Raw genomic sequence first — 57671 nt, 5'->3', positions numbered from 1 at the left:
AGTTGTGCAGGTCGTCCTTCCAGTAGCCCCAGGAATGCGTGCCGGTGGGCTTGAAGTCGAACGTGGCGGGGATCTTCAGATCGGCCAGACGGTACGCGAGGTTGTGCGTGCAGTAGTTGGTGGCGGCCTCGATCACGCCGCCGACGATGGCCTGGTTGGCGACTGCGAACGGGCGACCGTCGATGCCGGGGCCGTCGAGCGTCTCGTGCGGGCCGGGGAGCCCGGAGCCGGTGGAGATGTAGAGCTCGGTGCCGCGGAGCTTCTCGGCGTTGACGACCGGATCGTTCTGCACCCAGCCGGGGCCGTCGAGCGGTCCCCACATGTTGGTGATGTCGGCGCCCCCGCGGCCACCGGTCACGACCTGGATGGCGTTCTGGCCGGCCCAGGTGCTGGTCTCGGCGCAGCCGCTGTACGAGCCGACGCTCTTGTAGAAACCGGGCTTGGCGATCGCGTAGTTGAGCACCGAGGTGGCGGTCATCGAGATGGCGGCGACGGACTGCACCTTGTTGGTGCCGAACTCCTTGTCGATGACCGGCGGGAGTTCCTCGAGCAGGAACGTCTGCCACTTCTGACGGCCGAGCTTCGGATCGTCCTTCTGCCAGTCGGTGTAGTAGCTGAAGGCGCCCTCGAGCGGGGTGACGACGTTGACGTTCTTGTCGCGGAAGAAGTTCATGACATCGGCGTTGCGCTGCCAGGTGGCCGAGTCCTCGCCGCCGCCGGCACCGTTGATCAGGTACAGCGTCGGCCGGGGCTGGCTGCGGTCGGCCGGCAGGATGACCTCGAGGGGGATGTTGCGGCCCATCGCGGGCGAGTACACGAAGATGGTGACCTTGCGGTCGGAATTCTTCGTCGACTTCACCAGGCGGGCGCCGGCGGCGTCGAAGGCGGCGGGGGCGGCGGGGGCGCCGCTGTCGGCGGACGCCGTGGCCGGCACCGCGAGCAGCGACGCGGCCGCCACGACCACCGCGGCCGCCAGAACCCGGGCACGCCCGACCGTGGAATTCCTCATGTGAAAACCCTCCCCTTGCCGCCGGTACATCCGCGCGACCGGCCGTCGTCGTGGCGCCGAACCTCCCCCTGAGCACGGCATTCGGCCCGCACGATACCGGCCGCGACGCCCCGAGTGTCTCGATCGGCGCCGCGGGACCGAGATTCACCCGTGGATTCACACCACGGCGACCGGCGGTGGGGTCATCCCAGTGCGTGCTCACCGAGCAGCCGAGTCGGGGCCGCGTGCACCGAGCGTAGTTGCCGGAGACGGCTCGTCACGCGGGCGATGTCAGCTGCGGGACAGTCGATTACGGAGGGGTCGAAGAATCTCTCGTCCGCGAGGAAGACGACGCGGATGTCGTGGTCGTACAGGACGTCGACGAGGTTGACGAACCGCTGGCTCGCATCTCGGCCCGCATCGTGCAGGGTGGGTACGTCGCTGACGACCCAGTTGCGGTGCGACCGGGCGAGGGCGAGATAGTCGGCGGGAGCGGTGGTGGCGCCACACACGTCCGCGAAGGCGAACCACAGGCAGTCGTCGTCGGCGCGGAGGGCCGCGATCGGGTGGCCCGCGGGGCGGAGGCATCGACGCTCGTCGTCGCGGGGTCGCGTCAGTCCCAGTCGCGTCAGCTGCATCGGATCCCCGGGCGCGGCCCAGACTCCCGAGGCGAAACCCGTCTCCGCGTGGCCGGTGACGGTCCGGTAGTCGACGGGCCCGTCCACCGTCACGACGGTCATGGTCCGTTCGATGAGCGCGATCGTGGGCAGAAAGGTCTCGTGGAACAGGGGATTGGGCAAGAGGCCCGAGGGGGGCTGGTTCGACGTCACGACCAGCGTGACGCCGTGGTCGAGCAGTGCGGGGAGTAGGCGCTCGAGAAACTTGGCGTCGCCGATGTCGTGGACGTGGAATTCGTCGAAACACAGCAGTCGAACGTCGCCGAGGAGTACGCCGAGGCTCTCGCGAAGGTCGTGGTGGTGTCGCTGGAGCGTCGAGTGGAGGTCGTGGAAGAACTCGTGAAAGTGGATTCGCAGTTTGCGGTCGGTCGGCACGGCGGCGAAGTACGTGTCCATCAACCAGCTCTTGCCGCGACCGACCGGGCCCCACAGGTAGACCCAGCGGCCGTCGGCGTTCTCCAGTTCCGCGGCCGCCCGACGCTGGGTGGCGTCGAGCACGAAACCGCTTGCGCGCGAGGCCTCGTCGAACGTGCCGGGCGGGACTCGAAGCGTGGGTGGCCGGGTGCGCCGGAACAGTTTCATGGTGCGTGACTCTATCATCGTAGAGTCTGACAGGATGGAGACATGAGTCACCGTCCGTCGCGTCGCGAGTCGATCTGCGAGGCCGCCCTCGACCTCGCGGCCGAGGGCGGCAACCACGCCGTCACCCATCAGGCGATCGACCGGCGTCTGGGGCTGGCGAAGGGATCCACCTCGTACTACTTCCGCACGCGGGACGCGCTCGTGACCGCGGCGGTCCGACGTCTCGCCGAGCGTTCGCGGACCGCGTTCCTGGAGGGTGTGCCCGACGAGATCCCGTCCGTGGACACGGCCGCCGATCTGATCGCGGGGCAACTCGACCGCCTGCTCACCGACCGACGTCGCGACGTACTCGCGCGATATTCCCTCGTCGTGGAAGCGGTGGAGGACGAGGAACTGCGCGTCGCGATCGGTTCGTGTCTCTTCTCGGTGGACGCCGCGGTGGCGCTGATGTCGGCGCTCGGAGCGTCCGACCCGCGACTCGCCGCTCACGACCTGATCAGTCTGCTCGAAGGTCTGTTGTTCGACCTGACCTACGGATCGCGGTCGATCGCGCTCGGTGTCGCGGATCATCCTGCCGCACGACTACGTTCGACGATCCGCTTGTGGCTGGGCGCGCTGGCCGGCACGTGATGTGTCGGTGATTGTCCGAGGGGGTTGCTACGGTCCCTCGCATGGCAACTCCCGACGATTTCGACGCCCTCGAGCCGATCCGCCTCGTGACCGGCATCAGCAGTTTCAGCATCATCTACTCGCCGGGCGGACCGGAGTATCACCAGCACCGGTCGGCGCTGGAGGCGCACGGTATCGAAGGCTCCGGATACGACTTCTCCGGTGCGCTGCGTGCGGCGCTGACCGACCAGGCCCCGTCGACACTGGATGCGGTCGGGTTCGACCCCGAGGGAGGCATGGTCAGCGTCTACGGCAACGATCTCGACGCGCTGCTCGTCGCCGCCCAAACCTTGCACACCCTTGTTCTCGACAACGACGCGCTCCACGCCGCCCTCGCTCGCTCCGTCGAGCTCGGCTTCGACGACTGAAATGCGTCTCCCATTCGGTGAGGGATCGAAGCGCACAAAGTCATGAAACTTGATGCACGATTTCCAGCTGGGCACGACAGTGAGGTGCGTGAGCTGCTCGCTGCTTGGCGCGTGATCCGGAAACGCGTCCCCTTCGAATGGGATGACGCCACCGAGATGACACGATTCGTGCCGTCGCGCGATGCCGACCTGGCGCCGTTGGCCGGCATGCTCCGCGAGGCCGGCCTCGACCCCGACGCGACGGACGAGGTCGGACACGATTCATGTTGGGATCGGCTGCGCGCGAGGGCCGTTCAGTGGGACCTGCGTGCCGCTGCTGAAGCATTCGCCGCCTCGATGTGGTCCGCGCCCGGAGGATGGCGCAGCGTACTCCCGGCGGTTCTGCTTGCCACGTCGGCGCCGGAGCACGAGCTGACGCCGTGGAGCGAGCAGTCTGCAGACATGTGTGAGGTGTGCGGCTGGCGGACCGGTCGCCGGCAGGTCGTCGACGAGTGGGCATCGAGGATGGCGGGGACGACACCGCTGGACGGAGACCCGATCGGTTACGGTCTGGCGCTTTCGTGGACGGTGGGGGAGCGGCCCGTCGCCACCGACTACGATCGCTGGGTTCTCGGGGCGGTACGTGCGGTGATCAAAGCTCTACCGCCACAGACCCGACACGCAAAGGCGGCCGATGCGCTCAGGGCAGCCAAGATCGTACCGATGGACCGTTATGCGGCGGTCGGTTTCCTCGAGACACTCGCCCTGGTCGGCGTGCTGGCACCGATCGAACGCCCGGGACTGGCCGAGAGGTTCACTACGTATCGCGAACGGGATCAACGCCCGAACGTGCGTGTCGAACCGCAGGCTCCGCTGGCGTGGTGGAATTCGAGTGTCGGTGATCGTGGTTGGCGTGACGACGTGTTCGACCGCCTGTTCGGATCCCTTGATGTTCCGGTGGTCGATCTGGAAGCGCCGCAGCCGTCTCCCGTTCCGCCGTCGAAAGAGACCACGCTGGGTGGGCTGGCGGCGCGTGTACGCGCGTTGACACCGAGGCCTCCGAAGGTTGCGGCATCGATCGGCACCGGGCCGGCAGCGTCGGGTGACGTGTGGGCGGTGCGAGTGCGACCCGATGCGTGGGTCACGGTCTATGTGCACGAGATCATGCTCTCTCGGGACCGTCCCTACGCGAAGACGGAATTCCTCTCGGGAGTCTTCCCACAGATGCCCAGCGCCGATCAACTCGTGATGGTGGGGCAGCCGCGCACGTCGGGTCGAGATGTCAACTACGTGCACTCGCTGGAAAAGACGCCGTGGGTACGTCGCGTCGCACAAGGCATGCCGGCGCCGCACGCTTCCGAAACTCTGCCCGAGCGAGGTGGGTGGCAGGCGGCCAAGCAGCTCGTGCACCTCGCCGGATGGAACTTCACCGAGCTCTGAGATATCCAAACGAATCCGAGCCCTGGAGCGGCCGCGTTGCGGCTGCCCCAGGGCTCGGTCGACCGTCGAGATTCCTACCCGGCCACGGCGGCGGCGTCGTCGGCCGGGGCGCTCGTGCGGATCAGGTGATCGAACGCCGACAGGGCGGCGGTCGCGCCGGCACCGGCGGCGATGACGATCTGCTTGAACGGCACGGTGGTGCAGTCGCCCGCGGCGAACACGCCGGGCACCGACGTCTGGCCACGCTCGTCGATGACGATCTCGCCGCGCGCCGACAGGTCGACGCTGCCGGCCAGCCACTCGGTGTTGGGCAGCAGCCCGATCTGGACGAACACGCCCTCGAGGTCGACGGTGTGCGACTCGCCGGTCGTGCGGTCCTGGTAGGCCAGGCCGGTGACCTTGCTGCCGTCGCCGAGGACCTCCGTCGTCAGGGTGCTGAGCAGGACGGTCACGTTGGGCAGGCTCCGCAGCTTGCGCTGGAGCACCTCGTCCGCACGCATCGCCGAGTCGAACTCGATCAGCGTGACGTGCTCGACGAGGCCGGCGAGGTCGATCGCGGCCTCGACGCCGGAGTTGCCGCCACCGATCACGGCGACACGCTTGCCCTTGAACAGCGGGCCGTCGCAGTGCGGGCAGTACGTGACGCCCTTGTTGCGGTACTCGGTCTCGCCGGGCACGTTCATCGAACGCCAGCGGGCACCCGTCGACAGGATCACCGTGCGGGCGAGCAGCGAAGCGCCGCTTTCGAGTTCGATCTCGACGAGGCCGTTCTCGGTGGCCGCCGGGACGAGCTTGGCGGCCCGCTGGGTGTTCATCAGGTCGACGTCGTACTCGCGTACGTGGTTCTCGAGTGCCGCCGCGAACTTCGGTCCCTCGGTGTGGGGAACCGAGATGTAGTTCTCGATCGACATGGTGTCGAGCACCTGGCCCCCGAAGCGCTCGGCGGCGATGCCGGTACGAATTCCCTTGCGTGCGGCGTAGATCGCGGCCGCGGCACCGGCCGGCCCACCACCGACGACGAGCACGTCGAAGGGATCCTTCTCGGCGATCGCGGCGGCAGCGCGGTCCGCGGCGCCGTCGTCGAGCTTGTTGACGATCTCCGCGAGGCTCATCCGTCCCGAGCCGAACAGTTCGCCGTTGAGGTACACCGTCGGCACCGCCATGATCTGGCGGCCGTCGACCTCGTCCTGGTACAGCGCGCCGTCGATCGCGACATGGCTGACACCCGGGTTGAGCACGGCCATCAGGTTCAGCGCCTGCACGACGTCGGGGCAGTTCTGGCAGGACAGCGAGAAGTAGGTCTCGAAGTGGAACTGGCCCTCGAGCCCCTGGACCTGCTCGAGCAGCTCGGGCGCTTCCTTCGACGGGTAGCCGCCGACCTGGAGCAGCGCGAGCGCGAGCGAGGTGAACTCGTGGCCGAGCGGGATGCCGGCGAAGCGGACCTCGATGTCGGTGCCGCTGCGGCGAATGGCGAAGGACGGCCGTCGCGCGTCGTCGTCGCGGCGCTCGTAGGTGATCTTGTCCGACATCGCGGCGATCTCGGTGAGCAGTTCGGCGAGTTCGGCCGACTTGGCCCCGTCATCGAGGGAGGACACGAGCTCGATCGGCAGGGTCAGCCGCTCGAGGAGGGACTTCAGTTGGCCGGCAAGGGAGGCGTCGAGCATGCGGATCTCTCCATCCATGGGGGCGGACTGTGATCGGGATCGGACCTGTTTCGCCTGCGGTCCGGACAGGTGCGCCGGCGGCACGGAACACGCCGGCGGGGGTGGGGTCGAGCGCGGGCCCGGAGAGCCGGGCCCGCGCCGCCTGAAATGACTTACGTCAGTCGATGAGACTTACGTCAGATCTTGCCGACGAGGTCCAGCGACGGAGCGAGGGTCTCTTCGCCCTCTTCCCACTTGGCCGGGCAGACCTCGCCCGGGTGCGACCGCACGTACTGAGCGGCCTTGACCTTGCGCAGCAGCTCGGCAGCGTTGCGGCCGATGCCCTCCGCGGTGATCTCCATGAACTGGACCACACCGTCGGGATCGACCAGGAAGGTGCCGCGGTCGGCCAGGCCCTGGTTCTCGCGGAGCACCTCGAAGTTGGTGCTGATCTCCAGGGTCGGGTCGCCGATCATCGCGTACTGGATCTTGCCGATGGTGGCGGAGGAGTCGTGCCACGCCTTGTGCGTGAAGTGGGTGTCGGTGGACACCGAGAAGACCTCGACGCCGAGGCGCTGCAGCTCCTCGTAGTGGTCTGCGAGGTCACCGAGCTCCGTCGGGCAGACGAAGGTGAAGTCGGCCGGGTAGAAGAAGAAGATCGCCCACTTGCCCTTGATGTCCTCGTCGGACACGTCGACGAACGCGCCGTTCTTGTAGGCGGTCGCGGAGAAGGGCTTGATCTGCTTGTTGATCAGGGCCATTTGAACCTCTGTTCGGTCGGAGTTGGAACCAGACATTTGAGAGGTTAATCAACAACCATGGATAGTTCAAATCTATGGGATCTATCTCATAGATACCAATGTCCTATCAATGCCCTCGGGTGGTCGCTCGACTCCGGTGCCCCGCCCGCCTCGACCGCCGCACCATCGAATCCGTATGGGCGAACCGCGGGGGCATGCCGGGGTGGCGACGATCACTGCCCGGCGGATTCGTGAGCGGGGCCGCCCTTCTCGCGATACTCACAGCCGGATTCGGGTCCCCCGGGTGTCCGGAGTCGGTCGCGAACGCGTTCGTCCCCAGCGGGATCCGCCCGAGAACGATCCCCGCCGGGTGTCGGCATTTCGGCCGATGGCCTAGAACTGCGTGGGATCGGGCACCGGGTAGTCCTGTCCCTCGATGCGGAAGTCGGCGAAGTCGAAACCGGGAACGACGATGCAACTGACCAGTGCGGCCTCGTCCCCGGTCGGCCGTGCCCGCTGCCAGTGGCGCTGCGGCACCACCAACTGGGGATTCTGCCCGGACGAAATGTCCGGTCCGAGAACGTGCGTCGTGACGGGCCCCGGTGCGTCGTCGTCGCCGCCGAGTTCCAGTGCCAGCGGGCTTCCGCGGTGATACAGCCAGATCTCGGTGCCGCGCACCGCGTGCCATCGGGACTGTTGCCCGGGCTCGAGCAGGAAGAGGATCGCCGTCCCGGCCGAGCGGGCCCCGCCGAACATGTTCGGCAGTGCGACTCCGGGCAATTCGATGTCGCTTCGCCAGGTCTCGCAGTACCAGCCGCCTTCGGGATGCGGCAGGAGATCGAGAGTGCTGGCCCACTCGGGAAATCCGGTCACCAGACCATGATGACTGCAATGTTCGTGGATAGCGAGCGCACTCGCGGCGGGAGTGGTGAAATGGGCGACATGACCCACCCGAGTGGAGATTCGGTAGTCGGTTCGGATTCGACGGTCAGCGTCGAGTCGGTTGTCAGGGCGTTCGTGTACGGGTTCGCTCCGGTGTTCAACCTGTCGCAGGTGGAGCGGTTCGTGACGACGGGTGTCGGCGCGAATTCCGCGGCCCCCTTCAACTCCTTCAGTCACGCGCCGGGGCTGGCCGGTCCGGACGAGGAGTTCGTCTCGATCAACAACGACACCATCTACTCGATGGCGCAGCTCGACCTCAGCGTCGGGCCGCTGATCCTGGACGTGCCGGACACCGCGGACGCGTACTTCGTCCTGCAGTTCGTCGACGCCTGGACCAACAACTTCGCCTACATCGGTAAGCGCGCGACGGGGACCGAGGCCGGCCGCTACGTGCTGGTGCCGCCGGGGTGGCCGGGGGAGCTTCCCGCCGACGCCACGTCCGTGCACTGTTCCACGCGGATCGTGTCGATCGTCGGGCGGTGGGCCTGTGAAGGTCCCGACGACGTCGACCGGGTCCGTGAGCTGCAGGACCAGATCTCGTTGTGGCCCCTCGCCGCCGACGATCCCGAAGGGCTGCCGGAGCCGGATCCCGCGGTGCCGGAGGATCTGATGTTCTGGGAACGGCTGCGGCTGTACCTGCAGGCGTTCCCGCCCGGGTCGCGCGACGTCGCGCTGCAGCAGGCGTTCGCCCCACTGGGGCTGCTCGAGACCGGGCCGTCGCCGTACGTGAACGCCGACCCGGCCCTGGCGGCGGCTCTGGTGGAGGGTGCCGCACAGGGGCGGGCCAGGATCGAGGCGGCGCTGAAGTCGGGGTCCGGCGACGGGGTCGTGAACGGGTGGCATCGAGCGTTCCATCTGTTCGACTACAACGACGACTTCTTCGAGATCGGAACCATCGACAGCCCGGAGTGGCGAATCGCCGACCGGGCCAAGGCGATCGGGCTACGCGCGGCCGCAGCGATGGGCGGACTGTGGGGTAACCACGGATACGAGGCCGCGTACAGCCAGGTCTACACCGACTCGGCGGGCGACCAGTTGACCGGGGAACACACCTACACCATCACTTTTGCGCCGACACCGCCGGTGGACGCCTTCTGGTCGATCACCATGTACAGCATGCCGCACTTCTACCTGGTGGCCAACCCGATCGAGCGGTACTCGATCGGGGACCGCACACCCGGCCTCGTCTACGGCGACGACGGGTCGCTCACACTGACGCTGAGCGCGACCGAGCCCACGGATTCGACGGCCCGCGCCAACTGGTTGCCCACCCCCACCGGGGCCTTCCGGCCGTTGCTGCGCATGTACATTCCGCACCAGACGGTGCTCGACGGCAGCTACGAGACGCCGCCCGTCGTCCGGGTGGATCCGCACTCCTGACCCTGGGACACCCCCGCCGCGAATAATCGCTGTCGCTCGGATCGTCGTCGTGCCAGACTGGCCAGCCGATCCACCAGACACGAGCGAGGACGGGAAGGACGGCACCGCGATGACCGCATCGAATCTCACTGTTGCGCAGACGATGCAGTCGTCCCGCTGCATTCACTGACGCGCGCCTGTCCGCGTCGTCCGCCGTCCGCGCACCCCTTCCACCACCGTCCCCTCGAATCGAGGCCTCGTTGTCATGCCCAGCCGTGCCCGCACCGCGATCACGCCCCGCACCTGGATGAACAGCCGGGTGCGCGTGCTGAACTCGACGTTCGACGAATTCGACGTCGTCCCGGCCGCCCGAGCGGTGGTGCTCGTCGTCGAGAACGTCGCCGTCACCGTCGTCGAACACACCCCGCGTTTCGTCGTGCGGTCCCAGCGCTGCGCTGTCGCGCTGCCGGAGACCGTCCGACTGGTCGAGTACGTGCACACGCCGCCACGGCCGGTGGTCGACGACGACACCCGCGCGTGCTTCGCGACGGTGCTGCAGCGGGACCGTCACCGGTGTGCCTACTGTGGCACGCCCGGTGCCCGGACCGTCGATCACGTGCAACCCCGAAGTCGCGGCGGCGCAGACACTTACGGCAACCTGGTCGCGGCGTGCGCGAGCTGCAACCAGCGCAAGGCGGACCGGACCCCGGAGGAGGCCGGCATGCCGCTGCTGTGGGTGCCGCGCGCACCTCGCGACGACATCAAACGGCAGCGCCGGATCTGGCGTGACCTCGCTGCTCTGCCCGACCATCCCGTCCTCGAAGGGAGGAGATCCCCGTGACCGCAGTGCCGACCCTTGCAGGCTTCCTCACCGCCGCCGATCCGACGCGATGGGAGGAGGCGGCGTGCCGAGGAGATGCCCACCCGGATCGGTGGTTCCCGGATCCGAGCGAGTCGTACGACTACGCCGCCGCGGTGTGCGCACGATGCCCCATCCGGGCCGGGTGTGCCGCGTACGCGGCCGGAACCCGGCAGTCCGGGGTGTGGGGCGGCCGCGAGTACCGGGGCGGCGCAGTGGTCCGGTGACCGGCCCGCCGGCTCACCGCGCGAGGAATCGGGTCAGTTCCCGGGCCGCGGCGCGGCCGGCGCGGTTGGCGCCGATCGTCGACGCCGACGGCCCGTAACCCACCAGGTGGATCCGCGGGTCGGCCGCCACCTGCGTCGCGAGCCGGCCGGTCATGGTGATGCCGCCGCCGGGACCGCGTAGGCGCAACGGGGCCAGGTGGTCGAGTGACGAGCGAAATCCCGTGCACCACAGGATGACGTCGGCGTGCTGCTCCGATCCGTCGGCCCATCGGACGCCGGTCTCGGTGATCTTGGAGAACATCGGCAGCCGGTGCAGCACGCCGCGGTCGCGGGCCGCCCGGATCGCCGGGGTGACGGGCAGCCCCGTCACCGAGACCACCGACCCCGGCGGAAGCCCGCGACGCACCCGATCCTCGACGAGCGCGACTGCGGCACTGCCGATCTCGGGGGTGAACGGCTCCTCGCGGAACTGTGGTTCGCGGCGGGTCACCCACGTCGTGCTCGTGACGCACGAGATCTCGTCGAGCAGTTGGACCGCGGAGATCCCGCCACCGACCACGATCACGTGCTCACCCTCGAACTCGCGGGCCGAGCGGTAGTCGCGGGTGTGTAGTTGCCGGCCCTCGAACCGCTCCGCGCCCGGCACCGACGGGACGAACGGTCGCTCCCAGGTTCCCGTCGCGTTGACCAGCCCGCGGGTCAGGTACGTCCCCTCCGGGGTCTCGACCGCCAGTCGCTCGCCACGGTCGCACACGACGGTCGCATGCACGGGCCGGTGCACCGGCAGTTCGAACCGCTTCTCGTAGAGACCGTAGTAGTGGGGGACGGCGTCGGCGGCCTGCACGGTGTCGGTGTCCGGTCCGAGGGTCTCCGCGAACGCCATGCCGGGCAGGTCGTGCACGCCGTTGACGGTCCGGAGCGTCAGCGACGGCCAGCGGAACTGCCACGCGCCGCCGGGACCGGGCGCGTGATCGAGGACCACGAAGTCGCGCTCCGGAGCAAGCCCGGATCGGCGCAGGTGATAGGCGGTCGACAGGCCGGCCTGGCCGGCTCCGATCACGACCGCCTCGAGCTCGGTGTCCATCCCGCTCCGTTCTGTCATAGCCTGAATTCGGCGCAACGCTCGTGACGGCTCCGTTGTTCCGGGGTGCTCGACATGATTGTGGATGCCGCGTTACAGGTACTGTTCGGATCGCACCCGCCGGGGACCGTCCACAGGGGACGGCGCCTCGCACCGAGAAAGCGAGTGAAAGCCAGATGATCGGGACCAGCCGTGACGGCCACGTGGTCACCCTCGAGTTGCAGCGGCCGGAACGGCGCAACGCCCTCAACACCGAGCTGTGCATCGCCCTGCGGGAGGCCCTCGAGAAGGCCGTCGTGGAGGAGGCGCGGGTCGTCGTGCTCACCGGTCAGGGCACCGCGTTCTGCGCCGGTGCGGACCTGTCCGGCGACGTCTACGCCGAGGGGTTCACCGACCACCTGCTCGACATGCTGCACACCATCGACTCGATCCCGGTTCCGGTGATCGCCGCGATCAACGGGCCCGCGGTCGGCGCCGGTACGCAACTCGCGCTCGCGTCGGACCTGCGGGTGGTCGCGCCCGAGGCCCGGTTCGGGATCCCCGCTGCGAAACTCGGCATCTCCGTGGACAAGTGGACGGTGCGGCGACTGGTGTCCCTCGTCGGCGGCGGGCCCGCCCGGACGATGCTGCTCGGAGCCGAGATGCTCTCGGCGGACGAGGCGTTCGCGCGCGGTCTGGCCAACAAGATCGGCGACCTCGTCACCGCGCAGGAGTGGGCGCGGACCATCGCGGAACTCGCGCCCCTGTCGCTGCGGCACCTCAAGCTGGTGTTCAACGACGACGGCACCCGGGAACCGCAGACCGAGGAGCAACTGGCCGCGCTGTACGCGGCGTGGGGGAGCGAGGACGCGCAGGAGGCGCGGGCCGCGCGCCTCGAGAAGCGCGCACCGGATTTCCGGGGCAGGTAGGGGAGCGGGACGACGATGATCGGCAGGGGTGTGCTCGTCGCGGCTGCGGCGGCAGGTGCAGGGTGGGTGGCTCGCGCCGCGTGGGGGACCGTGCCCGCGCTCGGTGCTTCCCGGGCGGCGATCGAACCGTACGCGGCGGGGTCGCCGCGGTACCGCGGCAACCGATTCCACAACTCGGACCCGAGTTCGTCGCTGCCGTCCGGTTCGCAGTCCGGGCTCGCGAAGGCCTTCCTCACCCGCGGCGCCGTGGGTAGGCCGCGCCGCGCGATTCCGCTCGCGACGCCGCTGGCGCCGGCCGCGGCGGGCGAATTGGCCGTCACGTGGTTCGGTCACTCGAGCGTGCTGGTCGAGATCGACGGCCGGCGTGTGCTGACGGATCCGGTATGGAGTGAACGGGTTTCGCCGTCCGCCGTGGTGGGTCCGGCGCGCATGCACCCGGTGCCGATGGCGCTGGGTGACCTGCCCACCGTCGACGCCGTCGTCGTCTCGCACGACCACTACGACCACCTCGACCAGGCGACCATCACCACCCTCGCCCGAACCCAGGACACCGTCTTCGTGGTGCCCATCGGGGTGGGAGCGCACCTGCGACGGTGGAGCGTTCCGGACGGCCGCATCGTCGAACTCGACTGGGACGAGAGCGCGGACGTCGCGGGGCTGACCTTGACGTGCACGGAGGCCCGCCACTTCTCGGGGCGCGGCCTCGCCCGCGACACCACGCTGTGGGCGTCGTGGGTGATCGCCGGGCCGCGACGGAAGGTGTTCTTCGGCGGCGACTCCGGGTACACGCCGCGGTTCGCCGACCTCGGTCGCCGGTACGGACCGTTCGACGTCACCCTGCTCCCGGTCGGTGCCTACGACGAGCGCTGGCCCGACATCCACATGAACCCGGAGGAGGCGGTGCGCACCCACCTGGACGTGGGCGGTTCGCTGCTGATCCCGATCCACTGGGCCACGTTCAACCTCGCGTTCCACCCGTGGGGCGAGCCGATCGCGAGGCTCTGCGACGCGGCGGCGACCGCGGGTGTCGCCATGTCGGTGCCGATGGTCGGTCAGCGGGTCGACGCGCTCCGTCCACCCGACCAGAAGGTCTGGTGGGAGGACCTCGGCTGAGCTGTCACCGGCTGTCGCGCAGCCGAACTCACCGGTGCCGCAGCGATGCGACGAGCGCCCGGACACCGCGTACACCGTGACCGTTGCAGATGTCCACGAATGCCTGCACTGCGTCGGGTGTGACGCCGCCCCGGGTGAGCATCGGCATCATCCTCGGCGGCAGCTCCTGCAGCGACCGTTCGAACAGCAGCGTCAACGGATCGTCCTCGTCCAGCGTCGGTGCCATCGCCGCGGCCTTGCGCCGCATGACCGCCGTCAGCAGCGTCGCGGCGGGGTGCCGGATGTCGGAGATGGGGGTGTCCACGGTGTAGTGGCCGGGCGCGTCGACGACGTTGTCCGGCAGCGGCCGACCGTACAGCGCCGCGAAGGCGTCCCGCTCGAACACCGGTGAGTCGTGGTACGCGGCGGGTCCGGGGTCGAAACCGCTCCGGTCGGACTCGAGCCGCACGGTCGCGGATGCGCGAACGTCGCGCGAGGATGCGCCGACCCGGATCTCGAAGTCGCCCGACTCGATCGACCAGTCGTCGATCGTGGTGTCCCAGAACGAGAACGCGCGGCGATCCACCTGCACGGTGACGCGGCGCGACTCGCCCGCCATCAGGAACACCTTCGCGAAGCCGGCGAGTTCCTGCTCGGGGCGGAACACGGCGGATTCGATGTCGCGCACGTACACCTGTACGACCTCGCTGCCCGGGCGGTCGCCGGTGTTGGTGATCCGCACGGACACGTCGAACCGCTGCTCGGACGCGTCGTCGTTCTCGACCTCGGCGATCTCGAGTTCGGACCACGCGAAGGTGGTGTAGCCCAGCCCGTGGCCGAACGGGTAACGCACGTCCAGCCCGGCGGCGTCGTAGTACCGGTACCCGACGTAGATGCTCTCGCGGTACTCGAGCAGCGCCGGTCCCGCCGGCCACACGTGCACCGGGTTGTCGGTGGTGCGCAGCGGGAAGGTCTCCGCGAGTCGGCCGCCCGGTTCCGCGTCACCGGTGAGGATGCGGGAGATCGCGCTGCCCGCAGCCTGCCCGCCGAGATAGCACTCGACGATCGCGGAGGCATCGTCGTGCCACGGCATCGTCACCGGCGCGCCGCCGGCGAGCACCACGACGACCCGGGGACACACCTCGGCCACCGCGGCGATCAGGGCGTCGTGGCCGTCGGGCAGGTCGAGGTTCGCGCGGTCGACGCCCTCGGTCTCGTAGCTGTCCGGCAGGCCCGCGAACACGACCGCGACGTCCGCGTCCCGGGCGGCGTCCCGGGCCTCGTCGAGCAGCGCGGCATCGGTCCGCCCGGACCCGCGCCGGTAGCCGGGTGCGTACGTGAGCCGGTCCGCGCCGATCCGCGCGGCCAGGTCGGTCCACGCGTCGTCGAGGCGGTGCGGGTTGATCCCGGAACTGCCGGCCCCCTGATATCGCGGCTGCTTCGCGAACTCGCCGATCACCGCGACGCGGGCCGACGGCTCGAGCGGCAGGACGGCGCCGTCGTTCTTCAGCAGCACCGTGCCGGCCTCGGCGGCGCGGCGGGCGAGGGTGTGGTGCGCGGCCTCGTCGTACCCCCGCGCGGCGGCGCGCGCGCCCGCGGTCCGCTCGATCAGGCGGGTCACCGCGTCGGCGGCGCGCTCGACCGCGTCGGCGCCGAGTTCACCGGACGCCACCGCGGCGAGCACCGCGTCGTCGCCGCGGCCGGCGTAGCCGGGCATCTCCAGATCCAGTCCGGCCGCCAGGCACGCCGACCGCCGCGTGACCGCGCCCCAGTCGGAGACCACGAGGCCGTCGAACCCCCACTCGTCGCGCAGGATCCGGGTGAGCAACTCGTGATTCTCGGCACAGTGGGTGCCGTTCACCCGGTTGTACGCGGCCATCACCGTCGCGGGTCTCGCGTCGACCACGGCGTGCTCGAAGCTCGCGAGGTAGATCTCGCGCAGCGCGCGGGCGTCGACGAGCGCGTCGATGCTGTAGCGCCGGAACTCCTGGTTGTTGACGGCGAAGTGTTTGAGCGACGCGCCGACCCCGGTGGACTGCACGCCGCGGATCCAGGCCGCCGCCATCCGGGACGAGAGGAACGGGTCCTCGGAGAAGTACTCGAAGTTGCGTCCGCACAGGGCGCTGCGCTTGATGTTCGCGCCCGGACCCAGCAGCACGCTCACCCCCTCGGTGCGCGCCTCGGTGCCGAGCGCGAGGCCCACCTCCTCGAGCAGTTCGACGTCCCACGTCGCGGCGAGCGCGGACGCGGTCGGGAAGCACGTCGCCGGCACCGACTCGGGGGAGTACCCGGACTCGGTCCGCTGTTTACGGACACCGTGTGGACCGTCGGTGAGTGTGATGGCGGGCAGACCGGTGCCCTGTGGGGCCTGCGTGTGCCAGAAGTCGGCGCCGGATGTGAGGGACACTCGGGCTCGCGTGGTCATGTCAACAGCATGCCCCCGCCGTCGCCGCACCGTGGTCCATCCGAGTCCGCGGCGGCGCGTTGGAATAGCCTTCCTTCATGGCAACGGACGAGTCACTGGGCCAAGACGCGACAGTCGGCGCTGTCGGCACCCTGGAGACCGATCCCCGGCACATCGAGAACGGCCTGACCGCCGACGAGGTGGCGCAGCGGGTCGCGAACGGGCAGACCAACGACGTCCCCGACCGGGCGAGTCGCTCGGTCAAGGACATCGTTCGGGCGAACGTGTTCACCCGGATCAACGCGATTCTGGGCGTACTGCTGATCATCGTGCTGTCGACGGGGTCGATCATCGACGGGATGTTCGGTCTGCTGATCATCGCCAACAGCGGGATCGGCATCATCCAGGAGATCCGCGCCAAACGAACACTCGATCAGCTGGCGATCGTCAGTCAGGCCAAGCCGATGGTCCGTCGCGACGGCGCGTCCGCGGCCGTCGCGCCCAGCGACGTGGTGCTCGACGACATCATCGAACTCGGTCCCGGAGACCAGATCGTGGTCGACGGCATCATCGTCGAGGCGTCTGCGCTCGAGGTGGACGAGTCGCTCCTCACCGGTGAGGCCGACGCTGTGCACAAGCCGGTCGGAGCGCAGGTGCTCTCCGGCAGCTACGTCGTCGCGGGCAGCGGCGCCTACCGGGCCACCAAGGTGGGGCGCGAGGCGTACGCGGCGAAGCTGGCCGAGGAGGCCAGCAAGTTCACGCTGGTCCATTCCGAACTGCGCAGCGGCATCGACAAGATCCTCACGTTCATCACGTACCTGATGATTCCGGCCGGTCTGCTGATCATCTACAACCAGCTGTTCTCGAGCGGCCAGGCACTCGGACCCGCGCTCAACGGCATGGTCGCCGCCCTGGTCCCCATGGTCCCCGAGGGTCTCGTGCTGATGACGTCGATCGCGTTCGCGGTCGGTGTCATCCGGCTCGGACAGCGCAAGTGCCTGGTGCAGGAACTGCCCGCGATCGAGGGGCTGGCCCGCGTCGACGTCGTGTGCGCCGACAAGACCGGCACCCTCACCGAGAACGGCATGAAGCTCGCCGAGCTGCGCACCGCCAAGTCGGACGACACTCAGGCCGCCCGCGCGCTCGCCGCGATGGCGGCCGACGACCCGCGCCCCAACGCGAGCATGCTCGCGATCCGGGAGGCGCTCGCCGACGACCCGGGCTGGGAGCCCACCGCCGTCGCGCCGTTCTCGTCGGCCAAGAAGTGGAGCGGCCAGTCGTACGGCAACAACGGCAACTGGCTGCTCGGCGCCCCCGACGTCCTGCTCGACCCGGACAGCGACATGGCCCGCCAGGCCGAGGAGATCGGCGCGCAGGGGCTGCGTGTGCTGCTGCTCGGCAGCAGCGACCGTCCCGTCGACGCGCCCGACGCCCCCGGAGTCGTGACGCCGCGGGCCCTGGTGGTCCTCGACCAGAAGGTGCGCCCCGACGCCCGCGAGACGCTCGAGTACTTCGCGAGCCAGAAGGTTCAGGTCAAGGTCATCTCCGGCGACAACGCCGTCTCGGTCGGTGCCGTCGCGACGTCGCTCGGGCTGCCCGGCGGCGACCGTGCGATCGACGCCCGTCAGCTGCCCGAGGACCGCGAGGAACTCGCCGACACCCTCGACGAGGCCACCACGTTCGGCCGTGTCCGCCCCGACCAGAAGCGTGCGATGGTCGGTGCCCTGCAGTCGCGCGGGCACACGGTCGCGATGACCGGCGACGGCGTCAACGACGTGCTCGCGCTCAAGGACGCCGACATCGGAGTCGCGATGGGCTCGGGCAGCCCGGCGACCCGCGCGGTGGCGCAGATCGTGCTGCTGGACAACAAGTTCGCCACGCTCCCGTACGTCGTCGGCGAGGGCAGGCGGGTGATCGGCAACATCGAACGGGTCTCGAACCTGTTCCTCACCAAGACCGTGTACTCGGTACTGCTGGCGTTCCTGATCGGCATCTCGGGCGTGGCGTCGCAGATCTTCCACTTCGATCCGCTGCCGTATCCGTTCCTGCCGCGGCACGTGACGATCGCGGCGTGGTTCACGATCGGCATCCCGTCGTTCATCCTGTCGCTGGCCCCGAACAACGAGCGGGCCCGATCGGGGTTCGTCGGCCGGGTCATGCGGTTGGCGATCCCGTCGGGCGTCATCATCGGTGTCGCGACCTACGTCGCGTACCTGCTCGCCTACGCGGGACCCGACGCCACCGAACAGCAGATCGAGCAGGCCAGCACCACGGCGCTGATCACGCTCATCATGATCGCGTTGTGGGTGCTCGCCGTGGTCGCGCGACCGTACGTGTGGTGGAAGATCGTGCTGCTCGCGGGCTCGGTGCTCGGCTACGTGGTGCTGTTCGGATTCGATTTCACCCGTGAGTTCTTCAAGCTCGATCCGTCCAATGTCGCGGCCACGACCGGAGCGTTCGCGATCGGGGCCGTCGGCGTCGTCCTGGTCGAGATCGCGTGGTGGGTGACCGGCCGGATCCACGGTGAGCACCGGCGCCTGTTCGCGTCCAGCGACGACCTGCCGGGAGTGCACGGAGCGTGAAGACGCGGTACCCGGGAACCGCGGTGGCGGTCGGTCCGGGCCAGGTTGCGCATTCCCGACAAATTCGTTGATCACTGTCTGTAGAGTCCGTCCGGCAGACACGACGGACCAATGGGTTTCCGGTCGGGATGAAGGGGAGAGAGCCATTACAGCGCAACTGTTGTCTGACAAGCATGCCGAGGTGATTCGGGCGACCCTGCCCGTGGTGGGCGAGAACATCGGCGCCATCACCGGGCTGTTCTACACCAAGCTCTTCGACGCGGCACCGGTGCTCGAGCGCGACGTGTTCAACAGGAGCAACCAGGCTCGGGGCGAACAGCAGAAGGCGCTGGCCGGTTCCATCGCGAACTTCGCGACGCTCCTGATCTCGGACACCGACGAGGATCCTCGTACGACGATCGGCCGGATCGCGCACAAGCACGCATCGCTCGGCGTCAGCGAAGCCCAGTACGACGTGGTGCACCAGTTCCTGTTCGAGGCCATCGTCGAGGTTCTCGGCGAGGCGGTGACCCCCGAGGTCGCCGAGGCGTGGGACGCCGTGTACTGGCTGCTGGCCAATGCGCTCATCGACGCGGAGAAGCAGCTGTACAAGGCCGCCGACGTGGACCCCGACACCGTGCTCCGCGAGGTCCAGGTCCTGGACGTCGTCCGGCGCACCGAGGACGTGATCTCCCTCGTCCTGGATGCCAGCGGGTTCCAGGATCCCGTTCCCGGTCAGTACCTGTCGATCGGGGTCGCGCTCCCCGACGGCGCCCGTCAGCTCCGCCAGTACTCCATCGTCGACTTCGGCGACGGCCGGATCGAGGTGGCGGTCAAGCGGGACAAGAGCGATCCGCTCGGCGAGGTGTCCAACTTCATCCACGACCACGTCACGGCCGGATCGACGGTCGTCGCCTCGCCCCCCTTCGGCGACGTCGGCCTCCCCGAGGGCGACGGCCGCGTGTACCTCCTGTCCAAGGGCATCGGCAACGCCCCGTTCGTCGGGATTCTCCGGGGCATGGTCGCCCAGGGGCGGAAGAACCCCGTCGTCGTGATCCACGCCGATCCGGACGGTGCATCGCACGCCTTCGCCGACGCGACCGCTGATCTGGTCGACAAGCTGGGCGGCGAGCACGTCTTCTGCTACACGCAGCCCGACGAGACGTTCCCCCAGGCAGTCGAGGAGCGCACTTTCGAGGACAACGACCACGCTCTCATCTGCGGCTCGGTCGACTTCGTGGCGGCGACCCACAAACTGCTCACCGTGGCCGGCGTCGACGACTCCCGGATCCACTACGAGGTCTTCGGGCCGGACTCGTGGCTCCGGTCCTGACAACTCGACACGTATGAATACAGGGTGGGGCCATTCCGATATGGCCCCACCCATATTCTGTTTCAGCCGCTTTCACAGTCGCGGACGCTCGTTGCGTCCAGGAAGTGAACGATCAGAACGATGACCCTGACCCGGCCGGGGGTGGGCCCGGAGATCGATCATCGAGAATCGCTTCGCTACGAACCGTTCGCGGCAACCCGCGGGATCTTCTCGATGATCAGGGACGCGGAATTGCGGGGGTCGGCGATGTCCGATCTCGATTCGTACCTGCAATCCCTGGAGATCCAGTACTACCTGAAAGGGGTTCTGGAGGTGTTCCAGGAGTCCGACGCCCTGTACCGCCCCCACGCCTCCTCGATCGACGTTTCCGGGCCGGTCGCTCGAATGGTCGCAATCCTTCGGGAGAAGTTCGGTCCCGGATTCCATGATCGTGTTTCCGAATCCTCCGTGCAGATCGCCTTTCACCAGGGCGTCAGCGAAGCTCTATCCGCCGTTATCGATTGGTCTCGAAAGGTCGTGACTGTCTGATGTCCGAAGCCGCCGTTGCGCCGAATTCGTCCCTCCTTTCGCCCGTGTCCCTGCCCGTCATCGAGGCGACTCTCCCCGTGGTGGGCGAGAACCTGGGCGAGATCAGCCGCATTTTCTACGACAACCTGTTCGACAATCTCCCGTCGTTGGAGAAGGACCTTTTCAACGAGACGAACCAGGAGAGCGGGGAACAGCAGAAGGCTCTCGCGGGCGCGATTGCGGCCTTCGCCACCCTGCTGGTGACCGAGGACGCGCCCCCGGTCGATCACGTCATGTCTCGAATCGCCGCCAAGCACGCATCGTTGGGCATCACCCCGGTGCACTACGACCTGGTCCATCGGGCCCTGTTCAAGGCGATCGTCCAGGTGCTCGGCGACGCCGTGACCGCGGAGGTCGCGGCCGCGTGGGACGAGGTCTACTGGCTGATGGCGAACTCGCTCATCAAGCAGGAAGCCGGGATGTACGAGAAGGCCGGTGTCCGCTCGGGGCAGGTCTGGACCACGCTCACGGTCGTCGGCCGCCGCGAGATCGCCCCGGGGATGTGGGCGTTCACCCTCGCCGGAGACGAAAAGAGCCCGATGCGGCAGTTCGAGGCCGGTCAGTACATCTCCGTTTCGGTGATCTACGAGGACGGCAGTCGGCAGATCCGCCAGTACACCGCGATGCTGGGCGAGGAGCCGGGTACCTGGGAGTTCACCGTCAACGCGGTGCCGGGCGGCCGCGTGTCCACCAAGCTCGTCGCCGAGGTCGGCGTCGGGTACCCGCTCGTGGTGTCGATCCCCTCGGGGACGCCGTACCCGGTGCCGGGCGACGACCCGATCGTGCTGGGTTCGTCCGGGGTGGGTGCGGCGCTGACGGTCGCGGTCCTCCAGAAGATGGTCCGGGACCTGGACAGCCGCCCGATCCAGGTCTTCCACGTCGACACCGACGAGGAATCATTCGGGCATCGTGACCAGATCCTGGAACTGCTCGGCGCGTGTGCGGGCCAGAGTTCGATCGACACCTTCTACGTCGGCGACGTGGCGGAAGGCATCAGGCTGCTGCGTCAGCACGACTGGGACCGGAACGCCGACGTGTACCTGTGCGGATCGCCGCAATTCATGCGCCAGGTTCGCAAGATCGCCGTGGTGAAGGGGGTTCGTCCGGAGCGCATCCACTACGAGGTGTTCACCCCGGACTCGTGGCTGGGCTTCGACTGAGGTCGGCCGGCGAGGGATACGGGCGGAGGGGGGCAGGTGGCGCGGCAGGCTCGTGCGGTGGCGACCCGGCAGCAGATCGTGGTCTGTGCTGCGCAGATCTTCGACCGGCTCGGGTACTACGGTGGGCGCGTGGACGAGATCGTCGACTGTGCGCGAATCACCAAGGGCGCGTTGTACTTCCACTTCGGATCCAAGGACGGTCTCGCGCAGTCGATCATCCGGGAGCAGCGGGGCATCGCGGAGGCGTCGACCGAGGCGATCGCCGCGGCCGAGGTGTCGGCGCTCGAGCAGGCGGTGATGCTGTGCCACGAGATGGCGCGGCAGATCATCACCGACCCGATCGTGCGCGCCGGGATCCGCCTGACCGTCGAACTGGGCTCGTCGGGCGCGGACAGCGGGCCGTCGGATCCGTACAGCGCCTGGACCGACGGCTGTACCCGCTTGATCGAGCGCGCGATCGAGCAGGGTGACGTCGCCGACACCGTCTCCGCGCAGGTGCTCGCGCGACACCTGATCTGCGCGGTCGCCGGCGCCCAGTCGGTGTCGCGGATGCGGACCTTCTTCGGGGACCTCGATCGGCGGGTCGACGAGATGTGGGCGGTGCTGCTGCCGGGAATCGTGCCGGCCGCCCGGCACGATCGGATCGGGTCGGTCCGCTCCGCCCGGTGGTGTGCTGCGGGGGAGTGAGCCCCGGCAGGTCCCGATATGTAGTGTGCACGTCACGTGCATGATGCACATCGGGTACTTGCGGGAGTGAGGCGTTGTGGCGGAACCGGTCGAGGAGCAGCAGGTCCTCTACGTGTACGACGGTCTGACGGACGAGGAGATCGCGCGCGAGGTCGACCTCTACGGCCCCCTGACCGCGAGCGTTCGGGACCTGATCGAGGTCGCGTTGGCGACCGAGGTCGGTGAGGACGACATCCGTCGCGCGCACGAGCACATCGAGGCGGCGAAGGCGTTGCTGGGCAAGCAGACCCGGCAGAGCCCGTACGGTGTGCGGTGGAGCGCCTCGGGAACGAAGCGGGCGTGGGGGAACGCGGTCGTGGGCCTGCGGAACGCGGTCGCGCCGCCGGTGGTGATCAACCGCGAGGCCGACGGCCGGGTGTGGGCCGACTTCGAACTCGGCATGGCGTACGAGGGCCCGGCCGGCCTGACGCACGGCGGCATCTCGGCCCTTGTGCTCGACCAGGTCCTCGGCGAGGCCGCCGAACACGGTGGCGCACCGGGGATGACTGCGACGCTCACCCTGCGCTACCGGCGCCCCACCCCGCTCGGCAAGCTGCACGCGGAGGCGCGGATCGACCGCGTCGAAGGCGTCAAGACGTTCGTCACCGGCCATCTCGCCGGCCCCGACGGCGTGTGCGTCGAGGCGGAGGGCATTTTCATTCTGCCCCGCTGGGCGCGGTCCGGGGACGGGTCGGGCGCGCTGCCGGTTCCGGGATCCGCCTGAGCGGAGATCGGATGCCGCCGTGGCGACCGCGGCGGCATCGATGTGAAACTGGACAGTGGGCACGGCAGGCGTGCGCCAGGTGGAGAGGATGTCGGCATGGGCTTCATGGATTCGGTCAAGGGACTCGTGGACAAGGGCCAGGAACTGGCTGCGGAGCATTCCGACAAGGTCCAGGACGTGATCGACAAGGCCGCGGACATCGCCGACGAGAAGACCGGCGGCAAGTACAGCGAGCACATCGACAAGGCTGCGGAGGCGGCGAAGAAGGTTGTGCCGCCGAAGGAGTGACCGTCGGACGGTGACGGCGCGGCAGATGAGTGACCAGGGGCCGTTCGGCGGCACAATCGTCGTGTGAACGGAACCCTGGTACTCCTCGTCGTCATCGTGTCGATCGCGGTGACCGGCCTGGCGAAGCGCCGGGACCTGCAGGTACCACTCGTTCTCGTCGCCGTCGGATCGGCGGCGTCCTTCATCCCGGGATTGCCGCGGCTGGAACTGGACCCGGAGATCATCCTCGGGCTGGTGCTCCCGCCGCTGCTCTACTCGGCGGCCCTGGACTTCTCCCTGTCGAGCCTGCGGCGCAACATCGCGCCCATCCTGCGCCTGGGTGTCGGGCTGGTGCTGGTGACGGCGTTCGCCGTCGGGTTCTTCGCGAACTGGCTCGTCCCGGAGCTGACCCTGGGTGCCGCGCTCGTCCTCGGCGCGGTGGTGTCGCCGACCGACGCCGTCAGCGCGGTCTCGGTGGGCCGCAAGCTCGGTCTGCCGAAACGGGTGCTGGCGATCCTCACCGGCGAGGGGCTCCTCAACGACGCGACCGCGCTGACCCTGTTCACGGTCGGTGTCGCCGCCGTCGCGGGCACCCGCGTCGTCGTCGAGCAGCCGGTGCTGTTCTTCCTGTACGAGGTCGCCGGTGGTGTCGTGATCGGCATCGTGATGGCCACGGTCGTGCGGCTCGTGCGGGCGCGCATGTACGACTCGCCGCTCGAGACCGTCCTCGGGCTGGTGCTGCCCTTCACCGCCTACCTCGCCGCGGAGGAGATCCACACCTCCGGCGTGCTCGCGGTGGTGGTCGCCGGGTTCCTCATGGGTCACCACGCCACCGACGTCTCGATCCCGACCCGGCTCCAGGAACGGTCGCTGTGGGCAACGCTGGACCAGCTGCTCGAGATGTTCGTCTTCGCGTACATGGGACTGCAGCTCAAGTTCGTCATCGACGACGTCGCCGACGAGGGGCTCCCCGTCCACCACGTGTTCGCGTACGGGTTCGCGGTCCTGGTGGTGGTCATCCTGGTGCGGCCGGTGTGGGTGTTCCTCAACTGGGGGCGACTGCGGTTGCGCTTCGTGCCGCGGCGCGGGTCGGCGGCGCGCGCGGGGCTCACCTGGAAGCAGAAGCTGGTCGTCTCGTGGGCGGGTATGCGTGGTGTCGTCACTCTCGCGGCGGCGGGCGGCGTCCCGGTGCTGACTGCGTCGGGCGAGCCCTTCCCCGGCCGGGGCGTGATCCAGGCGATCGCGTTCGTGGTCGCGGTGGGCACGCTCCTGATCCAGGGGTCGACGATCCCGTTCCTGATCGAGCGGCTGGACGTCGCGGATCCCGCGGAGGCCGAACGTGGCCGGCAGCAGACGAAGCTGGCGCGACGCATCGCTGCCGACGCCGCCGATCAGGCACTCGCCGAGGTGGCGGCCGGTCCGCCACCCGGAACCGACCCCGACCAGTTCGTCCGCGCACTCAACCGGGTGCGCGTGTCCATCCGGGCGCAGGCGCAGGTAGAAGAGGCCGAGGGCGACGACGAGAGCGTCACCGAGCTGCGGAAGGCGGGGACGTTGTTCGATTCGGTCCGGCGCCGCGTGCTCCAGGCCCAGCGCAGTGCCCTGATCGCGGCCCGCGACGAGGGACTCCTCGACGACGAGGTGCTGCGGGCCGAACTCGAATCGCGCGACATCGAGGAGGCCGCGGCCGAACAACGCGTGCGCCGTCGGCGGGGATGATCCGCTCCGGTGACGGGACGGGCACAATCGAGCCGTGACCCGAATCAGGACGGTACTCGTCGCGCTCGCGTGTGCGGCGGCGGTCGCGGGCTGCTCGGCGACGGCCGGGGAGCCCGACGCCGGGACCACGCCGGGCACGACGGCGATCACGCTGCCCGATCCGTCGGAGCGTGGCCTCGTGACGTCCGCCGAACCGTTCACCGGCACCGGACTGTCCGGCCATCGGATCCTCTACCGGTCGACGTCGGGCATCGACGGCCGCGGCACGGAGGTGTCGGGCACCCTGTTCGTGCCGCCGGGGCAGGCGCCGCCCGGCGGGTGGCCGATCGTCACGGTGGGACATCCGACGACCGGCCTGCTCGACGAGTGCGCACCGTCGCGCGCCCCCGACCTGTTGGGGTCGGCCGGACTGGTCCGGGACCTGCTGGCCCGCGGGACGGTCGTCGCCGTCACCGACTACGAGGGCTTGGGCACCGACGGGCCGCACCCGTACCTCGAGCCGATCACGGCTGCGCACAACCTGATCGACGCGGTCCGGGCCGCGCGGTTCCTGGTTCCGGACGCGTCGACGCGGTGGGCGGCGATCGGGGTCTCGCAGGGCGGGCAGGCATCGTGGGCGGCCGCCGAGCAGGCGGAGCAGTACGGTGACGGTCTCGAGTTCGTCGGCGCCGCGAGCCTGTCGCCGCCCGCGGACCTCAGCCCGATCGTCTCCGACGGGCCCCCGAATCTGGATGTCCCGCAACAGTTGTTCCTGCCGGTGCTGCTCGACGGCCTGGCGGTAGCGCACCCGGATCTCGACGCGAGCGCCTACATCCGCGGGCCGCTCACCGAGAACCGGGACGTGATGCGCTCGTGCACGGGGCCGCTCGCGTCGAGGAAGCTGTCGGTGGCGCTCAGCGTCACCCCGGCCGACACGATCCCGCGCAGCACCGATGACGTGGTCCGGATGCGCGAGTGGCTCGCGCAGGACGCGCTGCCGCAGCGTCGCGCGGCGGCGCCGATGCTGGTGGTGGTCGCCGGTCGCGACAACCTGATCCGCCCCGACTGGACCACCGCGGCGGTCGGCCGCGCCTGCGGTCTCGGCGATGCGATCGAGTTGCGATACCGGGCCGACGACGTGCACGCCGACTCGCGTGCGCTGCCCGGCGCGGTCGACTGGGTGACGGGGCGGTTCACCGGCGCGCCGATCGTGAACACGTGCGCCGGCCAGGCGGCCCCGTGAGCGCGGTGCTGTGGACCGCGCTGGTGGTGGTGGTCGCGGTGGTGGCCACCGTCGTCGCGATGCGGACACGGCGGGTGCTCACCACACCGGCCGAGCGGGCCGTGCACGACACGCTGCACACCGCGTCGCTCGCGGCCGGGCCGCTGCGCCGCGGACTCGACGAGTCGTCCGCCCGGGAGGCCGCACCGCACCTGCGCCGCCTGACCGGCGCCGAATCCCTCGCGATCGCCGGCCCGGACGGCGCGCTGCTCGCCTGGAACGGCCCGCACGAGACGCTGTCCGGGCAGTTCGTCGCGGCGGCGGCGCGGGCCGTCGACGGCGGCCGGCGGGTCCTGGTGGGGCAGGGGGACCTCGAGCGCGGGCCCGGCGACCACGACGTGCGAGCCGTCGTCGCGCAGCCGTTGCTGATCGAGCGCACCGGCGTCGTCGGAGTGCTGGGCGTGGTCACCACGACGGAGCCGGGCCCGGCGATGCTGGGTGCGCTCACCGAGGTGGCGCGGTACGCGTGCGGCCAGATCGAACTCGCGGATCTCGACGCCTCCCGGGCCCGACTCGATCGCGCCGAGGTGCGCGCCCTGCGTGCGCAGATCAGTCCTCATTTCATCTACAACGCGCTCGGCACGATCGCCTCGTTCGTCCGGACCGATCCCGACCGCGCCCGCGAACTCGTGCTCGACTTCGCCGACTTCACGCGCTACTCGTTCCGGTCGGCGGGCGAGTACACCGTCCTCGCCGACGAACTGCGCAACATCGACCGGTATCTCACGCTGGAACGGGCCCGGTTCGGTGACAACCTCGAGGTGCGACTGCAGATCTCGCCCGAGGTGCTCAGCGTGGTGCTGCCCTTCCTGGCGCTGCAGCCGCTGGTGGAGAACGCCGTGCGGCACGGACTGTCCGGGAAGCCGGACGGCGGGACCGTCACGATCGTCGCGTCCGACGCGGGCCCGGACTGCATCATCAGCGTCGAGGACGACGGCCTCGGGATGGACCCGGAGTTGCTGCGCTCCGGGGAGTTGGACGCCGTCACGTCGCGGACCGGCGGACCGAGCACGTCCGAGGCCGCGCACGTGGGTCTCGCGAACGTCGACGACCGGCTGCGGGCGGCGTTCGGCAACGACTACGGCCTGGTCGTCGAGACCGCGCCCGGTGCCGGCACGAAGGTCAGCATGCGGGTGCCGAAGTTCCGTCCCGGGATCCGGGCCTGATCCCGACCGTTCGGCCCGCCTCGTCCGGGCCGGAGGCGTGACATGGCACGATGGATCCGTTGTGAACGAGACCTCTGACGGGCCGACGGACGGCCTCCTGACCGTGCTGGCAGTCGACGACGAACGCCCGGCACTCGACGAGCTGGCCTTCCTGCTGCGCGCTCGTGACGAGATCGGCGAGACCCGCACCGCCGGCGACGCGACGACCGCGCTGCGCATCCTGCGCGACGGCGGCGTCGACGCGGTGTTCCTCGACATCAACATGCCCGGACTCGACGGACTCGAGCTGGCCGGGATCCTGACGCAGTTCGCGAACCCGCCGTCGGTGGTGTTCGTGACCGCGCACGAGGACCGCGCGGTCGCGGCGTTCGATCTCGGCGCCGTCGACTACCTGCTCAAGCCGCTGCGGGAGGAGCGCCTCGCGGAGTCGGTGCGACGCATCGTCGAGCGGCGGCGCCGCGCGCGCGACGAGAGCGTCGACGAGGCATCGGCCGACGAGGTGATCCCCGTCGAACTCGGCGGGGTCACGACGCTGGTGCCGAGGTCGACCGTGAAGTGGGTGGAGGCCGACGGCGACTACGCGCGCCTGCACACCGCCACCGGATCGCACCTGGTGCGCATCCCCATCTCGTCGCTCGAGAGCCGCTGGTCCGACGCCGGCTTCCTGCGCGTGCACCGCTCGTACCTGGTGTCGCTCGGCGAGGTGACCGGCATCCGCAGCGTCGGGTCCGGGCTGGTGGTGTGCCTGCGACCGCAGGGCGAAGCCCCGGCCGTGGAACTGCCGGTGAGCCGTCGGCACACGCGCGAACTCAAGGACCGGCTGATCCGCGGCCCGCGCCAGACCTGGACGTCGCGGTGACGTCGCCGGACGCGGTCCCGGCACCGCACGGACGGGCGGCGCCGCCGCGTGAACGGGTGGTGCTGGCGCAGCGTCGCGGCGCCCGGATGGTGCGCACCCGGGTCGAGGTCCAGGAGCAGACCGAGGTCGGGGACGCGATGATCCGCGGTCTCGTGCGTGCCCAGCTCAGTCTCGCGCTGCGCGTCGCGCTCGCGGTCGGTCTGCTGTTCGGGGCGATCCCGCTGCTGCTGGTGGTGTTCCCGGGTGCCGCCGACGTCGCGGTGCTGGGCATCCGCCTGCCCTGGCTGCTCGCGGTCTGCCTGCCGGTGCCGATCCTGTTGGCGGCCGGTTGGTTCTACATCCGCGCCGCCGAACGGAACGAGCAGGACTTCGCCGACCTGGTCGACGACTAGCGACGTCGCCGAGACACGATGCCGATGACCGGACAGCCGATTCCCCTCATGACGGTACTGGCGCTGGTCGTCGCCGCCGTGGCCACCGTCGGCATCGGCATCTACGGGGTTCGCTTGGCGCGCACCACATCCGACTTCCTCGTCGCGTCCCGCAGCGTCGGGCCGGGCTGGAACGCGGCCGCGATCTCCGGCGAATACCTCTCGGCCGCATCGTTTCTGGGTGTGGCCGGGCTGGTCGCGAAGTACGGTGCGGACGCGCTGTGGTATCCGATCGGGTTCACCGCGGGCTACCTGGGACTGCTGTTGTTCGTCGCGGCGCCGCTGCGCCGGTCCGGTGCCTACACGGTGCTGGACTTCGCGGAGTTCCGGCTCGGTTCGGTGCGCGTGCGCCGGGTCGCGATGATCGTCGTCGTGCTCGTGTGCGGTCTCTACATGGTCCCGCAGTTCCAGGGTGCCGGACTGACCCTGAACATCCTGCTGGGGGTGCCCGGGTGGGTGGGCGTCGTGGTGGTCGGGGCCATCGTGATCGGCAACGTCGTCGGCGGCGGGATGCGGTCGATCACGTTCGTGCAGGGCTTCCAGTACTGGCTCAAGTTCACCGCCGTGGCGGTGCCGGTGGTGGTGTTGTCGGCGCACTGGTTCGCCGACCGGCAGCCGGTCGGTGAACCCGCCCCGCCGACGGTCGCGGTGCAGACGTCGGTGGACATCACCACCGATGTCGTCGTGCAGGTCGCGACGCCGACCGACGTCACCGTGGACGGGGAACTCGACGGACGTGAGACGTCCGGTGCGGTGCAACTCGGCACGGGACGGCACGAACTCGGCAAGGGCACGACACTCGTGCTGCCCGCGGGATCACCCGTCCCGGTCGTCGCGGGCGCGCCGGCCGACGGCGCCGGATGGGTCGAGCCCGGCGGCGGGTTCGGCGACCCGCACCCGCTCTACCAGGTGTACTCGCTGATCCTCGCGACGTTCCTCGGCGCGATGGGGTTGCCGCACGTGCTGGTCCGCTTCTACACGAACCCGGACGGCCGGGCCGCGCGGCTGACATCGCTCGTGGTGATCGCGCTGGTGGGGGTGTTCTACGTGTTCCCGGTGCTGCTCGGCGTGTTCGCGCGGCTGTATGTGCCCCAGTTGCTGATCACCGGCACGTCCGACGCGGCGGTCCTGCTGCTGCCGGGGTCGGCGCTGTCGGGCTGGGGCGGCCAGTTGCTCGCCGCGCTCGTCGCGGCGGGCGCGATCGCGGCGTTCCTGTCGACGTCGTCGGGACTGTTGGTGAGCATCGCCGGTGTGCTCAGCACCGACGTCCTGCGCGGGCGGGTGCGGGACTTCCGGGTGGCGGCGCTGCTCGCAGGCGCGGTGCCGCTGGTGCTGGCCCTCGGCGCCACGGCGTTCGACCTGTCGCGGTCGGTGGGCTTGGTGTTCGCCGTCGCGGCGTCCACGCTGTGTCCGCTGCTGGTGCTCGGCATCTGGTGGCGGGGGCTGACGGCGGCCGGCGCGGCCGCGGGGCTGACCGTCGGGATCGTGATCGGTGGGGGAGCGGCGTTGCTCGCCGTCGTCGACGCGGTGTCGGACGACGTGTGGCACGGCTGGCCGGCCGCACTGATCGGCTACCCGGCCGCGGTGAGCGTGCCGCTGGCGTTCGCGGCGATGGTGGTGGTGAGTCTCGCGACGCGGCGGCAGATTCCGCGTGAGGTGGGCCGGATCTTCACCCGCATGCACGCGCCCGAGCGGCTCGGCATGGGGCGCGATCGCGAGGACGACCTGCGGTCGATGTGACGGCCGATTCCGGTGGGCGGGTCTGACGATTGACGCGGTTCGCCGGCATCGGCGAACGTGTCCGGGTCTGTGTGCGCGCGTCCGGTGTGCACGCCCGGAAGAAGGAGACGCCGTGTCGGATTGGCACTGCCTCGGAACCGCCGACGACTTTCGCGACGGGAAGCCGCACGCCGTCCGCGCATTCGACACCGACCTCGTCGCCTTCTCCGACCGTGCGGGTGTCATCCACATCCTCGATTCGCGCTGCCCGCACATGGGCGCCGACCTGAGCCGCGGCCGGGTCGTCGGTGACAACATCGACTGTCCCGCGCACCGCTGGCGTTGGAACGGCAAGGGGCGGTGTGTCGGCGGCTCGCCCAAGCTCCTCCCGATCCGGTCCTGGACGTCCGAGGAGCGAGACGGTCTGCTCTACCTGCAGGTCTCCGACGCTCCGCCGACCGGTCGGCCGATCCGGGCGCAGAACGCCTGGTGGTGAGCGTCGCGGGTGATCACCGCGGTCGGTGATCACCCGCCCGCCGCGAAGGCGGCGACACCCGGTTCTCAGCGTGCTCCACGGATCAGCGCGCCGGGCCGGGCACCGGTGTCCTCGCCGTCGCGCAGCACCACCTGGCCGGACACGATGGTGGCCCGGTACCCGTCGGCGCGCTGCAGCAGGCGCCGCGCCCCACCGGGCAGGTCGTGCGTCATGGCCGGCGCCCGCAGTTGCAGCCGCTCGAAGTCGATCACGTTCAGGTCGGCCTTCTTGCCCTCGGCGATCACGCCGCGATCGCCGAGCCCGTACATGGTCGCAGTGTCCAGCGTCATCTTCCGCACCGCGGTCGCCAGTGGAATCCGTTCGCCGCGGCTGCGATCGCGCGCCCAATGGGTCAGCAGGAAGGTCGTGTTGGACGCGTCGCAGATCGCGCCGACGTGTGCCCCGCCGTCGCCGAGCCCGACGGCGGTCGCCGGGTGCAGCAGCATCTCCCGGATCGGATCGAGGGTGAAGTGCGAGTAGCCCAACAGCGGTCGGAAGAACAGCGCGCGTCCTTCCTCCGACAGCAGCAGGTCGTACGCGTGCTCGGCCGGATCCCGCCCGGCCCGTCGGGCCTCGTGGGCGAGGCTCGAGTCGGGATCGGGCTCGTACCGAGGCGGGTCGCCGAGGCGGAACGTCCGGTCCAGCTTGCTCAGGTAGGGCATTCGGTTGTCGGGCGCATCGGCCTCGCCCAGGATCGCTCGGCGGGTCGCCGGGTCGCTCAGTGCTGCCACCAGCGCATCGAGGTCACCTGCCGCCTGCTCGACGGCTGCGACGTAGCTCGGGCGGGTGTTGAACGCGTTGAATGTCTGGAGCCCGGTGAGCAGGCCCAGCGGGCGTGCCGATACCTGGGGGCGCAGCGGAATGCCGGACTCGTACGCGGCGGCGGCCAGGTCCAGCAACCGCTTCCAGTCGTCCGGTGCCCCGTCGTGCTGCAGCAGCCCGAAACTCACTGTCCGTCCGGTGAGTTCGGCCAACCGCACCATCCAGTCGAGTTCTCGATCGGGTGCGTCGAGATCCTCGCCCATGATGCCGGCGGGAGCCAGTTCGAAGACCCCGGTGCCGGCGGCGGCCAACGCCCGCCCGATCCCGAAGAGTTCGTCCTCGGCGGCGAAGGTGCCCGGCACCGGCTCGCCGTCGATGGCTCGATGCACGATGGTGCGCGAGGTCGAGAACCCGAGCGCCCCGGCTTCGACGCCCTCGCGTACCAGCTTGGCCATCAGCGCGATGTCCTCGGCCGAGGCGGCCTCGTTGCGCGCGCCCCGCGCACCCATCACGTAGGCCCGCACCGCCCCGTGGGGAACGTGCGTCCCGACGTCGATCGCCAGCGGCTGCCGCTCGATCGCGTCGAGATACTGCGGGAAAGACTCCCAGTCCCACCGGATCCCCGCGGACAGTGCGGCACCCGGAATGTCCTCGACACCCTCCATCAGCCCGATCAACCACTCCCGCTCGCTGTCGGCGACGGGCGCGAAATCCCACGCCGCAGTTGCCCATCACCGCGGTGGTGACGCCGTGCCAGCAGCTGGGAGTCAGCATCGGATCCCAGGTGACCTGCCCGTCGTAATGGGTGTGGATGTCCACGAACCCCGGTGTCACCACCAACCCGGTCGCGTCGATGACCTCGTCTGCGTCCGCGCCGCTCAACTCGCCGCCCGGGACGACCGCCACGATCCGGCCGTCCCGGACGCCGATGTCGGCGACATAGGGGTCGCCGCCGGTCCCGTCGACCACTGTCCCGTTGGAGATCACAAGAGAGAACGCCATATCCACTCCTCGCTGATCGTCGACCGGCGCGCCATCCGCACCGTGATGACATTCCGTAGGTTAACTGGACTCGGTGTCAGCGAGAGGTCTTTCTGGGGGTGCGAAACGCGCGGCGCGGCGCGCGCGGCCGCTACCGCTCGTCGCGGCCGGGTGACCGTTCGGCGCACGCAACGACAGCTCGGCGTGTGACTGGCGCCACATGCTTCTCCTGTGATCTGGCTCTCACTAGCGTCGCATCGCACACCCCGCACCAGCGGCCGCGACGCGGTTGCCGATGTCCCAGGAGCCACCATGACCACCACCGACCTCGGATCGGGCGCGCCGCCGCAGCGGCCCGCACCCGACGCGCAGGCCTTCGTCGACATGCAGGCCAGCCCGCAGTTCCAGGAACTGCGGCACCGCTTGCGGCGCTTCGTCTTTCCGATGACCGCGTTCTTCCTCACGTGGTACGCCGTGTACGTCCTGCTCGCGACGTACGCGGCGGACTTCATGGCCACCAAGGTGTTCGGCAACGTCAATCTCGGAATCGTGCTCGGACTCGGCCAGTTCGTGACGACGTTCGCGATCACCGCGCTGTACGTGAAGTTCGCGAACCGTGAGCTGGATCCGCGCTCGTCGGCGATCCGCGAGGAACTGGAAGGACCGGCACAGTGATCACCACGCTCGCGCAGGCGGCGACATCCTCGGCGCCCGCCACCGACGTCGGCAACCCGCTGTTCAACATCGCCATCTTCGTCGCGTTCGTCGTCGGCACGATGACGTTGGTCATCAGGGCGAGTCGTTCGACGAAGAAGGCCTCCGACTTCTACACCGGCGGCGGCCAGTTCTCCGGCCCGCAGAACGGCTTCGCGATCGCCGGCGACTACCTGTCGGCCGCGTCGTTCCTCGGTATCGCCGGCGCGATCGCGGTGTACGGCTACGACGGTTTCCTGTACTCGATCGGCTTCCTCGTCGCGTGGCTGGTCGCGCTGCTGCTGGTGGCCGAACTGCTCCGCAACACCGGGCGTTTCACGATGGCCGACGTCCTCAGCTTCCGGCTGAAGCAGCGCCCGGTCCGGATGGCCGCGGCGCTGTCGACCCTCGTCGTGTCGCTGTTCTACCTGCTCGCGCAGATGGCCGGTGCGGGCGGTCTGGTCGCGCTCCTGTTGAACATCAAGGACTTCGCGGGACAGGCGATCGTCGTCGCCGTCGTCGGCGTCCTGATGATCGTGTACGTGCTCATCGGCGGCATGAAGGGCACCACGTACGTGCAGATGGTCAAGGCGGTGCTGCTCATCGCCGGCGCCGGGATCATGTTCGTCCTCGTGCTGTTCGCGGTGAAGGGCAACTTCTCCCAGCTGCTGGCCGACGCGCAGACCATGGTGAACGGCTCGGCGAACGAGGCGGTCGCCGGACGCGACGTGCTCGCCCCGGGCGCCAAGTACGGCATCAGCGACATGTCGCGACTGGACTTCGTCTCGCTCGGCATCGCCCTGGTTCTCGGCACCGCCGGTCTGCCGCACGTGCTGATGCGCTTCTACACGGTGCCCACCGCGAAGGAGGCCCGCCGCTCGGTGACGTGGGCGATCGGACTGATCGGCGCCTTCTACCTGTTCACGCTCGTCCTCGGCTACGGCGCCGCGAAGATGGTCGGCCCCGACACGATCCTCGCCGCGCCGGGCAAGGAGAACTCGGCGGCACCGCTGCTCGCGTTCGAACTCGGTGGCACGATCTTCCTCGGCATCATCTCGGCGGTCGCCTTCGCGACGATCCTCGCGGTCGTCGCCGGCCTGGCCATCACCGCGTCGGCGTCGTTCGCCCACGACATCTACGCGAGCGTCATCAAGCGGGGGAAGGCGTCGGAGGAGGAGCAGGTCCGGGTCTCCCGGATCACCGTGGTCGTCATCGGCGTCGTCGCGATCGTCCTCGGCATCCTGGCGATGGGGCAGAACATCGCGTTCCTGGTCGCACTCGCGTTCGCGGTCGCCGCGTCGGCGAACCTGCCGACGCTGCTGTACTCGCTGTTCTGGAAGAAGTTCAACACCACCGGCGCGCTGTTCAGCATCTACGGCGGACTGATCAGTTGCCTCGTGTTGATCGTCTTCTCGCCGGCCGTCTCCGGCGCCAAGACGTCGATGTTCCCGAACGTCGACTTCGCCTGGTTCCCGCTGGCCAACCCCGGCATCGTGTCGATCCCGCTGGCGTTCCTGCTCGGCATCGTCGGCACCTACGTCGGCCGGAACAAGCTCGAGGATCCGGTCAAGCAGGCCGAGATGGAGGTCCGTTCGCTCACCGGTGTCGGCGTCGAGAAGGCCGTCGCCCACTAGCAGAACGACGAAACAGACCACATAGCACCTCGCATCGTGATAACGGTGCGAGGTGCGCTGTTGTATACGTCACCTCCCGGATTGGTTACGATCCGTCAATGGCCAAGCTGAAGGTGTCCGTGGACGTGCCGATGAACCCGGACGACGCGTGGAACAAGGCGTCGGATCTGACGGGGTTCGACCAGTGGCTCAGCATCCACGAGGCGTGGCGCGGTGAACTCCCGGCGGCACTGAGCGCGGGCACCACGGTCAGCTCGGTCGTCACCGTCAAGGGCCTGCGCAACCGGGTCGCCTGGACGTTGAAGCAGTACGACCCGCCCCGCAGCCTGGTCCTGAAGGGGGACGGCAAGGGCGGCGTGAAGCTCGGCTTGGTGCTCAGCGTCGACCCCGCCGCAGCGGGGGCGAGGGTTGCCCTCGACATCGACCTCGGCGGCGCGCCGCTCTTCGGCCCGATCGGATCGGGCGTCGCGCGGGCGCTGCGCGGCGACATCGAAAGCTCCCTGCAGAAGTTCGTCACCCTGTACGCCTGACGCGGGCGGAACCCGTCCGATCAACCACCCCCCACCAGCGCTCCCTGCGCCTTCCCTGGAGGTCTTCAAGCCATGGCCGGTCGCCACAGCGCAACGCGCGCGAAGCCCGTCTCACCCGTCGTCAAGTACGGGTCGATCGGCCTCGCCGCCGTGGTCGTCGTGGGTGCGGGCTACCTCGTCGTGGACAGTCTCGCCGGCGGCGGCTGTGATGCGACGACCGAGTACACCGTGGCGGCCGACTCGTCGATCGCCCCGGTGCTCACCGAGGTGACCGGTGCGATGTCGGCCGAGGACCTCGGCTGCCGCAGCTTCACGATCCAGCCCGCGTCGGGCGTCGACGCGCTGGGGGCTCCGGGCGAGCAGGGCGGCCCGGACCTGTGGATCCCGGACTCCTCCCAGTGGATCGCCAAGGCGAGCAGCGGATCGGGCACCCTGTTCGACGTCGCGGCACCGTCGGTGGCCGCGACCCCGGTCGTGATCGCGGTACGCGAGGGCGACATGCCCTTCTTCGCGACGTGGCTGAGTGCGCTCCAACTGCACGGGCTGCGGATCGGCGATCCGCTCACCAGCAGCGTCTCCGCGGCACCGATCGCCGGTGCGCTCGCCGAGGCGGATGCGGGCACGGTTCCCGCCGACGCCGTCCCGAGCGCCCTCGTCCCGCTCGCGCAGGCGCAGGCCGCCAACCTGCACCAGGCCGACGCGCTCGCGCGCCTCGGCGCGGTCGCCTCGGAAGGCGGCATCGCGATCGCGACCGAGGAACAGGTGGTCTCGCGCAACCAGAGCGAGTCGTCGAAGCTGGCGGTCACGGTCCCCAACTCCGGCGCCGTGTTCCTCGACTATCCGGTGGCGGTGACCGCGTCGGGTTCCGACCACGCCGCGGCGAAGGAGGCCGGTGTCGCACTGGCCGAGGCGATGGAGTCCGAGTCGGGGCGCGCCGCCCTGTCGCGCAGCGGCTTCCGCGGAGCGGACCGCAGTCCCCTCGATTCCGGCCGCGGGGCAGGCGAGGTCACAACCCTCACCCCGACCGATCCCGCCGCGACCGCGCAGGTGCTCGAGCGCTACGCGGTGTTGGCGTTGCCGTCGCGCGCACTGGTGGTCGAGGACGTCTCGGGCTCGATGAACGAGAAGGCCGGATCGGAATCCCGGATCGCGCTGACGGTCCAGGCCAGCGAGACCGGCGCAAGGCTGTTCCCGGACAACGCACAGCTCGGGTTGTGGGCGTTCTCGATCGGCCTGGGCGGCAACGGCAAGGACTACAAGGAGCTCACCCCGATCCGGCCGATGGGCGAGACGGTCGACGGCGTCAGCCACCGACAGCGCCTGACGGACGCGGTGCGCACCCTGCCCACCCTCGTCAAGGGCGGAACCGGCCTGTACGACACCACGCTCGCCGCGTTCCGCAAGGTCAAGGAGGGCTACGACCCCGCGGCCATCAACAGCGTCATCCTGCTCACCGACGGTGCCAACGAGGATCCGTCGAGCATCTCGCTCGACGAACTGCTCGCGACGCTGAAGAAGGAGCAGGACCCGGCCCGCCCGGTCATCATCGTCACGATCGGCATCACCGAGGACGCCGATGCCGCTGTCCTGCAGAAGATCTCGGCGGCGACCGGCGGCACCAGTCACGTCGCCCGCACACCCGCAGAGATCCCCGGCGTGTTCGTCGACGCGATGCGTAGCCGCGCCACGACCTGACCCGGCAGACAGTTTCGCCTGTATCGCCTTGCCGCGAAACGGGGGTGGGCGACCGTTCGGTCGCCCACCCCCGTTCCCGTCTCGTCAGAGCAGGGTCGCGTCCGTCGCCGCCCGCACCTGCTCCGGGGTCACGCCCGGCGCGCATTCGCGAAGTGCGAGACCGGCATCGGTCACGTCGATCACCGCGAGGTCGGTGATGATGCGGTGGACCACGCCCCGCCCGGTCAGTGGGAGAGTGCAGCACTCGACGACCTTGGAGGCTCCCGACTTGTCGGTGTGCTCCATGAGCACGATGACCCGCCGAGCGCCGTGGACCAGGTCCATCGCGCCGCCCATGCCCTTGACCATCTTCCCCGGCACCATCCAGTTCGCCAGGTCGCCGGTGGCGGAGACCTGCATGCCGCCGAGCACCGCGGTGTCGATGTGGCCGCCGCGGATCATGCCGAAGCTGGTTGCGGAGTCGAAGAAGGACGCACCGGCGTTGACCGTCACGGTCTCCTTGCCGGCGTTGATCAGATCCGGATCGACTTCGTCCTCGGTCGGGTACGGGCCGGTGCCGAGGATGCCGTTCTCGCTGTGCAGCGTCACCTCGACGCCGTCGGGCAGATGGTTCGGAATCAGCGTGGGTAGACCGATTCCGAGATTGACGTACTCACCGGAGCGGAGTTCCTCCGCGGCCCGGGCGGCCATCTGCTCGCGCGTCCATCCGACGGTCTCGACCACCGCGGTCATCGTGTGCCCTCCTTCGCGACCGAAACGGTCCGCTTCTCGATCTGCTTGTCCTGCTGTCCGATGTGCACGATGCGGTCGACGAAGATGCCCGGCAGGTGGACCTGCTCCGGATCGAGTTCCCCGGCCTCGACGATCACCTCGACCTGGGCCACGCACACCCGGCCGGCCATCGCGGCGAGCGGGTTGAAGTTCATCGCGGCCTTGTTGAAGACCAGGTTGCCTTCGGTGTCCGCGACCAGTGCGTGCACCAACGAGAAGTCGGCGTTGATCGACTCCTCGAGGACGTAGTCGCGGCCTCGGAACGTCCGGATCTCCTTGGGCGGCGATGCGAGTGCCACCGACCCGTCCGCGGCGTAGCGCCACGGCAGGCCGCCCTCGGAGATGGGTGTGCCGACGCCGGACGGGGTGAAGAACGCCGGGATCCCGGCTCCGCCCGCGCGCATCTTCTCGGCCAGCGTGCCCTGGGGGGTCAGCTCCACCTCGAGCTCTCCCGACAGGTACTGGCGGGCAAACTCCTTGTTCTCTCCGACATACGACGCCGTGACCCGTCGGATGCGCCTGTCCTCGAGCAGGATTCCCAGGCCGTGACCGTCGGTGCCGCAGTTGTTCGAGAAGACCTCGAAGTCGGTTGCGGTGCCGGCGGCGAGCGCGGAAATCAGGACGTCGGGGATACCGCACAGTCCGAATCCGCCGACGGCCAGGGACGCCCCGGAGGGGATGTCGGCGACCGCGTCGGCCGCCGATGCGTAGATCTTGCTCATGAGTACCTTTCCGTCTCCGACTGTCTCGGCTGTCGCTGGGTCACGCAGCCGCGGACGCAGTGCTCTGCGACGCGAGCTTGCGCATTCCCGCGGGGTAGACGCGCTTGCCGACGAGCAGCGCGACGATGGCGGCGACGTAGAAGAACGGCGCGAGCTGGAGGGATTCGAGAAGTCCCAGGCGATCGGCGAGGATGCCGATGACGAAGGGGCCCAACGCCAATCCGAGAACATTGTTGGCGATGGTGAGTGTACCCAGAGCCGACGACCGGACCGATTCGTGGGTGAGGCTGGCGACCATGGCGGCCGTCGGACCCGAGCAGCCCGCCGAGAAGAAGGCGCCGATACCGAGCAGGATCAGCTGGGGCGCTCCGGTGCCCAGACGGAATCCGATGCCGAGTGCGAACAGCGAGATCGCGCAGAACACGACGGCGGTCATCCACTTGCGCGCGGGGTTGCTACGGCTCACCCGGTCGGTGATCATGCCGCACACCACCATGCCGGTGCCGACCAGGAGGACGAACAGCGCGGCGACGCCACCTGCCTTGTCGGGCGCCATGCCGTAGTACCGGTTGAAGAAGCTGGGCGTCCACGACAACAGGACGGCCGCGGTGAACATCTGGAATCCGCCGGCGAGGTAGGCGCACCACACGGCCGGGTTCGTGAACAGCGTGGACACGGGGACTCGGATCACCGGGGCGGACGGGGTGGAGCCGTCGGACGGGGCGACGGGCTCGTCGTGCACGGCGTACTTCGCGAGGCGGGACTCGGTGACCACGGCCCGGAACAGTGCGACGAGGATGAGTCCCAGCACCGCCATCGCGGTGAACGACCACCGCCACCCGACGTTCACGGCGATCACGCCACCGAGCGAGACGCCGACCACGGAACCGAACGATCCGCCGGCCATGAAGGCGCCGCTCAACGACGAGTGCAGACGCGGCGAGAACACGCTCAGGACGACCGCGATGCCGACGCTGCCGTACGCGGCCTCGCCGACTCCCACGAAGAATCGTGCCGCGAGCATCTGCTCGTAGTTGGACGCGATCGCGCAGCACAGGGTCGCGAGACTCCACATCACCGCCATCAGGACCAGGCTGCGGACTCGACCCCACCGGTCGGCGAGTAGGGACAGCGGGAACGTCAACAGGCCGACCATCAGGGCGACCACGCTCGTGAGGGAGGCGAGCTGGGAATCGGACAGCGCCCAATCGGCCTTCAACATCGGGAAGACCGCGCTGAGGACCTGCCGGGACATGTAGTCCGACAGCAGCAGCGCGAAGGCCAGACCAGCGACCAGCCACGGATAGATCCGGGACCGAGGGTGGCTCGGCGTCGAGGTGACGGCGTGCTCGGTGTGCTCGGGCTCGACGGGTCCGGCCAGTTGTTCGGTCGGCGTGGGGGACAGTCCCATGGTGGCTCCTGGAGGCGGGTGGGAGCGCGGCGATCGAGAGTCAGAGGGGTCGATGTCGCGACGGGGGCTTGGTCTGGGGAGGGGCTTCGGACGCGGTCAGCTCGGCCTCGGGAGCCTGCTCGCGGTCGACGCCGAGTTCATCGCCATGAACTGTTCGCCCCACTGGGAGAGGGTGTCCCACAGGGGATTCCCTTCTCCGCCGCGCCGCACGCGGTCGATCGTCGGGGTGGGGGTCGGCTGGGGGCTCGGGGTCATGGCAGCGCTCATTTCACCGGAAGTCGAGATACGGATGTGGTGCGTGCGACAGCGCGCAAGGGAAGGTGGCGCACATCACGTTATATGGACTCCGTTCACAATAATTACCCCTCTGGGACGTCATTCTGTGCATCTCGGGACACCTCTGTCCCCTAGGCGTCGGTTCCGGTGGAACCACCCGACGCTGCCTGCTTGCGCCACGCCCGCGGGCTCGCGCCGAACTGCTGGTGGAACCAGCGCGAGAAGCTGCTCGGGGTCGAGAACGCGAGCATCTCGGAGATCTCCGTGAACGAGTAGCGGCTCCCGCTGACCATCCGATTCGCCAGCTCGGCACGGGTGGTGTCGAGAACGGAGGTGAAGGTCTGGCCGGACTTCGCGAGGTGGCGATGGACCGTGCGCCGGTCGACGCCGAGGCTGCGGGCCACCTGGTCGATCGAACACCGACCGGTCGGGAGCAGCAGCTCGACGAGCTCGCGGACCCGCCCCTCGACCGAGGGCTCCTCGGGTTTCGACAGTGTGTCCAGGAACTGCTTGGCGTACGAGCGCAGCCCGGGGTCCGACAGGCGATTCGGTTCGTTCAGGTCGCCTGTGTAGGTGACGATCCCGCTGAAGTCGTTGTCGAAGGTCAGCGGTGCGCCGAACATCCGGCGATGGGTGGAGTCGTCGGCGGGCCGGCCGTGCTCGAAGCAGACGGACACCGGGTGCCAACGGTCTCCGAGCAGGTTGCGGAGCAGTTGGTGAACCACCGTCACGGCGAGTTCGGTCGACTGCCGGACGGGCATCGGTTCGCCGGGTTCGATGCTGACCTGGATGGCCGACAGCCCGCCTTGCTCCGAGATGCGCATGTGGAGCGACTCGTTGTACATGTGCTGGTAGCGGATCAGCATCCGGAGTGCGCTCCGGGCGTCGGGTTCCTCGCGGATGCTGACGCTGAGCGGGCCGAGGGTGGACAGTCGCCGGTACTCGGCGAGCTTGAGTGCGAAGTCGGGACGGCCGGAGGACGCCGACGACAGTTCGAGCAGGCGCGCCACGGACGCGGCGGGGATCCATCGATCCTGGAGGTCGAGGCTCGACGGGTCGAGCCCGACGGTCCTCAGCAGCTGTACCGGATCGATGTCCAATATGCGACTGACCTCGATGTATCCGGTCAGCGAGGCGTATCGCGCGAGGGGCTTGGCCACCCGTATCACCCTCCTCGGGATGGTCGTGCTGTCCCGCAAGGGTAAGTGTGCGCCCTGACACATGCGAGCGGGGGTGTGTCTCCCGGCATATCTCCTGGATCACATCGGTGTCCCGAAATGGAAAGAAATATGTCCCGTGAGGGTATGTGTGCGCCGCCACATATCGATACTGTCGTGTCAGCTGAGTCACACGGGAATTGTTCCGGCGATTCACGTGCCGTTCTCGGTCGAGGCGAGTGCGCAAGCGTCGTCTCGGCTGGGTTCGGATACGAAACAGGTTGCTGCCCAGGATTTTCCGGCGACCGAACATGTGGGTCGGCCTGCCCGGTGCCGATTCATGATCAAGGAGAGAGTTATGGCAAAGGCGATTCGCTTCTACGAGACCGGTGGCCCGGAGGTCCTGAAGTGGGAGTCCGTGGAGGTCGGTGAGCCCGGTCCGGGCGAGGTGCGGATCCGGCACGAGGCCGTCGGTCTGAACTTCGCGGACACGTACTTCCGTACCGGCATGTACCCGGCCCCGCTGCCTGCGGGCATGGGTGTCGAGGCCGCGGGTGTCATCGAGGCGGTCGGCGCCGGGGTGGAGGGCTTCGCCGAGGGTGACCGGGTCACCTACACCGGCAGCCCCCTCGGTGCCTACAGCACCGAGCGTGTCATGCCTGCCGAGCACCTGATCGCGCTGCCGGACGGCATCGCGTTCGAGACCGCGGCCGCGATGACGATGCGCGGACTCACCACGTCCTACCTGCTGCGTCGGATCTACCCCTCGCTGAAGGCGGGGGACACCGTGCTGCTGCACGCCGCCGCCGGCGGTGTCGGCCTGATCTTCTGCCAGTGGGCGAAGCTGCTGGGGGTCAACGTCATCGGAACGGTGTCGAGCGACGAGAAGGCCGAGGTCGCCCGGGCGCACGGGTGCGGCGAGGTCATCGTCTACAAGCGTGAGAACGTCGCGGAGCGGGTCCGCGAGCTCACCGACGGCGCGGGTGTGCCGGTCGTGTACGACAGCATCGGGGAGTCGACCTACCAGTCGTCGATCGACTCGTTGGCGCGCCGCGGCCTGCTCGTGGCGTTCGGGACGGCGTCCGGTCCGATCCCGCCGATCAACGCCATGGAACTCGCGGTGAAGGGCTCGCTGTTCGTGACCCGCCCGGCGCTCGCCGACTACATCGCCGACCCGGCCGAACGGGCCGAGCTCGCCGGCGAGCTGTTCGGCCACGTCGCGGCCGGCCGCATCAAGATCGAGATCAACCAGCACTACGCGTTGGAGGAAGCCGAGAAGGCTCACCGCGATCTGGAGTCGGGCATCAGCATCGGCTCGTCGGTGTTCTCGTTCTGATCCTGAATCGTCCATCTGCGCAACGTCGTTCGGTGTGCCGACGCAGCACGTGTCGGCGCCGCGACGCACCACTTCCAGCTTGTACAGGAGAGTGTCATGACCACTGTCGAACTTGCACCCGGCCGTAGGGCGACCGTCACGACTGTGACGCCGATGGATGCCCGTCCGCTGACCTGCAGCATCGGTGCCGAACTCCACGGCGTCGACCTCGCCGACGTGTCTCGCGACGACGACCTCTTCGCCGAGTTGAAGTCACTGCTGCTGAAGCACAAGGTGCTGTTCTTCCGCGACCAGGACATGAGTCGGACCGAGCACGTCGCGTTGGCCGAGCGTTTCGGCTCGCTCGAGGATCATCCGGTGGTCGGCAGCGACCCCGAGCATCCCGGTCTCGTCCGGATCTACAAGGACCTCGACAGCCCGCGTGAGGCGTTCGAGAACGCCTACCACTGCGACGCGACGTGGCGGGTGAACCCCCCGATGGGGTGCGTGCTGCGGTGCATCGAGGGTCCCGCCGTCGGCGGCGACACGATCTGGGTGAACATGGCACTGGCCTACGAGCGCCTGCCCGAGCGGGTGAAGGAGCGGATCGAGGGCCTGCGCGCCCGGCACAGCATCGAGGCGTCTTTCGGTGCGCGCCTGCCGATGGAGAAGCGCCTCGAACTCAAGGAACGCTTCCCGGACGCGGAGCACCCGGTGGTCCGCACGCATCCCGAGACCGGCGAGAAGATCCTGTTCGTCAACAGTTTCACCACGCACCTCACGAACTACCACACCGAGGAGAACGTCCGGTGCGGCATCGACTACGCCCCGGGCGCTGGTGAACTGCTGCGATACCTGCAGAGCCAGGCCACGATCCCGGAGTACCAGGTGCGCTGGCAGTGGACGAAGAACAGCGTCGCGATCTGGGACAACCGGTCGACCCAGCACTACGCGGTCCAGGACTACTGGCCTGCCGTCCGAAAGATGGAGCGCGCCGGGATCATCGGCGACCGCCCCTTCTGAGTTTCTCCTCAGCCTCATCTCTATCCAGAAACGGAGCCACACAATGCATTTCCAGGACGATGCGTTCTTCCCCGAGAACCAGGACAAGTTGGTCATCACGGTCGCGCCGTACGGTCCGGAGTGGGCGGTGGAGGACTTCCCGGAGGATCTGCCGCTGACGATGGACGAGCACGTCCAGCAGGCCGTCGACTGCTACGAGGCAGGTGCGACGGTGCTGCACATCCATGTTCGCGAGGAGGACGGCAAGGGCTCCAAGCGGCTGTCGAAGTTCAACGAGCTCCTGGGCCGGCTGCGTGAGGCCGTGCCGGACATGATCCTTCAGGTCGGCGGGTCGATCTCGTTCGCACCCGAGGGTGACGGCGCGGACGCGAAGTGGTTGCCGGACAACGTCCGTCACATGCTGGCCGAGCTGGATCCGAAGCCGGACCAGGTGACGATCGCGATCAACACCAGCCAGATGAACATCATGGAGCTGATGACGCCGGGCGACATCAAGGGCACCTCGCTGGAGAACGCGGAGCTCGCCGCGACCTACCGTGAGATGACGGTGCCCGCCGGCCCGGAGTGGGTCGAGGAGCACCTGCGTCGTCTGCAGGCCGCGGGTATCCAGCCGCATTTCCAGCTGTCGAGCATTCCGCAGCTCGAGACGGTGGAGCGGTTGATCCGCCGCGGGGTGTACACCGGTCCGTTGAACCTGACGTGGGTCGGTATCGGTGGCGGTTTCGACGGCCCGAACCCGTACAACATCATGAACTTCGTCCAGCGGGTTCCGGACGGTGCGTGCCTGACCCTCGAGACGCTGATGCGGTCGGTGCTGCCGGTGAACACGATGGCGATGGCGATGGGTCTGCACACGCGTTGCGGCAACGAGGACAACCTGTGGGCGCCGAGTGGCGAGGTCAAGATCACCTCTGCCGAGCAGGTCCGTCAGCTGGTGCGTGTCGCCAAGGAGCTCGGCCGTGAGGTGGCCACCGGCAAGGAGGCCCGGGACATCTACAAGATCGGTACCACGTACGCCGACGCCGACGAGACGTTGGCCAAGCTCGGGTACGCCCCGAACCGTCGTCCCGGCCAGGTCGGCTTCACCCAGCACGCCTGACCCGCTGTCTCCCGTCTGCGACAGCACCTTTCGGTGGAGCGGGGACACCCACAGGTGTCCCCGCTCCGTCCGTCCGCATCGAGATCCTTTGGAGGAAATGCCTTGAGCAGCTCGGTTTCCCCGACCGTCGTGATCGTCCCCGGACTGCGTGACCACGTCGAGGACCACTGGCAGACCCTGTTGGCCGCCGGTCTGGACAAGGTCCGTATCGTCCCGCCGCTCGAGCACGACAAGCTCAGCCTCGACGCCCGCGTGGCGGCACTGGACGCCGTCCTCGCGGACATCGACGGTCCCGTCGTCCTCGTCGCGCACAGTGCCGGGGTGATGATCACCGTGCACTGGGCCGCTCGTCACGACCGCCCGGTCGCAGGCGCGATCCTGGCCACCCCGCCGGACTTCTCCACGCCGCTGCCCGCCGGCTATCCGACCCTGCCGGACCTCGACGCGAACGGCTGGAACCCTGTTCCGCGAGGCCCGTTGGCGTTCCCGAGCATCGTCGCCGCCAGCACCAACGACCCGCTGGCCGATTTCGCCGCCGTCGTCGACATGGCGCACGCGTGGGGCAGCCGTCTCGTCGACCTCGGCGAGGTCGGTCACCTCAACCCGGCCTCCGGCTACGGCGAGTGGCCCCGCGCCACCGAACTCCTCGACGAACTGCTCGCCACGATCGGCGCCGCGGCCGCGCCGAGCCACTGACCTTCACGATCGCTGCCCGAGAGAGAACGCCCCGATGCTCAATCTGTCCATGTTCCTGGAAGACTCGGCCCGAAAGTACCCGAGCCGCGACGCGCTGGTGCTGGGGGACGACCGGTTCACCTATGCGGAGACCGACGGTCTCGCGAACCAGATCGCCAATCTCCTCGTCGCGTCCGGGGTCGAGCCCGGTGACCGGGTAGCGATCTCCTGCCCCAACCTGCCGTGGTTCCCGATCGTCTACTACGGGATCCTCAAGGCTGGCGCCGTGGTCGTACCGCTCAACGTCCTGTTGAAGGGGCGGGAGATCGCATACCACCTGCAGGACTGCGGGGCCAAGGCGTACTTCTGCTTCGAGGGTGGTCCGGATCTGCCGATCGGGGAGTACGGGCGGGAGGGCTTCCGCGAGGTGCCTTCGTGTCAGTCGATGTTCGTGATCGGCGCGGACGGGGCGCGCGACGGGGACGGCATCACCGGACTGTCGGCGGTGCTGCCCGACCAGTCGTCGACCTTCGAATCCGTGGTCTGCGAGGCGACGGACACCGCTGTCATCCTGTACACGAGCGGCACCACCGGCCAGCCGAAGGGCGCCGAGTTGAGCCAGTCGAACATGGTGATGAACGCGCTCGCCGCCAACCGACTGTTCGACAGCACGCCGAGCCGCCCGGACACTCACCTGCTCACGCTCCCGCTGTTCCACTCGTTCGGGCAGACGATGAACATGAACGCCGGGTTCTCGATGGGCGCGACGCTCGTGCTGCTCCCGCGCTTCGAGGCCCGCGCGGCGCTGGACATCATGGAGCGCGAGTCGATCACCATGTTCGCCGGCGTGCCGACGATGTACTGGGGCCTGCTGGGGGCGGTCGACGACTCCGTCGACGTCGACCGGATCGCCGCGAATCTCCGCAAGGCCATCTCCGGGGGCGCGGCGCTGCCCGTGGAGATTCTCGAGCGCTTCGCCAAGCGGTTCGGGGTCCAGATCCTCGAGGGTTACGGGCTGTCGGAGACGTCGCCGACCGCCCTGTTCAGTGATCCCGAGCAGGCCCCGCGCCCCGGGTCGATCGGGGTCCCGCTGTGGGGCGTGGAGGTCCGCCTGGTCGACAAGGACTGGAACACCGTGGAGGGGGCAGATGCGGTGGGCGAGATCGCCATCCGCGGCCACAACGTGATGAAGGGCTACTACGGCCGTCCCGAGGCGACGGCAGAGGTCGTGCGGAACGGGTGGTTCCGCACCGGCGATCTCGCGCGTCGGGACGAGGACGGCTTCTACTACATCGTCGACCGGGCGAAGGACATGATCGTGCGCGGCGGGTTCAACGTCTATCCGCGCGAGATCGAGGAGGTCCTGATGACGCACGAGGCGGTCTCGCTGGCCGCGGTCATCGGTGTTCCACACGAGAGCCACGGCGAGGAGGTCCGCGCCTACGTCATCCCGCAGCCGGGTGTCGAGGTCTCCGGCGACGATCTGATTTCCTGGTCGAAGGAGCGGATGGCGAGCTACAAGTACCCGCGTGAGGTCCGGATCGTCGAGCAATTGCCGATGACCGCGACCGGGAAGATCCTCAAGCGCGAACTCGCCTGATACGCAATCACAACCGGGCGCGCTCGGGTGCGACGACGTCGGCGGTGGGACGGGGTATCGGGGTCCCCGTCCACCGCCGGCGTCGAAGTGCCTTCTCGGCCTCGATGACGACCGGAACGATCAGTGACCATCCGATGCACGCGAGCCACTGTCGTCCGGTCAGGGACGTCGTCAGGAGCAGATCCTGGAGGAACCCGATCTCGACGGCGAACACCGTGATGACGGCGGCGATCGACAGGATCCTGACCGCACCCAGAATCGGCGGTGCGAGACCGGATTCCGGATCGCGCCGCATCACCAGTCCGCCGAGGATCGAACCGAACGACAGCACCACGAACGTCATCGTCATCGGCACGTTCGCTTCGGTGGTGCTCATCTCGCCCGGCGCGGTGAGCATCGCGGCCAGGGCGACCGCGAACTGGAGCACCCCGTACGCGAACCACTGGCCGATGGACCGGCGGTTGGTGATCGGCACCGCAGGGTCACGCGGGGGCTTGTCCATCAGATGCGGTGGCGACGGGTCGGCCATGATCACGGCCACCGGAAACAGCGTGATGAAGAAGTGCTGGAACAGCACCATCAGTGGTGTGAGGGCCACACCGTCGTTGATGTCGAAGACGCTCGCGACGAGGAACAGCAGCACCAGTGAGAACAGCTTGGCCATCTGGTATCGGATGTACGACACGATCTTGTCGTAGATGCTGCGGCCCAGACGGATTGCAGTGATCAGGGTTCCGAAGTTGTCGTCGGTGAGGATCATCCGGCCGGCCTGCTTGGTGACTTCGCTGCCGGACCCCATCGCGACACCGATGTCGGCCTTCTTCAGCGCGGCGGCGTCGTTCACGGCGTCCCCGGTCATCGCCACGATCGCGCCACTGCGTTGCATGACGTCGGCCAGGCGGAGTTTGTCCTGCGGCGTGACGCGGCCGAACACGTGGAGGCGCGGAAGGGCGGCGGTCAGTTCCTCGTCGGTCATCGCCTGGAGTTCGGCACCGCCGATCGCGCCCGGCCCCAGTCCGAGTTCGGCCCCGATCGCGGCCGCCGTGATGGCGTGGTCACCGGTGATCATGCGGACCTCGATGCCGGCCCCGTGTGCGGTGCGGACCGCTTTCACGGCCTCCGGTCGGAGCGGGTCGATGATGCCGACCATCCCGACGAACGTGAGGTCGGTGACGAACGACATGGGGTCGTGTCGCACGGCGTCCTCGTCCTCGCCGTCGAGTTGTCGTGCGGCGAAGGCCAGTACGCGCAGCCCCTTTTCGGACATGGTGCGATTCGCGGCCAGCAGATCTTCTCGTACGTCGTCGATCGGTATCCGACTTCCGTCCGGGCGGAAGGCCCTCGTGCACCGGTCGAGGACGACGTCGGGTCCGCCCTTGACGACTTCCAGGAAAGACGTGGTTCCGTCGACCGGGAGGTGATGGAACGTCGCCATGAACTTGTACGCGGAGTCGAACGGCACCTCGGCCACGCGGGGATACGTCCGCCTGGTGAGCGGTGCGTCGGCGCCCATCTTCGCCGCCAGCACCACCAGCGCGGCCTCGGTCGGATCGCCGACGACCTCCCCGCTGTCGGAGACGACGGCGTCGCTGTCGAGGCAGAGCCCGTACGCGAGCAGGGTGAAGTCCGGGACCGGTTCGCCCGCAACGTGGGTGATTGCCCCCGACTTGTCGTACCCGACGCCGTCGACCGTGAACCACCGGCCGCGGAAGTACAGCGACCGCACCGTCATCTGGTTCATCGTCAGCGTGCCGGTCTTGTCGGAGTTGATCGCACTGGTCGCGCCGAGCGTCTCGACGTCGGTGAGGTTCTTGACGACGGCCTTGGCATCGGCCAGCTGCCGCGCCCCGTAGGCGAGCATCGCCTGCACGAACGTCGGAAGACCGGTCGGGATCGCGGATACGCCCATCGAGATGCCCAGCAGCAGGACCGTCGTGACGTCCTGTCCGCGAACCACGCCGATCGCGACGATGATCGCCACCGCTGTCCACGCGATGATGCCGAGCACCTTGGTGAGCGAGTCCAATTCGCGCTGCAGGGGGGACTTGCTCGGCGCGACGGCCGACAGCATCGACGCGATGCGACCCATCTCGGTGTGCATGCCGGTCTCGGTGACCACGATGGTGGCGGTGCCGCGCGTGACCGAGGTGTTCTGGAAGGCCATGTTGCTGCGGTCGCCGAGCGGTGCATCGGCATCGTCCAACGTCCGGGTGTCCTTCGCGACCGGGGTGCTCTCGCCGGTCAGCGCGGCCTCCTGCGTCTCCAGGGTCGTCGACGCAACCAGCCGGCCGTCCGCCGGCACGATGTCGCCGGCCTCGAGCGCGACGATGTCTCCGGGGACGAGGCCGGTCGCGTCGAGTGCGACGACCGCGCCGTCCCGCACCACCCGGGCCTGTGGGGTCTGCATCTTCGCGAGGGCGTCGACGCTGGCGCGGGCCTTCACCTCCTGTCGTGTGCCCAGCACGACGTTCAGCACGACCAGAACCGCGACCACGATCGCCGTCGGCACCTCGGAGATGACGAGGCTGACGACGACGACGGCCACGAGCATGAGGTTCATCGGATCCCGCAACTGTCGCAGCGCGACCGCCCAGACGGAGGGGCTCGGCGCGGAGACGATCACGTTGGGGCCGTAGCGGTCCTGCCGAACCGCCGCCTCGTCACTTGTCAGCCCGGTCTGCGTGTCGGTGCCGAATTCGGCCACCACGACGTCGATGTCGCGGGTGTGCCACGCCTCGGCGGCGGTCATCGCGTGCCGATCGAACTGGGCCGAGTTCCGTCCATGGGTCCTCCTGCGCCGGTGCGCACCTTTGATCAATCGCACCAAGCGGGGGTGGTCCCGGTCAAGCCCCGGCGCCGTGGCGGTGACGTGTGCGGGGGACGCGGCGCGACGAGGCATCGCGCCGAGACCGTTCGGCTGCGATGGAAAGACGCGAATCGCCCACGAAGTGGACCGATTCAGGCTAGGCTCGCGCGAAAGTTGGACGCTTGTACAGGAAGGCCCCCCTTGCGCGCGCTGCTGTTGACTGCCCTGACGGTACTGACCTTGCAGACCGCCGTTCCTGCGGCGGAGGCGGCCCCGGTCGAGGAAGGTTGGACGCTGCCGCAGCTGACGGTGGTCGACGGCACGATCAAGGACGTCGAGGGGCGGACGGTGCTGCTGCGCGGCGCCAACGCCAACGGGCTCAACGACTACGCGTCCAACGGGACCGGGCTGCCGACGGTCGCGCCGCTGGACCGGACGGACTTCGAAGGCATGGCGGCGCTCGGCTTCAACGTCGTGCGGCTGAACGTCGCGTGGTCGGCGCTCGAGCCGACCCCGGGTGCCTTCGACGCCGCGTACGTCGGCCGGGTCCGCCAGGCCGTTCAGGACGCGAAGGACAACGGCATCTACACCGTCCTCGACATGCACCAGGACGCGTGGGGCCCGTACGTGGGAACGCCGGAGGGGCAGGACTGCCCGCCGCTCCTGCAGCGCGGCATCGGGTGGGACGGGGCTCCCGAGTGGGCGACGCTCACCGGCGGGTGGACGACGTGCAACATCGGCGGTCAGCGGGAGGCGTCGCCGGCGGTCGCCCGGGCGTTCCAGGCGTTCTACGACGACGAACAGGGCGTGCAGGGCCACCTGGTGCAGACCTGGGCGCGACTGGCCGCAGAGTTCAAGGACGAGCCCGCGGTGGTGGGCTACGACCTGCTCAACGAACCGAACCCCGGTCTGCGCGACCCGTTCACCGCGGCAGACCAGATCGGGCGCTTTTACCAGCGTGCGATCGCGGCCATCCGGCAGGCCGAGACGGGCGGTTTCCAGCACCTGGTGATCTTCGAGCCCAGCGCGCTCTGGTCGGCTTTCGGATTCGATGCGTTGCCGCCGCGGCACTATCTCGCCGATCCGCTCGTCGTGTTCTCGCCGCACCTCTACAGCCAGTCGATCAACGTCAGCAACGAATTCCCCTCGATCGAAGACGGCTTCCGGATCGCCTCGCAGGCGGCGGACTGGTACGGCGCACCGCTGTGGACCGGCGAGTGGGGCTGGTTCGGTGAGCCGGAAGACCAGGCCGGCGACGTCGGCCGGTTCGTCGATGCGATGAACACCCATCGGATCGGGGGCGCGTGGTGGTCGTGGACCCAGGCGTGCGGTGACCCGCACGCGGTGAAGGACGGCAACACCGGCAAGCCGCAGGGCAACCTCAATCGCATGGACTGTCCGTCGGGTGAAGAGCAGGGACTCGTCGCCGGATTCGCGGAGGAACTCGCCCGCGCCTACCCGCGGGCGGTGCCGGGCCTCACCGAGGTGACGGCGCAGGGCTTCGCTGGCACCGGGACCGGGCGGGTGGAGGCGTGGTACCCGGGTGCCGAGCAGCCGCGCCCGGAGACCACGAACCTCACCGACGTGGAGTGGACCCGCATCGACGGCGGTTGGCGTCTGACGGCCCACGCGGACGGGGCGTACTCGGTCACGCTCGCCTGAGCGATCGCTTACGTCCTGAGCGATCGCTCAGGACGTAAGGCACGCACTTCGTTCAATCGTTCGCCTTGACCATCCGCTCGGCCAGCGCGGCGAAGGCCGTGCCGACGGCCTCGGGGGTGTGCAGTTCCCGGGACGGATACCACCGCACCGTGTCGATGCACAGCGACAGCACGGCCAGCGTCGTGGCGTCGATGTCGGCGACCGCGAACTCGCCGTCGCGCGTGCCCTCGGAGACGATGTCGCGCATCGTGGCGACGATGTCGCGGCGCAGTTGCACGACCTGGGCGTGGTTCTCCTCGTCCAGTGCGGCCAGTTCGTACTGCACCACCCGCCCCGCCGTGTGATTCTCGGCGTGCCAGTGCGCGAAGGCGTAAACGGTCGCACGCAGGCGTTTCGTGGGTGATCCCGAGACCTCGGCACCGGAGCGGATCGCGCTGAGCGCCGCGACGTGTCCGGTGAGGCTCAGCCGCGCCAGCACGTCCTGCTTGGACCGGAAGTGGATGTACATCGCGGCCGGGCTCATGCCGGCCCCCGCGGCGATCTCGCGGGTGCTCGTGCCGTGGTACCCCTTCGCGGCGAATGCGTCGCGCGCCGCGTCGAGCAGGCGCTGCTCGGCTTCGCCGGTCGGGCGTTCCGTTTCCGTCGCCCCTGCTCGGGCCCCTGTTCGCGATGACATGTGTTCCGACCCTCCGCGGCATCCGTCGACCCGCTGTCGACGGGCTCGCGTTGACATTCTCACACCGTACCCGCACACTAAGCGAACGCTTAGCCGAACGAGGTTGAGTCGGAAAGGGTGTTGAAGTGAAGAGAGCAATTTTCACCGAGGATCACGAGCAGTTCCGTGCGTCCGTCCGCGATTTCCTGGCCCGCGACGTGGTTCCGAACGTCGAGTCCTACGCCGAGAACCGGTTGATCCCGCGAGAGGTGTGGCACGAGGCCGGCAAGCAGGGGATTCTCGGACTCGAGATCCCCGAGGTGTACGGCGGCGGCGAGGCGGGGGACTACCGGTTCAACGCCGTCGCCACCGAGGAGCTGTCCGCCGTCAACGCGGCACTGGGCTCCGCGTTCGGCATCCACTTCGACATCGTGACGCCGTACGTCGTCGACCTCGCCTCCGAGAACCAGAAGCAGCAGTGGCTGCCCCGGATGGCCGCGGGCGAGGCTGTCGCCGCCATCGGCATGACCGAACCGTCCGGCGGTTCGGACCTGGCGAACCTCAAGTCCTCCGCCGTGCGGGACGGCTCCGACTGGATCCTCAACGGCGCCAAGACCTTCATCACGAACGGGTACACCGCCGACGTCGTCGTCGTCGCCGCCCGCACCGACCCGACGAAGCGCTCGAAGGGCATCAGCCTCTTCCTCGTCGATGCCTCGCTCCCCGGCTTCGAGCGTGGACGCAAGCTCGACAAGGTCGGACAGCCGGAGGCCGACACCGCCGAGCTGTTCTTCGACGACGTGCGACTGCCCGCCGACGCGCTGCTCGGCGAGCCCGGCATGGGATTCGTGGCGATGATGGAGCGTCTCCCGCAGGAGCGGATCGGCGCGGCGGTCGCGAACATCGCGCACGCCAAGCAGATCCTGCTCGAGACGATCGAGTACGTCAAGGAGCGGAAGGCGTTCGGCAGCTCGATCGGGTCGTTCCAGCACAACAAGTTCCTGCTCGCCGAGCTGGTCACGAAGATCGAGGTGGCGGAGGCCTACATCGACGCGGCCGTCGCCGAGCACTCGAACTCCGGCCTGAGCGCGGTGGACGCGGCCAAGGCGAAGTGGTGGTCGGCGCAGGTGCAGAACGAGGTGCTCGACCACTGCGTGCAGCTGCACGGCGGGTACGGGTACATGCGTGAATACCGCGTCGCCCGCGCCTGGATGGATGCCCGCGTCACGAAGATCTGGGCCGGTTCCAACGAAATCATGAAGGAAATCATCGGGCGCGACCTCGCGCTGTGACCCGACCCGGCGTCAGCCGGTGGAAAGGAACGCACATCATGACCGAAGCGGTCATCGTTGCAACCGCGCGCTCGCCCATCGGGCGGGCCGGAAAGGGATCGTTGGCGGGCGTTCGTCCGGACGATCTTGCCGCACAGATGGTTCGGGCCGCCCTGGACAAGGTTCCCGCGCTCGATCCGAACACGGTCGACGACCTCTACCTCGGTGCGTGGGAGCACACGGGCGAGCAGAGCGAGAACATCGCGCGGCGGGTCGCGGTGCAGTTGGGGATGGACGCCGTCCCGGCGGTCACGGTGAACCGGGCCTGCGCGTCGAGCGTGCAGACCACGCGCATGGCGTTCAACGCCATCAAGGCCGGCGACGGCGACGTGTTCGTCTCGGCCGGTGTCGAGTGCGTTTCGCGGTACCCCCAGCAGAACGGGGTCGGCGCAGGTGACGTGGACCTCCAGAACCCGATCTTCGCGCAGGCCCAGGAGCGGACGGCGCGCCTGGCCCAGACGAACGAGACCTGGACCGATCCCCGTGGCGCTGGCGCCTTGCCGGACGTCTACATCACGATGGGGCAGACGGCCGAGAACGTCGCCACCTTCCGTGGCATCAGCCGCCAGGAGCAGGACGAATTCGCCGCTCGCTCACAGCAGTTGGCGGAGAAGGCCATCGCCGACGGCTTCTTCGACCGTGAGATCACTCCGGTCACGCTCGCCGACGGCACGGTCGTGCGCACCGACGACGGCCCGCGCGCCGGGACGACGGTCGAGAAGCTGTCCGGACTCCGGACGGTGTTCCGCGACAACGGCACCGTCACCGCCGGCAACGCCTGCCCGCTCAACGACGGTGCCGCGGCGCTCGTCGTGATGAGCGACCGCAAGGCCGCCGAACTCGGGCTGACCCCGCTCGCCCGGGTGGTGTCCACCGCCGTGAGTGGCCTGTCGCCCGAGATCATGGGCCTCGGTCCGGTCGAGGCGTCGCGTCGAGCCCTCGCGAAGGCGGGCCTGTCGATCTCCGACATCGATCTGGCCGAGATCAACGAAGCGTTTGCGGCGCAGGTGATCCCGTCGTACCGCGACCTCGGTATCGACATCGACAAGCTCAACGTCAACGGCGGCGGCATCGCCCTGGGGCATCCGTTCGGTGCGACCGGCGCCCGCATCACCACCACTCTGCTGCACTCCCTCCAGGAGCGTGATCTCCAGTTCGGCCTGGAAACCATGTGCATCGGTGGTGGACAGGGCATGGCAATCATCTTCGAAAGGCTCAGCTGATGACCGAAACCGCTGCTACCCAGACGCAGAACGCGTCGAACGTGTCGTTCGACTTCGCCGGGCAGACCGTCATCGTGACCGGCGGCGGCCGGGGGATCGGCCTCGAGTTGGGTCGGTTCTTCCACGAGGCCGGCGCGACGGTGTACCTGGTGGACTTCGACGCCGACGCCTTGGTGGAGGCGGTCGCCGACGTCGGATGCCGTTCCGCGGTGGCCGATGTGAGTGACAGCGCCTCTGTGCAGGCCGTCGTCGATCAGGCGATCGCCGAGACCGGCCGCATCGACGTCCTGGTCAACAACGCCGGCATCCTCCGGGACCGGGTGCTGTGGAAGCTCACCGACGACGACTACGAGCAGGTCATGGCCGTCCACGCCGGTGGAACCTTCCGTTTCACCCGTGCGTGCGTGCCGCACTTCCGTGAGCGCGGGTACGGCCGCGTCGTGAACGTCACCTCCTACACCGGTCTGCGCGGCAACCCCGGCCAGGCGAACTACTCGATGGCCAAGGCCGGCATCATCGGTTTCACCAAGACCGCCGCGAAGGAACTGGCGCGCTTCGGCGTCACGGTCAACGCGATCTCGCCCAACGCCGAGACCCGCATGATCGCGTCGATCCCCGAGGACAAGAAGGCCGACCTGATCGCGCAGGTGCCGATGGGTCGGTTCGCCGATCCGCGCGAGATGGCCGCGGCCGTCGCGTTCCTCGCGTCCGCCAACGCCGGATACATCACCGGCACGGTCCTGCCCGTCGACGGCGGCATCTCGATATGACGGCCCGCTTCGCGGACCGGGTCGCGGTCGTCACCGGGGCGAGTCGGGGGATCGGCCTCGCCGTCGCTCAGCGCCTGGTCGACGAGGGCGCCCGCGTCGTGATCACTGCGCGCAAGCAGGATGCGCTGGACCAGGCCGTCGCTCGGCTCGGCGGTCCGTCGAAGGCGATCGCCGTGGCCGGGCACGCCGACGACGAGGCGCATCAGCTCGAGACCTTCGAGCGAGCCGCCGCCGCGTTCGGGCGCGTGGATGTGCTGGTCAACAACACCGGCATCAACCCCGTGGTCGGCCCGGTGCTCGACGCCGATCTCGACGCGGCCCGAAAGACCTTGGGGGTCAACGTCCTCGGGGTGATCGGCTGGACCCGCCAGTTCCGGGAGCAGGCGGGCAGCGGACCCGGTGCGGTGGTCAACATCGCGTCGGTGGCGGGTCTGCGCCCGGCTGCGGACATCGGTGTGTACGGGGTGAGCAAGTCCGCGGTGATCGGGCTGACCGCGCAGTTGGCGAAGGAGAACAGCCCCGCCCTCCGGATCAACGCGGTCGCGCCCGCCGTGGTGCGGACGCGGTTCGCCGGACCGCTGTTCGAGGGCCGGGAGGAGCGGGTGACCGCCGACTACCCGCTCGGGCGTCTCGGGGAGCCCGAGGACGTCGCCGCGGCGGTGGCCTTCCTCGCGTCGGACGATGCTGCATGGATCACCGGGCAGACGCTCGTGGTCGACGGCGGCCTCACCCTGGCGGGAGGCGTGTGATGACTGTCTTCGCGTCGGTCGACGAGTTGCGGTCCGCGGTCGGAACCGACCTGGGGACCAGTGACTGGATCACCGTCACCCAGGATCGGATCGACACGTTCGCCGAGTGCACCGAGGACCGGCAGTGGATCCACGTCGATCCGGTGCGCGCGGCCGACGGCCCGTTCGGCGGGCCGATCGCCCACGGGTACCTCACGCTGTCGTTGTTGTCCCGGTTCCTCGAGGACCTCGTCCAGGTCGAGAAGGTGTCCGCGGCCGTGAACTACGGGCTCGACCGGGTGCGGTTCCCGGCCCCGGTGGCGGCCGGCGGGCGGGTGCGCGGACACGGTCGGGTCGTGTCCGTCGACGAGATTCCCGCCGGCGTGCAGGCCGCGTTCGAGATCTCGGTCGAATGCGAGGGCGTGGGCAAGCCCGTCTGTGTGGCGGTGAGCCTCGCTCGTTTCCTGGCGGAGTAGGGGCGCGGCGGCGAGGCGGCTTCACGTTCGGGTGTCCACCGGCGCGTGAAACCGCCTCGCCGCTCTTCCTGCGGAGCACAATGTGCGTACAGCAGCGGAACTCGAGGGAGGTGCCCGCGTGCCGACACGCACCGTCGACGGCCGTCGTGTGGCCGTGAGCAGACTCGACAAGGTGCTCTATCCGGCCACCGGGACCACCAAGGGCGAGGTGATCGACTACTACACCGCGATCGCGCCCGCGATGCTCCCGCACGTCGTCGACCGCCCGGTCACCCGCAAACGCTGGCCCAACGGCGTGGACGAGCCGTCGTTCTTCGAGAAGAACCTCGCCGCGTCGGCGCCGCAGTGGCTCACCCGGCACGCCGTCCACCACAAGGACCGCACCGTGAGTTACCCGATCGTCGACTCCACGGCGGCGCTCGTGTGGATCGGTCAGCAGGCGGCGCTGGAAGTGCATGTCCCGCAATGGCGATTCGTCGACGGTGAGCCGGGACCCGCGACCCGCCTGGTGTTCGATCTCGATCCGGGCGAGGGGGCCGGGCTGCCTGAGTGTGCGCGCGTGGCGTTCGCGGTGCGGGATCTCGTCGCGACGCTGGGATGGACGGCATACCCGGTCACGAGCGGCAGCAAGGGTATCCACGTCTACGTGCCCCTGGACCGGACCCTGGCTCCGGGTGGGGCGTCGACCGT

Annotated in this window: 52 protein-coding genes and 1 pseudogene (2 of these 53 running past the window's edge); 38 read left to right on the top strand and 15 right to left on the bottom strand. The window is 69.0% G+C overall.

From position 1 onward, the window contains the following. Both EGT67_RS06670 and zapE read right to left on the bottom strand, forming a co-directional pair. On the bottom strand, window positions 1-1009 hold the 5' portion of the coding sequence (locus EGT67_RS06670; protein WP_127915258.1) for an alpha/beta hydrolase. The gene continues 35 nt to the left of window position 1, outside the view; the window shows 1009 of its 1044 coding nt (coding positions 1-1009); it begins with the start codon at window positions 1007-1009; its stop codon lies beyond the left edge, outside the window. Between the two features lie 182 nt (window positions 1010-1191). After that, window positions 1192-2247 carry a cell division protein ZapE gene (zapE, locus tag EGT67_RS06665; RefSeq protein WP_127915257.1) on the bottom strand — a complete coding sequence of 352 codons (1056 nt, stop codon included), beginning with the start codon at window positions 2245-2247 and terminating at the stop codon, window positions 1192-1194. A 42-nt stretch (window positions 2248-2289) separates the two neighbouring features. Here zapE and EGT67_RS06660 point away from each other — a divergent pair, with 42 nt between their 5' ends. From EGT67_RS06660 to EGT67_RS06650, 3 genes are all read left to right on the top strand, one after another. Beyond that, a complete protein-coding gene (locus EGT67_RS06660; RefSeq protein WP_127915256.1) occupies window positions 2290-2877 on the top strand; it encodes a TetR/AcrR family transcriptional regulator in 588 nt (195 codons plus the stop codon). Window positions 2878-2918: 41 nt separating this feature from the next. After that, complete coding sequence (locus EGT67_RS06655) at window positions 2919-3284, top strand: Imm51 family immunity protein (protein ID WP_127915255.1); 366 nt, start codon at window positions 2919-2921, stop codon at window positions 3282-3284. A gap of 84 nt (window positions 3285-3368) precedes the next feature. Next, a complete protein-coding gene (locus EGT67_RS06650) occupies window positions 3369-4703 on the top strand; it encodes a hypothetical protein (RefSeq protein WP_127915254.1) in 1335 nt (444 codons plus the stop codon). 74 nt (window positions 4704-4777) lie between these two features. On the opposite strand, the gene ahpF is transcribed toward EGT67_RS06650, so the two are convergent. From ahpF to EGT67_RS06635, 3 genes are all read right to left on the bottom strand, one after another. Beyond that, window positions 4778-6367, bottom strand: a complete 1590-nt coding sequence (ahpF, locus tag EGT67_RS06645; protein ID WP_127915325.1) for an alkyl hydroperoxide reductase subunit F — start codon at window positions 6365-6367, stop codon at window positions 4778-4780. Between the two features lie 176 nt (window positions 6368-6543). Continuing rightward, window positions 6544-7107: an alkyl hydroperoxide reductase subunit C gene (gene ahpC / locus EGT67_RS06640; RefSeq protein ID WP_127915253.1), complete on the bottom strand. Its 564-nt coding sequence runs from the start codon at window positions 7105-7107 to the stop codon at window positions 6544-6546. Window positions 7108-7479: 372 nt separating this feature from the next. Further along, complete coding sequence (locus tag EGT67_RS06635) at window positions 7480-7959, bottom strand: cupin domain-containing protein (RefSeq protein ID WP_127915252.1); 480 nt, start codon at window positions 7957-7959, stop codon at window positions 7480-7482. 69 nt (window positions 7960-8028) lie between these two features. Here EGT67_RS06635 and EGT67_RS06630 point away from each other — a divergent pair, with 69 nt between their 5' ends. The 3 genes from EGT67_RS06630 (at window position 8029) to EGT67_RS06620 (ending at window position 10473) form a co-directional block, all read left to right on the top strand. Continuing rightward, window positions 8029-9408, top strand: a complete 1380-nt coding sequence (locus EGT67_RS06630; protein ID WP_127915251.1) for a DUF1254 domain-containing protein — start codon at window positions 8029-8031, stop codon at window positions 9406-9408. A gap of 244 nt (window positions 9409-9652) precedes the next feature. Next, complete coding sequence (locus EGT67_RS06625) at window positions 9653-10228, top strand: HNH endonuclease (protein WP_127915250.1); 576 nt, start codon at window positions 9653-9655, stop codon at window positions 10226-10228. Next, window positions 10225-10473, top strand: coding sequence for a WhiB family transcriptional regulator (locus EGT67_RS06620; RefSeq protein ID WP_421958097.1), 249 nt, complete (start codon window positions 10225-10227; stop codon window positions 10471-10473). The genes EGT67_RS06625 and EGT67_RS06620 overlap by 4 nt, the downstream gene beginning before the upstream one ends. A 13-nt stretch (window positions 10474-10486) precedes the next feature. On the opposite strand, the gene EGT67_RS06615 is transcribed toward EGT67_RS06620, so the two are convergent. Further along, entirely contained in the window at window positions 10487-11557 is a 1071-nt protein-coding gene (locus EGT67_RS06615; protein ID WP_127915323.1) for an NAD(P)-binding domain-containing protein, read from the bottom strand. Between the two features lie 173 nt (window positions 11558-11730). Between EGT67_RS06615 and EGT67_RS06610 the strand changes: the two genes are divergently transcribed. Together EGT67_RS06610 and EGT67_RS06605 are read left to right on the top strand one after the other, a co-directional pair. Continuing rightward, a complete protein-coding gene (locus EGT67_RS06610; RefSeq protein ID WP_127915249.1) occupies window positions 11731-12462 on the top strand; it encodes an enoyl-CoA hydratase in 732 nt (243 codons plus the stop codon). 15 nt (window positions 12463-12477) lie between these two features. Continuing rightward, window positions 12478-13575, top strand: coding sequence for an MBL fold metallo-hydrolase (locus tag EGT67_RS06605; protein ID WP_127915248.1), 1098 nt, complete (start codon window positions 12478-12480; stop codon window positions 13573-13575). A gap of 28 nt (window positions 13576-13603) precedes the next feature. Here EGT67_RS06605 and EGT67_RS06600 read toward each other — a convergent pair whose 3' ends face one another. Continuing rightward, complete coding sequence (locus tag EGT67_RS06600; protein WP_127915247.1) at window positions 13604-15979, bottom strand: glycoside hydrolase family 3 C-terminal domain-containing protein; 2376 nt, start codon at window positions 15977-15979, stop codon at window positions 13604-13606. A 77-nt stretch (window positions 15980-16056) separates the two neighbouring features. Here EGT67_RS06600 and EGT67_RS06595 point away from each other — a divergent pair, with 77 nt between their 5' ends. The 14 genes from EGT67_RS06595 (at window position 16057) to EGT67_RS06530 (ending at window position 30947) form a co-directional block, all read left to right on the top strand. Further along, entirely contained in the window at window positions 16057-18540 is a 2484-nt protein-coding gene (locus EGT67_RS06595) for an HAD-IC family P-type ATPase (RefSeq protein ID WP_127915246.1), read from the top strand. Between the two features lie 160 nt (window positions 18541-18700). Then, window positions 18701-19852 (top strand): globin domain-containing protein, encoded by a 1152-nt coding sequence (locus EGT67_RS06590; protein WP_206612297.1) that lies wholly within the window; start codon window positions 18701-18703, stop codon window positions 19850-19852. Between the two features lie 120 nt (window positions 19853-19972). Then, window positions 19973-20380 (top strand): hypothetical protein, encoded by a 408-nt coding sequence (locus EGT67_RS06585; RefSeq protein WP_127915245.1) that lies wholly within the window; start codon window positions 19973-19975, stop codon window positions 20378-20380. Between the two features lie 44 nt (window positions 20381-20424). Further along, window positions 20425-21579, top strand: coding sequence for a globin domain-containing protein (locus EGT67_RS06580; RefSeq protein WP_164877493.1), 1155 nt, complete (start codon window positions 20425-20427; stop codon window positions 21577-21579). Between the two features lie 36 nt (window positions 21580-21615). Continuing rightward, a complete protein-coding gene (locus tag EGT67_RS06575; protein WP_127915243.1) occupies window positions 21616-22266 on the top strand; it encodes a ScbR family autoregulator-binding transcription factor in 651 nt (216 codons plus the stop codon). A 76-nt stretch (window positions 22267-22342) separates the two neighbouring features. Beyond that, window positions 22343-23029, top strand: coding sequence for a PaaI family thioesterase (locus EGT67_RS06570; RefSeq protein WP_127915242.1), 687 nt, complete (start codon window positions 22343-22345; stop codon window positions 23027-23029). 96 nt (window positions 23030-23125) lie between these two features. Beyond that, a complete protein-coding gene (locus EGT67_RS06565; RefSeq protein WP_127915241.1) occupies window positions 23126-23317 on the top strand; it encodes an antitoxin in 192 nt (63 codons plus the stop codon). A gap of 63 nt (window positions 23318-23380) precedes the next feature. Then, window positions 23381-25015, top strand: a complete 1635-nt coding sequence (locus tag EGT67_RS06560; protein WP_127915240.1) for a Na+/H+ antiporter — start codon at window positions 23381-23383, stop codon at window positions 25013-25015. Window positions 25016-25049: 34 nt separating this feature from the next. Beyond that, the gene (locus EGT67_RS06555) at window positions 25050-26237 is read left to right on the top strand and encodes a lipase family protein (protein WP_127915239.1); all 1188 of its coding nucleotides are present in this window, start codon (window positions 25050-25052) and stop codon (window positions 26235-26237) included. A gap of 59 nt (window positions 26238-26296) precedes the next feature. After that, on the top strand, window positions 26297-27442 hold the full coding sequence (locus EGT67_RS06550) for a sensor histidine kinase (protein WP_421958102.1): 1146 nt from the start codon (window positions 26297-26299) through the stop codon (window positions 27440-27442). Window positions 27443-27503: 61 nt separating this feature from the next. Then, window positions 27504-28301, top strand: a complete 798-nt coding sequence (locus EGT67_RS06545; protein WP_127915237.1) for a LytR/AlgR family response regulator transcription factor — start codon at window positions 27504-27506, stop codon at window positions 28299-28301. Between the two features lie 86 nt (window positions 28302-28387). Continuing rightward, window positions 28388-28693, top strand: coding sequence for a hypothetical protein (locus EGT67_RS06540; RefSeq protein WP_241565924.1), 306 nt, complete (start codon window positions 28388-28390; stop codon window positions 28691-28693). Window positions 28694-28717: 24 nt separating this feature from the next. After that, window positions 28718-30472 (top strand): sodium/solute symporter, encoded by a 1755-nt coding sequence (locus tag EGT67_RS06535; protein ID WP_127915236.1) that lies wholly within the window; start codon window positions 28718-28720, stop codon window positions 30470-30472. Window positions 30473-30584: 112 nt separating this feature from the next. Further along, window positions 30585-30947, top strand: coding sequence for a Rieske 2Fe-2S domain-containing protein (locus tag EGT67_RS06530; protein WP_127915235.1), 363 nt, complete (start codon window positions 30585-30587; stop codon window positions 30945-30947). Window positions 30948-31012: 65 nt separating this feature from the next. Here the strand turns inward: EGT67_RS06530 and EGT67_RS06525 are convergent. Continuing rightward, a pseudogene (locus tag EGT67_RS06525) lies at window positions 31013-32750 on the bottom strand (N-acyl-D-amino-acid deacylase family protein). A 291-nt stretch (window positions 32751-33041) separates the two neighbouring features. On the opposite strand from EGT67_RS06525, the gene EGT67_RS06520 reads away from it, so the two are divergent. The 4 genes from EGT67_RS06520 to EGT67_RS06505 all read left to right on the top strand — a co-directional run bounded on the left by EGT67_RS06520 (window position 33042) and on the right by EGT67_RS06505 (window position 37281). Then, on the top strand, window positions 33042-33404 hold the full coding sequence (locus tag EGT67_RS06520; protein WP_127915234.1) for a DUF485 domain-containing protein: 363 nt from the start codon (window positions 33042-33044) through the stop codon (window positions 33402-33404). Continuing rightward, on the top strand, window positions 33401-35056 hold the full coding sequence (locus EGT67_RS06515) for a solute symporter family protein (RefSeq protein WP_127915233.1): 1656 nt from the start codon (window positions 33401-33403) through the stop codon (window positions 35054-35056). Before EGT67_RS06520 ends, EGT67_RS06515 begins: the two co-directional genes overlap by 4 nt. A 98-nt stretch (window positions 35057-35154) precedes the next feature. Continuing rightward, a complete protein-coding gene (locus tag EGT67_RS06510; protein WP_127915232.1) occupies window positions 35155-35586 on the top strand; it encodes a type II toxin-antitoxin system Rv0910 family toxin in 432 nt (143 codons plus the stop codon). 135 nt (window positions 35587-35721) lie between these two features. Beyond that, window positions 35722-37281 carry a substrate-binding domain-containing protein gene (locus EGT67_RS06505; protein ID WP_421958101.1) on the top strand — a complete coding sequence of 520 codons (1560 nt, stop codon included), beginning with the start codon at window positions 35722-35724 and terminating at the stop codon, window positions 37279-37281. Between the two features lie 84 nt (window positions 37282-37365). On the opposite strand, the gene EGT67_RS06500 is transcribed toward EGT67_RS06505, so the two are convergent. The 5 genes from EGT67_RS06500 to EGT67_RS06485 form a co-directional block, all read right to left on the bottom strand. Then, window positions 37366-38013, bottom strand: a complete 648-nt coding sequence (locus tag EGT67_RS06500; protein WP_127915230.1) for a CoA transferase subunit B — start codon at window positions 38011-38013, stop codon at window positions 37366-37368. After that, window positions 38010-38774 carry a CoA transferase subunit A gene (locus tag EGT67_RS06495; RefSeq protein WP_127915229.1) on the bottom strand — a complete coding sequence of 255 codons (765 nt, stop codon included), beginning with the start codon at window positions 38772-38774 and terminating at the stop codon, window positions 38010-38012. Before EGT67_RS06495 ends, EGT67_RS06500 begins: the two co-directional genes overlap by 4 nt. Before the next feature lie 40 nt (window positions 38775-38814). After that, window positions 38815-40185 carry an MFS transporter gene (locus EGT67_RS06490; protein ID WP_127915228.1) on the bottom strand — a complete coding sequence of 457 codons (1371 nt, stop codon included), beginning with the start codon at window positions 40183-40185 and terminating at the stop codon, window positions 38815-38817. Between the two features lie 96 nt (window positions 40186-40281). After that, window positions 40282-40440 (bottom strand): hypothetical protein, encoded by a 159-nt coding sequence (locus EGT67_RS25020; RefSeq protein WP_164877492.1) that lies wholly within the window; start codon window positions 40438-40440, stop codon window positions 40282-40284. Between the two features lie 152 nt (window positions 40441-40592). Then, complete coding sequence (locus EGT67_RS06485; RefSeq protein ID WP_127915227.1) at window positions 40593-41621, bottom strand: AraC family transcriptional regulator; 1029 nt, start codon at window positions 41619-41621, stop codon at window positions 40593-40595. Between the two features lie 355 nt (window positions 41622-41976). Between EGT67_RS06485 and EGT67_RS06480 the strand changes: the two genes are divergently transcribed. The 5 genes from EGT67_RS06480 (at window position 41977) to EGT67_RS06460 (ending at window position 47330) form a co-directional block, all read left to right on the top strand. Further along, on the top strand, window positions 41977-42954 hold the full coding sequence (locus EGT67_RS06480; protein ID WP_127915226.1) for a quinone oxidoreductase family protein: 978 nt from the start codon (window positions 41977-41979) through the stop codon (window positions 42952-42954). 153 nt (window positions 42955-43107) lie between these two features. Then, window positions 43108-43956 carry a TauD/TfdA dioxygenase family protein gene (locus EGT67_RS06475; protein ID WP_241565923.1) on the top strand — a complete coding sequence of 283 codons (849 nt, stop codon included), beginning with the start codon at window positions 43108-43110 and terminating at the stop codon, window positions 43954-43956. Between the two features lie 43 nt (window positions 43957-43999). After that, on the top strand, window positions 44000-45055 hold the full coding sequence (locus tag EGT67_RS06470; protein WP_127915224.1) for a beta-keto acid cleavage family enzyme: 1056 nt from the start codon (window positions 44000-44002) through the stop codon (window positions 45053-45055). Window positions 45056-45157: 102 nt separating this feature from the next. Beyond that, on the top strand, window positions 45158-45751 hold the full coding sequence (locus tag EGT67_RS06465; RefSeq protein WP_127915223.1) for an RBBP9/YdeN family alpha/beta hydrolase: 594 nt from the start codon (window positions 45158-45160) through the stop codon (window positions 45749-45751). A gap of 34 nt (window positions 45752-45785) precedes the next feature. Further along, window positions 45786-47330 carry a long-chain-fatty-acid--CoA ligase gene (locus EGT67_RS06460; protein WP_127915222.1) on the top strand — a complete coding sequence of 515 codons (1545 nt, stop codon included), beginning with the start codon at window positions 45786-45788 and terminating at the stop codon, window positions 47328-47330. Window positions 47331-47337: 7 nt separating this feature from the next. Here EGT67_RS06460 and EGT67_RS06455 read toward each other — a convergent pair whose 3' ends face one another. Further along, on the bottom strand, window positions 47338-50079 hold the full coding sequence (locus EGT67_RS06455; RefSeq protein WP_127915221.1) for a cation-translocating P-type ATPase: 2742 nt from the start codon (window positions 50077-50079) through the stop codon (window positions 47338-47340). Window positions 50080-50337: 258 nt separating this feature from the next. Here EGT67_RS06455 and EGT67_RS06450 point away from each other — a divergent pair, with 258 nt between their 5' ends. Next, window positions 50338-51798, top strand: a complete 1461-nt coding sequence (locus EGT67_RS06450) for a glycoside hydrolase family 5 protein (RefSeq protein WP_127915220.1) — start codon at window positions 50338-50340, stop codon at window positions 51796-51798. A 52-nt stretch (window positions 51799-51850) separates the two neighbouring features. Here the strand turns inward: EGT67_RS06450 and EGT67_RS06445 are convergent, their stop codons facing one another. Beyond that, window positions 51851-52474 carry a TetR/AcrR family transcriptional regulator gene (locus EGT67_RS06445; RefSeq protein WP_127915219.1) on the bottom strand — a complete coding sequence of 208 codons (624 nt, stop codon included), beginning with the start codon at window positions 52472-52474 and terminating at the stop codon, window positions 51851-51853. A gap of 125 nt (window positions 52475-52599) precedes the next feature. On the opposite strand from EGT67_RS06445, the gene EGT67_RS06440 reads away from it, so the two are divergent. The 6 genes from EGT67_RS06440 to EGT67_RS06415 all read left to right on the top strand — a co-directional run. Next, window positions 52600-53745: an acyl-CoA dehydrogenase family protein gene (locus tag EGT67_RS06440; RefSeq protein ID WP_127915218.1), complete on the top strand. Its 1146-nt coding sequence runs from the start codon at window positions 52600-52602 to the stop codon at window positions 53743-53745. 38 nt (window positions 53746-53783) lie between these two features. Further along, a complete protein-coding gene (locus tag EGT67_RS06435) occupies window positions 53784-55007 on the top strand; it encodes an acetyl-CoA C-acetyltransferase (RefSeq protein WP_127915217.1) in 1224 nt (407 codons plus the stop codon). Then, on the top strand, window positions 55007-55777 hold the full coding sequence (locus EGT67_RS06430) for an SDR family NAD(P)-dependent oxidoreductase (RefSeq protein WP_127915216.1): 771 nt from the start codon (window positions 55007-55009) through the stop codon (window positions 55775-55777). The genes EGT67_RS06435 and EGT67_RS06430 overlap by 1 nt, the downstream gene beginning before the upstream one ends. Beyond that, window positions 55774-56526, top strand: a complete 753-nt coding sequence (locus EGT67_RS06425) for an SDR family oxidoreductase (RefSeq protein ID WP_127915215.1) — start codon at window positions 55774-55776, stop codon at window positions 56524-56526. The genes EGT67_RS06430 and EGT67_RS06425 overlap by 4 nt, the downstream gene beginning before the upstream one ends. Beyond that, window positions 56526-56981 carry a MaoC family dehydratase gene (locus EGT67_RS06420; RefSeq protein WP_127915214.1) on the top strand — a complete coding sequence of 152 codons (456 nt, stop codon included), beginning with the start codon at window positions 56526-56528 and terminating at the stop codon, window positions 56979-56981. The genes EGT67_RS06425 and EGT67_RS06420 overlap by 1 nt, the downstream gene beginning before the upstream one ends. 118 nt (window positions 56982-57099) lie before the next feature. Beyond that, window positions 57100-57671: the 5' end (the start) of an ATP-dependent DNA ligase gene (locus tag EGT67_RS06415; RefSeq protein WP_127915213.1), read on the top strand. It continues 1666 nt past the right edge of the window; 572 of the gene's 2238 nt are visible here — the first part of the coding sequence; its start codon is at window positions 57100-57102; its stop codon lies off the right edge, out of view.

This window comes from Prescottella agglutinans, from assembly GCF_004011865.1.
In the GTDB taxonomy this organism is placed as follows: Bacteria; Actinomycetota; Actinomycetes; order Mycobacteriales; family Mycobacteriaceae; genus Prescottella; species Prescottella agglutinans.
This window is presented reverse-complemented; position numbering and strand designations above follow the sequence as displayed.

Excerpts from the sequence above, each read along its gene's own strand:
- EGT67_RS06435 (WP_127915217.1), top strand. The coding sequence starts at position 53,784 with ATGACCGAAGCGGTCATCGTTGCAACCGCGCGCTCGCCCATCGGGCGG.
- EGT67_RS06605 (WP_127915248.1), top strand. The coding sequence starts at position 12,478 with ATGATCGGCAGGGGTGTGCTCGTCGCGGCTGCGGCGGCAGGTGCAGGG.
- EGT67_RS06595 (WP_127915246.1), top strand. The coding sequence starts at position 16,057 with ATGGCAACGGACGAGTCACTGGGCCAAGACGCGACAGTCGGCGCTGTC.
- EGT67_RS06625 (WP_127915250.1), top strand. The coding sequence starts at position 9,653 with ATGCCCAGCCGTGCCCGCACCGCGATCACGCCCCGCACCTGGATGAAC.
- EGT67_RS06615 (WP_127915323.1), bottom strand. The coding sequence starts at position 11,557 with ATGGACACCGAGCTCGAGGCGGTCGTGATCGGAGCCGGCCAGGCCGGC.
- EGT67_RS06420 (WP_127915214.1), top strand. The coding sequence starts at position 56,526 with ATGACTGTCTTCGCGTCGGTCGACGAGTTGCGGTCCGCGGTCGGAACC.
- EGT67_RS06495 (WP_127915229.1), bottom strand. The coding sequence starts at position 38,774 with ATGAGCAAGATCTACGCATCGGCGGCCGACGCGGTCGCCGACATCCCC.
- EGT67_RS06480 (WP_127915226.1), top strand. The coding sequence starts at position 41,977 with ATGGCAAAGGCGATTCGCTTCTACGAGACCGGTGGCCCGGAGGTCCTG.
- EGT67_RS06520 (WP_127915234.1), top strand. The coding sequence starts at position 33,042 with ATGACCACCACCGACCTCGGATCGGGCGCGCCGCCGCAGCGGCCCGCA.
- EGT67_RS06445 (WP_127915219.1), bottom strand. The coding sequence starts at position 52,474 with ATGTCATCGCGAACAGGGGCCCGAGCAGGGGCGACGGAAACGGAACGC.
- EGT67_RS06585 (WP_127915245.1), top strand. The coding sequence starts at position 19,973 with ATGACCCTGACCCGGCCGGGGGTGGGCCCGGAGATCGATCATCGAGAA.
- EGT67_RS06510 (WP_127915232.1), top strand. The coding sequence starts at position 35,155 with ATGGCCAAGCTGAAGGTGTCCGTGGACGTGCCGATGAACCCGGACGAC.
- EGT67_RS06460 (WP_127915222.1), top strand. The coding sequence starts at position 45,786 with ATGCTCAATCTGTCCATGTTCCTGGAAGACTCGGCCCGAAAGTACCCG.
- EGT67_RS06455 (WP_127915221.1), bottom strand. The coding sequence starts at position 50,079 with ATGACCGCCGCCGAGGCGTGGCACACCCGCGACATCGACGTCGTGGTG.
- EGT67_RS25020 (WP_164877492.1), bottom strand. The coding sequence starts at position 40,440 with ATGACCCCGAGCCCCCAGCCGACCCCCACCCCGACGATCGACCGCGTG.
- EGT67_RS06475 (WP_241565923.1), top strand. The coding sequence starts at position 43,108 with ATGGATGCCCGTCCGCTGACCTGCAGCATCGGTGCCGAACTCCACGGC.
- EGT67_RS06490 (WP_127915228.1), bottom strand. The coding sequence starts at position 40,185 with ATGGGACTGTCCCCCACGCCGACCGAACAACTGGCCGGACCCGTCGAG.
- EGT67_RS06500 (WP_127915230.1), bottom strand. The coding sequence starts at position 38,013 with ATGACCGCGGTGGTCGAGACCGTCGGATGGACGCGCGAGCAGATGGCC.
- EGT67_RS06425 (WP_127915215.1), top strand. The coding sequence starts at position 55,774 with ATGACGGCCCGCTTCGCGGACCGGGTCGCGGTCGTCACCGGGGCGAGT.
- zapE (WP_127915257.1), bottom strand. The coding sequence starts at position 2,247 with ATGAAACTGTTCCGGCGCACCCGGCCACCCACGCTTCGAGTCCCGCCC.
- ahpC (WP_127915253.1), bottom strand. The coding sequence starts at position 7,107 with ATGGCCCTGATCAACAAGCAGATCAAGCCCTTCTCCGCGACCGCCTAC.
- EGT67_RS06470 (WP_127915224.1), top strand. The coding sequence starts at position 44,000 with ATGCATTTCCAGGACGATGCGTTCTTCCCCGAGAACCAGGACAAGTTG.
- EGT67_RS06565 (WP_127915241.1), top strand. The coding sequence starts at position 23,126 with ATGGGCTTCATGGATTCGGTCAAGGGACTCGTGGACAAGGGCCAGGAA.
- EGT67_RS06610 (WP_127915249.1), top strand. The coding sequence starts at position 11,731 with ATGATCGGGACCAGCCGTGACGGCCACGTGGTCACCCTCGAGTTGCAG.
- EGT67_RS06655 (WP_127915255.1), top strand. The coding sequence starts at position 2,919 with ATGGCAACTCCCGACGATTTCGACGCCCTCGAGCCGATCCGCCTCGTG.
- EGT67_RS06540 (WP_241565924.1), top strand. The coding sequence starts at position 28,388 with ATGGTGCGCACCCGGGTCGAGGTCCAGGAGCAGACCGAGGTCGGGGAC.
- EGT67_RS06430 (WP_127915216.1), top strand. The coding sequence starts at position 55,007 with ATGACCGAAACCGCTGCTACCCAGACGCAGAACGCGTCGAACGTGTCG.
- EGT67_RS06660 (WP_127915256.1), top strand. The coding sequence starts at position 2,290 with ATGAGTCACCGTCCGTCGCGTCGCGAGTCGATCTGCGAGGCCGCCCTC.
- ahpF (WP_127915325.1), bottom strand. The coding sequence starts at position 6,367 with ATGCTCGACGCCTCCCTTGCCGGCCAACTGAAGTCCCTCCTCGAGCGG.
- EGT67_RS06550 (WP_421958102.1), top strand. The coding sequence starts at position 26,297 with ATGCGGACACGGCGGGTGCTCACCACACCGGCCGAGCGGGCCGTGCAC.
- EGT67_RS06535 (WP_127915236.1), top strand. The coding sequence starts at position 28,718 with ATGACCGGACAGCCGATTCCCCTCATGACGGTACTGGCGCTGGTCGTC.
- EGT67_RS06630 (WP_127915251.1), top strand. The coding sequence starts at position 8,029 with ATGACCCACCCGAGTGGAGATTCGGTAGTCGGTTCGGATTCGACGGTC.
- EGT67_RS06600 (WP_127915247.1), bottom strand. The coding sequence starts at position 15,979 with ATGACCACGCGAGCCCGAGTGTCCCTCACATCCGGCGCCGACTTCTGG.